This window comes from Thiorhodococcus mannitoliphagus, assembly GCF_010915725.1.
GTDB classification, from domain to species: domain Bacteria; phylum Pseudomonadota; class Gammaproteobacteria; order Chromatiales; family Chromatiaceae; genus Thiorhodococcus; species Thiorhodococcus mannitoliphagus.
The window spans coordinates 1-48,092 of record NZ_JAAIJR010000033.1 but is presented as its reverse complement, the minus strand read 5'-3'; the positions used below and the strand labels follow the sequence as shown (position 1 = coordinate 48,092).

General features: G+C 62.6%; 42 protein-coding genes. 27 read left to right on the top strand and 15 right to left on the bottom strand.

What is annotated here, in order from left to right; genetic code table 11:
• Positions 1-111 precede the first annotated feature (111 nt).
• Positions 112-648 (bottom strand): DsrE family protein, encoded by a 537-nt coding sequence (locus tag G3480_RS10200; RefSeq protein ID WP_164653784.1) that lies wholly within the window; start codon positions 646-648, stop codon positions 112-114.
• Positions 649-772: 124 nt separating this feature from the next.
• Complete coding sequence (aceA, locus tag G3480_RS10195) at positions 773-2,077, bottom strand: isocitrate lyase (protein WP_164653783.1); 1,305 nt, start codon at positions 2,075-2,077, stop codon at positions 773-775.
• Between the two features lie 286 nt (positions 2,078-2,363).
• Between aceA and pdxH the strand changes: the two genes are divergently transcribed.
• Together pdxH and G3480_RS10185 are read left to right on the top strand one after the other, a co-directional pair.
• Entirely contained in the window at positions 2,364-3,014 is a 651-nt protein-coding gene (pdxH, locus tag G3480_RS10190; protein ID WP_164653782.1) for a pyridoxamine 5'-phosphate oxidase, read from the top strand.
• Between the two features lie 157 nt (positions 3,015-3,171).
• The gene (locus tag G3480_RS10185; protein ID WP_164653781.1) at positions 3,172-6,435 is read left to right on the top strand and encodes a sensor domain-containing protein; all 3,264 of its coding nucleotides are present in this window, start codon (positions 3,172-3,174) and stop codon (positions 6,433-6,435) included.
• Between the two features lie 35 nt (positions 6,436-6,470).
• Here the strand turns inward: G3480_RS10185 and G3480_RS10180 are convergent, their stop codons facing one another.
• Positions 6,471-7,511, bottom strand: coding sequence for a cytochrome-c peroxidase (locus tag G3480_RS10180; protein ID WP_164653780.1), 1,041 nt, complete (start codon positions 7,509-7,511; stop codon positions 6,471-6,473).
• Positions 7,512-7,999: 488 nt separating this feature from the next.
• Here G3480_RS10180 and icd point away from each other — a divergent pair, with 488 nt between their 5' ends.
• On the top strand, positions 8,000-9,259 hold the full coding sequence (gene icd, locus G3480_RS10175; RefSeq protein WP_164653779.1) for an NADP-dependent isocitrate dehydrogenase: 1,260 nt from the start codon (positions 8,000-8,002) through the stop codon (positions 9,257-9,259).
• Between the two features lie 108 nt (positions 9,260-9,367).
• On the opposite strand, the gene G3480_RS10170 is transcribed toward icd, so the two are convergent.
• On the bottom strand, positions 9,368-9,574 hold the full coding sequence (locus tag G3480_RS10170; RefSeq protein ID WP_164653778.1) for a cold-shock protein: 207 nt from the start codon (positions 9,572-9,574) through the stop codon (positions 9,368-9,370).
• A gap of 285 nt (positions 9,575-9,859) precedes the next feature.
• On the opposite strand from G3480_RS10170, the gene clpS reads away from it, so the two are divergent.
• Both clpS and clpA read left to right on the top strand, forming a co-directional pair.
• On the top strand, positions 9,860-10,183 hold the full coding sequence (clpS, locus tag G3480_RS10165) for an ATP-dependent Clp protease adapter ClpS (RefSeq protein ID WP_164653777.1): 324 nt from the start codon (positions 9,860-9,862) through the stop codon (positions 10,181-10,183).
• Positions 10,184-10,251: 68 nt separating this feature from the next.
• On the top strand, positions 10,252-12,513 hold the full coding sequence (clpA, locus tag G3480_RS10160) for an ATP-dependent Clp protease ATP-binding subunit ClpA (RefSeq protein WP_164653776.1): 2,262 nt from the start codon (positions 10,252-10,254) through the stop codon (positions 12,511-12,513).
• A 155-nt stretch (positions 12,514-12,668) separates the two neighbouring features.
• Here the strand turns inward: clpA and infA are convergent, their stop codons facing one another.
• The 5 genes from infA to trxB form a co-directional block, all read right to left on the bottom strand.
• Positions 12,669-12,887: a translation initiation factor IF-1 gene (gene infA, locus G3480_RS10155; protein ID WP_164451408.1), complete on the bottom strand. Its 219-nt coding sequence runs from the start codon at positions 12,885-12,887 to the stop codon at positions 12,669-12,671.
• Positions 12,888-13,252: 365 nt separating this feature from the next.
• Complete coding sequence (locus tag G3480_RS10150) at positions 13,253-14,017, bottom strand: arginyltransferase (protein WP_164653775.1); 765 nt, start codon at positions 14,015-14,017, stop codon at positions 13,253-13,255.
• Positions 14,014-14,766, bottom strand: a complete 753-nt coding sequence (gene aat / locus G3480_RS10145) for a leucyl/phenylalanyl-tRNA--protein transferase (protein ID WP_164653774.1) — start codon at positions 14,764-14,766, stop codon at positions 14,014-14,016. The genes G3480_RS10150 and aat overlap by 4 nt, the downstream gene beginning before the upstream one ends.
• 33 nt (positions 14,767-14,799) lie before the next feature.
• A complete protein-coding gene (locus G3480_RS10140) occupies positions 14,800-15,957 on the bottom strand; it encodes a GNAT family N-acetyltransferase (RefSeq protein ID WP_164653773.1) in 1,158 nt (385 codons plus the stop codon).
• Positions 15,958-16,138: 181 nt separating this feature from the next.
• Positions 16,139-17,104: a thioredoxin-disulfide reductase gene (gene trxB, locus G3480_RS10135; RefSeq protein ID WP_164653772.1), complete on the bottom strand. Its 966-nt coding sequence runs from the start codon at positions 17,102-17,104 to the stop codon at positions 16,139-16,141.
• Positions 17,105-17,583: 479 nt separating this feature from the next.
• On the opposite strand from trxB, the gene G3480_RS10130 reads away from it, so the two are divergent.
• The 8 genes from G3480_RS10130 to G3480_RS10095 all read left to right on the top strand — a co-directional run bounded on the left by G3480_RS10130 (position 17,584) and on the right by G3480_RS10095 (position 24,837).
• Positions 17,584-18,048 (top strand): C40 family peptidase, encoded by a 465-nt coding sequence (locus tag G3480_RS10130; protein WP_164653771.1) that lies wholly within the window; start codon positions 17,584-17,586, stop codon positions 18,046-18,048.
• Positions 18,049-18,201: 153 nt separating this feature from the next.
• Complete coding sequence (locus G3480_RS10125) at positions 18,202-18,564, top strand: high-potential iron-sulfur protein (RefSeq protein WP_164653770.1); 363 nt, start codon at positions 18,202-18,204, stop codon at positions 18,562-18,564.
• Positions 18,565-18,880: 316 nt separating this feature from the next.
• Complete coding sequence (locus G3480_RS10120; RefSeq protein WP_164653769.1) at positions 18,881-19,732, top strand: hypothetical protein; 852 nt, start codon at positions 18,881-18,883, stop codon at positions 19,730-19,732.
• A gap of 196 nt (positions 19,733-19,928) precedes the next feature.
• Positions 19,929-20,549 carry a 23S rRNA (uridine(2552)-2'-O)-methyltransferase RlmE gene (gene rlmE / locus G3480_RS10115; RefSeq protein ID WP_164653768.1) on the top strand — a complete coding sequence of 207 codons (621 nt, stop codon included), beginning with the start codon at positions 19,929-19,931 and terminating at the stop codon, positions 20,547-20,549.
• Positions 20,550-20,626: 77 nt separating this feature from the next.
• Positions 20,627-22,543, top strand: a complete 1,917-nt coding sequence (gene ftsH / locus G3480_RS10110) for an ATP-dependent zinc metalloprotease FtsH (protein WP_164653767.1) — start codon at positions 20,627-20,629, stop codon at positions 22,541-22,543.
• A gap of 4 nt (positions 22,544-22,547) precedes the next feature.
• Positions 22,548-23,882, top strand: a complete 1,335-nt coding sequence (gene glmM / locus G3480_RS10105) for a phosphoglucosamine mutase (protein WP_164653766.1) — start codon at positions 22,548-22,550, stop codon at positions 23,880-23,882.
• Between the two features lie 234 nt (positions 23,883-24,116).
• A complete protein-coding gene (locus G3480_RS10100) occupies positions 24,117-24,551 on the top strand; it encodes an SRPBCC family protein (protein WP_164653765.1) in 435 nt (144 codons plus the stop codon).
• Positions 24,544-24,837: an RnfH family protein gene (locus G3480_RS10095; RefSeq protein WP_164653764.1), complete on the top strand. Its 294-nt coding sequence runs from the start codon at positions 24,544-24,546 to the stop codon at positions 24,835-24,837. The genes G3480_RS10100 and G3480_RS10095 overlap by 8 nt, the downstream gene beginning before the upstream one ends.
• 428 nt (positions 24,838-25,265) lie before the next feature.
• Here the strand turns inward: G3480_RS10095 and G3480_RS10090 are convergent, their stop codons facing one another.
• Positions 25,266-25,754 (bottom strand): outer membrane protein assembly factor BamE, encoded by a 489-nt coding sequence (locus G3480_RS10090; protein WP_164653763.1) that lies wholly within the window; start codon positions 25,752-25,754, stop codon positions 25,266-25,268.
• Positions 25,755-25,890: 136 nt separating this feature from the next.
• Between G3480_RS10090 and fur the strand changes: the two genes are divergently transcribed.
• Complete coding sequence (gene fur, locus G3480_RS10085; RefSeq protein ID WP_164653785.1) at positions 25,891-26,307, top strand: ferric iron uptake transcriptional regulator; 417 nt, start codon at positions 25,891-25,893, stop codon at positions 26,305-26,307.
• A 326-nt stretch (positions 26,308-26,633) separates the two neighbouring features.
• On the opposite strand, the gene cas2 is transcribed toward fur, so the two are convergent.
• Genes cas2 through cas4 form a run of 3 tightly spaced genes read right to left on the bottom strand, consistent with a single transcriptional unit; the run spans position 26,634 to position 28,518 of the window.
• The gene (cas2, locus tag G3480_RS10080) at positions 26,634-26,924 is read right to left on the bottom strand and encodes a CRISPR-associated endonuclease Cas2 (RefSeq protein WP_164653762.1); all 291 of its coding nucleotides are present in this window, start codon (positions 26,922-26,924) and stop codon (positions 26,634-26,636) included.
• 38 nt (positions 26,925-26,962) lie between these two features.
• Positions 26,963-27,883: a CRISPR-associated endonuclease Cas1 gene (gene cas1, locus G3480_RS10075; protein ID WP_164653761.1), complete on the bottom strand. Its 921-nt coding sequence runs from the start codon at positions 27,881-27,883 to the stop codon at positions 26,963-26,965.
• 5 nt (positions 27,884-27,888) lie between these two features.
• Entirely contained in the window at positions 27,889-28,518 is a 630-nt protein-coding gene (gene cas4 / locus G3480_RS10070; RefSeq protein ID WP_164653760.1) for a CRISPR-associated protein Cas4, read from the bottom strand.
• 64 nt (positions 28,519-28,582) lie between these two features.
• Between cas4 and G3480_RS10065 the strand changes: the two genes are divergently transcribed.
• Positions 28,583-28,765, top strand: coding sequence for a type II toxin-antitoxin system HicA family toxin (locus G3480_RS10065; protein WP_164653759.1), 183 nt, complete (start codon positions 28,583-28,585; stop codon positions 28,763-28,765).
• Between the two features lie 4 nt (positions 28,766-28,769).
• Complete coding sequence (locus G3480_RS10060) at positions 28,770-29,186, top strand: type II toxin-antitoxin system HicB family antitoxin (protein ID WP_164653758.1); 417 nt, start codon at positions 28,770-28,772, stop codon at positions 29,184-29,186.
• A 23-nt stretch (positions 29,187-29,209) separates the two neighbouring features.
• Here G3480_RS10060 and G3480_RS10055 read toward each other — a convergent pair whose 3' ends face one another.
• Positions 29,210-29,857, bottom strand: coding sequence for a type I CRISPR-associated protein Cas7 (locus tag G3480_RS10055; RefSeq protein WP_240905733.1), 648 nt, complete (start codon positions 29,855-29,857; stop codon positions 29,210-29,212).
• A 184-nt stretch (positions 29,858-30,041) separates the two neighbouring features.
• Complete coding sequence (gene mfd, locus G3480_RS10050; RefSeq protein WP_164653756.1) at positions 30,042-33,524, bottom strand: transcription-repair coupling factor; 3,483 nt, start codon at positions 33,522-33,524, stop codon at positions 30,042-30,044.
• Positions 33,525-34,201: 677 nt separating this feature from the next.
• Here mfd and G3480_RS10045 point away from each other — a divergent pair.
• From G3480_RS10045 to G3480_RS09995, 11 genes are all read left to right on the top strand, one after another.
• The gene (locus tag G3480_RS10045) at positions 34,202-34,567 is read left to right on the top strand and encodes a response regulator (protein WP_164653755.1); all 366 of its coding nucleotides are present in this window, start codon (positions 34,202-34,204) and stop codon (positions 34,565-34,567) included.
• A gap of 34 nt (positions 34,568-34,601) precedes the next feature.
• Positions 34,602-36,917, top strand: a complete 2,316-nt coding sequence (locus tag G3480_RS10040) for a chemotaxis protein CheW (RefSeq protein ID WP_164653754.1) — start codon at positions 34,602-34,604, stop codon at positions 36,915-36,917.
• Positions 36,918-36,962: 45 nt separating this feature from the next.
• A complete protein-coding gene (locus G3480_RS10035) occupies positions 36,963-37,466 on the top strand; it encodes a chemotaxis protein CheW (protein ID WP_164653753.1) in 504 nt (167 codons plus the stop codon).
• A 102-nt stretch (positions 37,467-37,568) separates the two neighbouring features.
• Complete coding sequence (locus G3480_RS10030) at positions 37,569-39,851, top strand: methyl-accepting chemotaxis protein (RefSeq protein ID WP_164653752.1); 2,283 nt, start codon at positions 37,569-37,571, stop codon at positions 39,849-39,851.
• Positions 39,852-39,969: 118 nt separating this feature from the next.
• A complete protein-coding gene (locus G3480_RS10025; protein WP_164653751.1) occupies positions 39,970-40,815 on the top strand; it encodes a CheR family methyltransferase in 846 nt (281 codons plus the stop codon).
• A gap of 13 nt (positions 40,816-40,828) precedes the next feature.
• Complete coding sequence (cheD, locus tag G3480_RS10020) at positions 40,829-41,440, top strand: chemoreceptor glutamine deamidase CheD (protein WP_164653750.1); 612 nt, start codon at positions 40,829-40,831, stop codon at positions 41,438-41,440.
• Positions 41,441-41,499: 59 nt separating this feature from the next.
• Positions 41,500-42,711 carry a methyl-accepting chemotaxis protein gene (locus tag G3480_RS10015; RefSeq protein WP_164653749.1) on the top strand — a complete coding sequence of 404 codons (1,212 nt, stop codon included), beginning with the start codon at positions 41,500-41,502 and terminating at the stop codon, positions 42,709-42,711.
• A 1-nt stretch (position 42,712) separates the two neighbouring features.
• Positions 42,713-43,783 (top strand): protein-glutamate methylesterase/protein-glutamine glutaminase, encoded by a 1,071-nt coding sequence (locus G3480_RS10010; protein WP_164653748.1) that lies wholly within the window; start codon positions 42,713-42,715, stop codon positions 43,781-43,783.
• Positions 43,784-43,934: 151 nt separating this feature from the next.
• A complete protein-coding gene (locus G3480_RS10005) occupies positions 43,935-44,240 on the top strand; it encodes an STAS domain-containing protein (RefSeq protein WP_164653747.1) in 306 nt (101 codons plus the stop codon).
• 8 nt (positions 44,241-44,248) lie between these two features.
• On the top strand, positions 44,249-45,991 hold the full coding sequence (locus tag G3480_RS10000; RefSeq protein WP_164653746.1) for an ATP-binding SpoIIE family protein phosphatase: 1,743 nt from the start codon (positions 44,249-44,251) through the stop codon (positions 45,989-45,991).
• 92 nt (positions 45,992-46,083) lie between these two features.
• Positions 46,084-47,781 (top strand): fused response regulator/phosphatase, encoded by a 1,698-nt coding sequence (locus G3480_RS09995; RefSeq protein ID WP_164653745.1) that lies wholly within the window; start codon positions 46,084-46,086, stop codon positions 47,779-47,781.
• Positions 47,782-48,092 lie beyond the last annotated feature (311 nt).

The following is a 48,092-nucleotide window of genomic DNA, read 5'->3' as shown; positions in this document are numbered from 1 at the left end:
GCGAGCGATGCCGCCCGAAATCCCCCCTAGCCCCCCTTTGCGAAAGGGGGGAAGTTGTTGATGGACGCTTTCTTAGCCTTGACAACTGGCAGCTGGCGCACCCCTTCACGGCTAGAAGTCGATGACCTTATCGGAGTAGAGGAACAGCTCATGCACCTGCTGGGCGTTGCCGATGGCGCCATCGGTCGGCGCCGTAATGCCCCGCGCGGCGGCGCAGAGCCCGCAAACGAGCACCCGACCACCCAGTCCCGTATAGCCGGCCAAGATATCGCTCAACGGCATGGGCCCGGATTGGGTCATGCAGTCCGTCGCGCTGAAGTCATTTGCCGGATTGACCAGCTCGACTCCGCCCAGGGTCGGAAACAGCGTCACGTCCCGTGCAGGTTCGACATCGACGCTGGCGCCATTCACGCTCAGGGTGCTCATCATCAGGTTCATGCCAATCTGCAGCGCAACGCAGGCTGCCTCGGGATCCTCGAGCGGGTCCGTCTTGAGTGCGATCGCAACCGATTGACCGCGCGCCTTGGGCAGCTCCCAAGGCTGATCGTTCCAGGGCCGTCGTGGCGGCTGAGCATCCACGACGAGCGTGGCCGACAAAAGCGTCAGAAGCGTGATCGCGGCGAAACCTCGAATGTGGGCGCGGACCATAAAACACCTCTCTTATACCTTTGATTTGAAATGGTAGGGCACATCAAAGCTAGCAGAGGGAGAGGCGATTACAAGCGAGTCTCCGAACACGGCGCGGGGGGCCCAGGGCCGCCCGTCGACGCGACTAGAACTGCTCCTCTTCGGTCGAGCCGGTCAGCGCCGTGACCGAGGAAGTGCCGCCCTGGATGACGGTGGTGACATCGTCGAAGTAGCCGGCACCCACCTCCTGCTGGTGGGAGACGAAGGTGTAGCCCTTCTCGCGCGCCTCGAACTCCGGCGCCTGGACCTTTTCGACGTAGTGACGCATACCCTCGCCGCGGGCGTAGTCGTAGGCCAGGTCGAACATGTTGAACCACATGTTGTGGATCCCGGCCAGGGTGATGAACTGGTACTTGTAGCCCATGTCCGCCAGCTCGTCCTGGAAGCGGGCGATGGTGCTGTCGTCCAGGTTCTTCTTCCAGTTGAAGGAGGGCGAGCAGTTGTAGGCCAGGAGCTTATTCGGATTCTGCGCGAGCACCGCCTGGGCGAACTCACGGGCGAAGCCGAGGTCCGGCGTGCCGGTCTCGCACCACACCAGGTCGGCGTAGGGCGCATAGGCCAGACCGCGGCTGATGGCCTGCTCCAGGCCGTTCTTGACGCGGTAGAAGCCGTCATCGCTGCGGGCGCCGGTGACGAAGGGGCGATCGTTGTCGTCAACGTCGCTGGTCAGGAGGTTGGCGGCCTCGGCGTCGGTGCGGGCGAGCAGCAGGGTCGGCACGCCCATGACATCTGAGGCCAGGCGCGCGGCGACCAGCTTTTGCACCGCCTCGCGGGTCGGGACCAGCACTTTACCGCCCATGTGGCCGCACTTCTTGACGGCGGCGAGCTGGTCTTCGAAGTGCACGCCGGAGGCGCCGGCGCCAATCATGTTCTTCATCAGCTCGAAGGCGTTGAGCACACCGCCGAAGCCGGCCTCGGCATCCGCTACGATCGGCAGGAAGTAGTCGACGAAGCCCTCTTCACCGGGCTCGATGCCCTTGGCCCACTGGATCTCGTCGGCGCGCTTGAAGGTGTTGTTGATACGCCGCACCATGGTCGGGACCGAGTCGTAAGCATAGAGCGACTGGTCCGGGTACATGGTCTCGGAGGTATTGCCGTCGGCCGCGACCTGCCAGCCGGAAAGATAGATGGCCTCGATACCGGCCTTGGCCTGCTGCATGGCCTGACCGCCGGTGATGGCGCCCATGCAGTTCACGTAGCCCTTCTTGGCATCGCCGCGAACCAGCTTCCACAGCTTCTCGGCGCCGCGTTTGGCATAGGTGTGCTCCGGCTGAACCGAGCCGCGCAGTCTCACCACGTCGGCGGCGGAGTAGCCGCGACTCACGTCGGTCCAGCGGGGATTTTCTGCCCAATCCTGTTCGATGGCCTTGATTTGATCTTGGCGGGTCATTTGCAATGCTCCTCTCGTGGTTATATTTGGGGCCGCGCTTGCCCGTCTTTCCGGCTCTAGGTACCGGGTCTCAGTGGCTTCTGAACGACAGCGAGACAGCGGGTGATTGACCATGTAACTTGGTCTTGGCGCAAAAACCTACCTAGAGCGTGAGCATTTGACGAGTCAATTATCCTAATTTTCTCTATTGCTATTGACAATTTTCAATGAATAATCTTGATCTTAGGTACTGCATGATTGAGTGCGCTCAGCCACCTCTGCGCACCACCGCTGCGCGAGAGTCGGCATGAACGCCAACCCAGCCGAGCTGAGACGCGCGCTCATGGAGCACGGCCTCGCCCATCACGAGCTAAGCCCCAGCCCGATCGAACAGTTCCAAGACTGGTACGAGCTGGCACTGAGCACCGACCTGCCAGAGCCGAACGGCATGACGCTCTGCACCGTGGATGCCGACGGCCAGCCATCGGCGCGAACCGTGCTGCTGAAGCTTTATGACGCGCGCGGCTTCGTCTTCTTCACCAACTATGAGAGCCGCAAAGCCAAGGAGATCGAGCAGAATCCTCGGGTCGCCCTGCTCTTTCCCTGGGTCGCACTTGCCAGGCAGGTGCAGATCACGGGGCGGGCTGAGCGCATCTCGACCACAGAGTCGCTCAGCTACTTCGCGACCCGCCCGCGCGGCAGTCAGATCGGCGCCTGGTCATCGCCGCAGAGCCAGGTGATCAGCTCGCGCTCCATCCTCGAGGGCAAGGTGGCGGAAATGGCCCGCAAGTTCGCCAAAGGCGAGATCCCGCTTCCGGATTTCTGGGGTGGCTATCGCGTGATTCCGCGGATGATCGAATTCTGGCAAGGCCGCGAGAGCCGCCTGCATGACCGCTTCCGCTACATCAGGAGCGACGACCGCGCCGACGAATGGTCGATTGAGCGGCTAGCGCCTTGATTGACAGGCGCCCTGGAGCACCGCGACCCCAAGCGAGCGTGGATCAAGATGCCCCGCGCCCGGCTTGAGATGCACGCACCGAGCTCAAGGACTAGATTTTCCCGTCCACGCCTCCGATACTGGGGCCAAAGCGCGGAACGGAATGGAAAGCAAGGACATGACCTCGGGCAGCGAACTGGAGCCCGCCAAAGATGCAGCGGCGGCCCCCTACTCTCTTCACTGCGGAGACCTCTTGGGCGAGGCGATCATCTTGGCCTTGGATACCCAAGGCCGCATCCGATGCATCAATCGCAAGGGCTGTCAGCTATTAGGCCAACCTGAGACTGAGCTGATCGGCCGCAACTGGGTCAGGCACTGCCTGCCACCGGACGCAGACCCCGAGGCAGCCCGCCAGATCCTACGCGCGGCGCTGTGCAACCGGATCGACGGACACGCCTATTCGCTCGTCCCGATCATGACAGGGACGGGCGAGACACGCATCGTTGCCTGGCACAACAGCCCCCAGATCGATGCCACTGGATGCGTCGTGGGCATGCTGAGCACGGGTATCGACATCACCGAGCGGACCCCAAGTCAGGTGCAAACCATCGAGCGCACCTTGCGGTCCTGGCCCCTGCTCCACGCCGACCCCGCGCTGATCTGGGCCGCGGACGCCACCATGAACGGCGACTTCTTCAGCCCTGCCTGGCTGGAGTTCACTGGCCGCTCACTCGAGCAAGAGCGCGGACAGGGATGGATGGAGGCGATCCATCCGGAAGATCGCCAGCACTGCCTCTCCGCCTGCCACCATGCCTGCGAGCGACGCGCCCCGCTCATTGTGGAATGCCGACTGAGACGCCATGACGGCGAGTATCGCTGGCTCCAGAGCCACACTATCCCGAGCTTCGACAGCGAGGGGCGCCTCATGGGCTACGTCGGCTCCTGCTTGGACATCACGGCGGCCCGCATGGCTCGGAAACCTTCGGCCAGCGAGACCACCTATCAGCAAACCTTATTGGACAATCTGCCCTTCGCCGTCTGGCTCAAGGACACCGAGGGAAGGCTCCTAGTGGTCAATCGCGCCCTCGCCGACGCGGTCGGTGCGGCCAGCCCGGCCGAACTGATCGGCAAGACCGACTTCGACCTCTATCCACGCGAGGTTGCCGAGCGCAATCGCGCCGAAGAGCAGGCACTGCTGAGAGGCCGCGCGATGACAGCGCGCGAAGAGTCGAGCACAGAGGCAGGCGAACTGCAGTGGCGGGAGACCTGCAAGGCACCGGTCGTCGATGCGCAAGACGCGCCGCTCGGCACCCTCGGCTTCAGCCTCGATATCGGCGAGCGCAAGCGCAACGAGCAGGCGCTGGCGAGGCATCGCGAGCGTCTCCAGCTGCTCCTCGATTACACCCCCATCGGGATCTGGATGCTATCGCCATCCGGAGCACTGGAGTTCGTCAACCGCACCCTGTGCGACGCCATGGGCATCAGCGAGGAAGATTGGCTCGCGGCCCACCATTACAGCGATCTCATTCCAGCGCCCTTCGACGCCGAGCAGCGCGCGTCCGACGCGCAGGCCATGGCCGAATCCGGGGCGGTCGTGACCCAGCAGCGACTGCCGTTCGCCGACGGACAGTTGCACGACCTGCGCGTCATCAAGTGCGTCAAGCGCGACACCAGCGGCGAGCCCGTGGCGCTGGTTGGCCTCTGCATGGACATCACCGAAGAGCTTCGCAAAGAGGCCGCGCTGCGCGCAAGCGAAGCCAAATTCCACACCATGGTCGACTGCACCTACGACTGGGAGTACTGGACCCTGCCCGACGGGCGCTTCTGCTACATGAGCCCGTCGGCCGAGCGCTTTACCGGCTACAGCGTCGCCGACTTCTACGCCAACCCCGGCTTGCTGGACGCCATCGTCTCTCCCGAGGATCACGCGGTTTGGCAGGCTCACCTGCCGACGCACGCGGAAACCTGCGGCCATAAAGACATCAGCGAGGTCGAGCTGCGCATCCTCAAGAAGGACGGCAGCACCCTCTGGGTCAATCATCGCTGCCGCCCCGTCTTTAGCGACGACGGCGACTATCAGGGGCGCCGTGTCACCGTCAGCGACATCCAAGCCCGCAAGGAGGACGAGGCGCAGATCCGCAGCCTTGCCTATTTCGACGCCCTGACCGGCCTCCCCAACCGCAGGCTGCTGCTCGATCGACTTGGCCAGGCGCTGGTCGCCAGCAGCCGCAACCAGCGCTACGGCGCACTGCTGATGCTGGACCTGGATCACTTCAAGGCATTGAACGACACCAGGGGCCACGACGCGGGCGACCGGCTGCTAGTGGAGGTCGCGCAGCGCATCACCCGCGCCCTGCGCGAGCTTGACACCGTCTCGCGCCTTGGCGGCGACGAGTACGTGATCTTGCTGGAGGAGTTGGCCCACGAGGAAGAGAAGGCCGCGACCGAGGCCGAGCTGGTGGCCGAGAAGATCCGCAACGCGCTCAACGAGCCTTACGACGTGGTGCCGGGCGAGCCCTTGCACCATTGCACGCCGAGCATCGGTGTCGCCCTCTTCCGCGGTCAAGAGGAGTCCATCGAGACCCTGCTCAAACAGTCCGACGTAGCGCTCTATCAAGCGAAGGACGCAGGGCGTAACACCGTGCGCTTCTTCAGCCCCGAGATGCAGAGCGCCATCGAATCGCGTCTCGCGCTGGAGCAGGCGCTACGGCGGGCGCTGCAAGAAGGAGAGTTGAGACTCTACTTCCAGCCGCAAATCAATCAGTACGGGCACTACATCGGGGCCGAGGCCTTGTTACGCTGGCACAGTCGTGCAATGGACACCTTGATCCCGCCCATGCAATTCATCCCGCTCGCAGAGGAGACCGGCCTCATTGTTGGATTGGGGCAATGGGTCGTCCGCGAGGCCTGCCGCCAGCTCAAGGCTTGGGAGGCACGCACAGAGACGCGCAAGCTTCAACTCGCCATCAATGTCAGTGCCAGCCAACTGCGTCAGCCCGACTTCGTCCATGAGGTAAAAGGCTGCCTCCTCAACTCAGGCGCCAACCCAAAGCGCCTCAAGCTCGAGCTGACCGAGAGCGCCTTTCTCGTCAATACCGACCAGGTCGACGAGCAGATGCAGCAGCTGCGCAAGCTGGGCGTGAGCTTCTCCCTGGATGATTTCGGCACGGGCTTCTCGTCGCTCTCCTATCTCAAACGCCTGCCCTTCGATCAGCTCAAGATCGACCAGGCCTTCGTCCGCGACGTCACCACCGATCCCAACGACGCCGCCATCGTCGCGGCCATCCTCGCCATGAGCCGGTCGCTGGGGCTGGAGATCATCGCCGAGGGCGTCGAGACCGAGGCGCAGCGCGACTTCCTGCTCAAGAACGGCTGCCACGGCTTCCAGGGCTATCTGTTCGGCAGACCCGCGCCGATCGAGGATCTGGCGCGGGTCTGGTAGCCCCCGGCCAGCGGTCGCTGGCCGGGGGTGAGGTTTCAGAGCTGCGGGCGGGGTGTATCGCGGGTCTCAGCGGGGAGGACGGGGTACTGGACAGTGGGAACATCGCCCGTGAGAGACTGCAGGAAGGCGACGATCTTTGCTGCCTCTTCGTCATTGATCTCGGTGCCGAGCTGAGCCGTACCCATGACGGCAACCGCCTGCGTCAGGTCCCAGACCTGACCCGAGTGGAAGTAGGGTGCCGTGACGGCGACGTTGCGCAGCGGCGCAGCGCGGAAGACGTACTCATCTGAGGCCGAGTGCGTGACCTGGAAGCGGCCCTTGTCGTCCGGCGGGAGAATGTCCGCGCCCGGTCGCTTGATCAGACCGAAGGGGAAATAGCTCTGCCCGCCCACGTTGACGCCGCTATGACAGGAGGCGCAGCCGCGATCGACGAATAGGGAGAGGCCCTCTTTCTGCTCGTCCGTCATGGCCGCGTCGTCACCCGCCATGAACTTATCGAAGGGTGCATTGGGCGTCACCAAGGTGACCTCGAAGGCCTCGATCGCCTTGGCCATGTTGTCGAAGGTCACTGGATCCGCTTCACCTGAGAATGCCGTGCCGAAACGCTCCACATACTCAGGCATGCTCTTCAGCGTGGTCACGACCTGCTCGGGTTTGTTCGCCATCTCCACCCCGGCCTGAACCGGCCCCTTGGCCTGCTCCTTGAGATCTTCGGCACGACCGTCCCAGAACTGCGCAACATTGAAGACCGCATTGAAAACAGTCGGGGCATTGCGCGGCCCCTTCTGCCAGCCATGGCCCACGGATGTCGGGAGATTGTCATCTCCGCCGGTACCCAGGTTGTGGCAGGTATTGCAGCTGATGATACCGCTAGCCGAGATGCGCGGATCGAAGAAGAGCATCCAGCCCAGTTCGATCTTCTCTGGGGTAACGGGGTTGTTGGCCGGCTGCTGCAGCTCTGTGGGCAATGCCTGCAAACCGGCCTCGGTCGCCTTTTGGCGCAGCGCTTCATCCGAAGCGGAAACCGAGGCAGCGATCAAGGCCGTGCTGGCCAAGGCAAGAGCGGACGCTCTCATCGGGGGATCTCCTTTTTAGAGTGGTGATTCGCACATCGCAGAGTCGCAAATATAAGCATTTGCGAATGAGCCAATGCACAGACCCAACCCTATAAAGGGCGCGGTCAATGCGCCAATCTGGAGTTTCTATCAGAACGATCGGAAGATTCGATAGAGGCACTCAGTCGCGCGGGCGTCCCTAGGAGCCTGTCCGACTTGGGGGGATCGAAGCGAGGAAGTGGGAGAGCGAGGCCATTTCGTTCCGGTTTTGAGGCGCATAGTGGTTCTATGTAACGAAAAAGCGGGGCGAAAGGGACCGTTCTCCCGATTCCGCAGCCGATTCATCCTAAGTCGGACAGGCTCCTAGAACCCGCAGCGCGACCAGAGCGGGCAGGGGTGTGTCACTCGAGTGGTTGTCGCGGGCAGGTCGGGCAAGCAAGAGCGCCTGCGCAATGCAAATCAGAAATGATAGCATTGGCGTATTTTAGTGACCGAAGAGAATACCGCCCATGCCGTACGACAAGATCCAAGTTCCTGCTTCCGGCGAGAAGATTAGCGTCAACGATGATTTCTCGCTCAACGTCCCCGACAAGCCCATCATCCCCTACATCGAGGGCGACGGCATCGGGGTCGACATCACTCCGGTGATGCGTGCTGTGACGGATGCCGCCGTCGCCAAAGCCTATGGCGGCAAGCGCGAGATCCAGTGGATGGAGATCTACGCCGGGGAGAAATCGACGCGGACCTATGGCGAGGACGTCTGGCTGCCTGACGAGACGCTCGAGGCCGTCAAGGATTTCGTCGTTTCGATCAAGGGGCCTCTGACCACGCCCGTCGGCGGTGGTATCCGCTCGCTCAACGTCAAGCTGCGCCAGGAGCTTGATCTTTACGTCTGTCTGCGCCCGGTGCGCTACTTCAGTGGGACACCGAGCCCGCTCAAAGAGCCCGAGCACACGGATATGGTGATCTTCCGCGAGAACTCGGAAGACATCTATGCCGGCATCGAGTGGCAGGAAGGCACCCCCGAGGCGAAGAAGATCATCGACTTTCTCCAAAAGGAGATGGGCGTCACCAAGATCCGCTTCCCGGAGACCTCGGGTATTGGTATCAAGCCCGTCTCAGAGGAAGGGACGCATCGTCTGGTGCGCAAGGCGATCCAGTACGCGATCGACAATGACCGGCCCTCGGTGACCCTGGTTCACAAGGGCAACATCATGAAATTCACCGAGGGTGCCTTCAAACAATGGGGCTATGAGCTGGCGAAGTCCGAGTTCGGCGCGACCGAGCTGGAAGGCGGTCCCTGGTGTACCTTCAAGAACCCCAAGACCGGCCGCGACATCGTCGTCAAGGATGTGATCGCCGACGCCTTCCTGCAGCAGATCCTGCTGCGCCCTAAGGAGTACGCGGTGATCGCGACCCTGAACTTGAACGGTGACTACATCTCGGATGCGCTCGCCGCGCAGGTCGGGGGCATCGGCATGGCGCCGGGCGCGAACATCTCGGACAGCGTCGCCATGTTCGAGGCAACGCACGGCACGGCACCCAAATACGCCGGCAAGGATCAGGTCAATCCCAGCTCGCTCATCCTCTCGGCGGAGATGATGCTGCGCCACATGGGCTGGGCCGAGGCCGCCGATCTGGTCATCAAGGGTGTCGAGGGCGCAATCGCCGCCAAGACCGTGACCTACGATCTGCACCGTCTGATGGACGGTGCGACCAAGCTCAGCTGCTCCGGCTTCGGGGAGGCCGTCGTCGACAAGATGTCGTAGGGCAAACGAAAGCGGCAGAGCCAAGGGCTCTGCCGCTGAGGTCCTACCGATCGATTCTAAGTTCGTTTTGGCGGCGCTCTGACTGCCGGTGCTTTGACGGAAATCGCCTTAGCTCACACGATGCACATTGGCGGCGTGTAAGCCTTTTGGGCCTTCGCTGAGTTCGAACTCGACCTTTTGTCCTTCTCGCAGTGTTTTGTAGCCCTCCATGTCGATCGACGAAAAGTGGACGAAGACGTCCTCCTCCCTTCCGTCGGGCTGCACGAAGCCGTACCCCTTGGCGTTATTGAACCATTTCACGACACCGGTGATCATTGTCGCACTCCTCCTACCTCTACGGGACTCTTGTTGGTGGTCGTTATAGTCGCCTGGCACCCTGCCTTGAATCCAGCGGGCGGTACCACAACTCCGTAGTATAGTGAGTTGATTTCGCTGGTCAAACTGCCCCCCCTTGAATCTCCGTGCGGCTTCTGCTTGGGTACTCGGGTGTGTGGTCTAGGGTGAGGCGATGGCGGTGCTCGCAGTGGCGACTCTAGGCCCCCGCACAAAGGCGTTGGAGGTGCATGGCGCACTGATGAACTATGACTAGAATCCGAGATCATGAGCAACGATATACCTAGCGAGGAACGAGAATCTGGACTAACGGTCCAAGAGGCCCGTCCTAAGCTGAAACGACCGCCCTTATATAAGGTTTTGCTGCTGAATGACGATTACACGCCGATGGAGTTCGTGGTGCTCGTGCTCGAAGTTATTTTCGGCATGAATCGCGAGAAGGCGACGCAAGTCATGCTTCACGTCCACACACGCGGCGTTGGGGTTTGCGGTGTTTTCACGAAAGACATCGCCGAGACGAAGGTCGCGCAAGTCAACGACTACGCGCGCAGTCATCAGCATCCACTCATGTGCACCATGGAAGAGGCATAGGTGACGGCAGTTGACCTATAGGCGCGAGAGTGATAACGGTTCCGTAAACCCACCCTTGGAACAGGCCGATGCTGAGCAAAGAACTTGAATTCACGCTTAACCGAGCCTTCAAAGAGGCGCGTGTGAAGCACCACGAGTACATGACAGTGGAGCACATGCTGCTCTCGCTGTTGGACAATCCGACGGCCGCCAAGGTGCTCCGCGCTTGCGGGGCGGACGGCGAGCGGCTGCGTCGCGAGATCTCAGCCTTCATTGATGAGACGACGCCGATCATCCCCAACACCGAAGAGCGGGACACCCAACCGACGCTCGGCTTTCAGCGGGTGTTGCAGCGCGCGGTCTTCCACGTGCAGTCCGCCGGTAAGAAAGAGGTGACCGGGGCCAACGTGCTGGTGGCGCTGTTCAGTGAGCAGGATTCGCAGGCGGTCTATCTACTCAACCAGCAGGACGTGACGCGTCTGGACGTCGTCAACTTCATCTCGCACGGCATTTCCAAGGTGCCCGGTGAGAGTCAAGAAGACGATTCGCCCGGCGACGCCGAAGAGATGCGTGGTGAGGAGAAAGAGGGCTCAAGCCCGCTTGAGAGCTTCGCCACCAACCTCAACGAGATGGCCCGTCAGGGCCGCATCGACCCGCTGATCGGGCGCGCACCCGAGGTGGAGCGCACCATCCAGATTCTCTGTCGGCGTCGCAAGAACAACCCCTTGTTCGTCGGTGAGGCCGGGGTCGGCAAGACCGCCATTGCGGAAGGACTGGCCAAGAAGATCGTGGATGCCGAAGTCCCCGAGGTGCTCAACGACGCCGTAATCTACGCGCTCGATCTGGGCGGCCTGGTTGCCGGGACAAAGTACCGCGGCGACTTCGAGAAGCGCCTCAAGTCGGTGCTGGCGCAGCTCAAGCGTCAGCCTCATGCGATCCTCTTCATCGACGAGATCCACACCATCATCGGTGCCGGGTCCGCCTCTGGCGGGGTCATGGATGCATCGAACCTCCTCAAGCCGGTCCTCGCCTCTGGAGACCTGCGCTGCATCGGTTCGACGACCTATCAAGAGTACCGCGGTATCTTCGAGAAGGACCGAGCGCTGGCGCGTCGTTTCCAGAAGATCGATGTGGAGGAGCCGTCCGTCGAGGAGACTTTCGAGATTCTGAAGGGGTTGAAGTCACGCTTCGAGGAGCACCACCAGGTCAGCTATACCAACCCAGCGCTGCGCGCGGCCGCGGAACTCTCTAGCCGCCACATTAATGATCGCCATCTGCCGGACAAGGCGATCGACGTGATCGACGAGGCTGGTGCCAATGTGCAGCTCAGGAGTCCGGCGAAGCGCAAGAAGCGTATTGACGTCTCTGACGTCGAGGCGATCGTCGCCAAGATGGCGCGCATCCCGCCGAAGCGCGTTTCGGCCTCTGATACCGAATCGCTCAAGAGCCTCGATCGCGACCTCAAGATGGTCGTCTATGGGCAGGATCCAGCCATCGATGCCCTGAGTTCCGCGATCCGCATGAATCGTTCTGGGCTCGGCGTGGAAGAGAAGCCGATTGGATCCTTCCTCTTCACGGGGCCTACGGGTGTCGGTAAGACCGAGGTGACGCGGCAGCTCGCGCGCATTTTGGGGATGGAGCTGTTGCGCTACGACATGTCTGAGTACATGGAGCGTCACACGGTCTCGCGGCTCATTGGCGCACCGCCGGGATACGTCGGCTTCGACCAAGGCGGTCTCCTAACGGAGGAAATCAACAAACACCCGCATGCGGTCTTGCTGCTTGACGAGATCGAAAAGGCCCACCCGGATGTCTTCAATCTGCTCTTGCAGGTGATGGATCACGGTACCCTGACGGACAACAACGGCCGCAAGGCAGACTTCCGTAACGTGGTTCTGGTCATGACGACCAATGCGGGCGCGGAAGAGACCTCGAGGCGCTCGATCGGCTTCACCGAGCAGGATCATGCCACCGACGGGATGGAGGCGCTCAAGCGGTACTTCTCGCCAGAGTTCCGCAACCGCCTGGACGCGATCGTTCAGTTCGGTCCGCTCGGCGAGGAGACGATCCGCAGCGTGGTCGACAAGTTCATTTTCGAACTCGAGCAGCAGCTCGAAGAAAAGAAAGTGCATCTCACCGTCGACGAGGATGGCCGGAATTCGCTCGCCGAGACCGGCTATGACCCGAAGATGGGCGCAAGGCCGATGGCGCGGGTGATCCAGCAACGCATCAAGAAGCCGTTGGCCAATGAGCTGCTGTTCGGTGATCTGGTGAACGGCGGCTCGGTGCGCGTCTTCATGAAGGACGGTGCCTTCGCGTTCGAAATCAACGGCGTCGAAAAGGATCTCTAAGGATCTCTAACGGGGCCTTCGGTCGCGCCTCAGGTGTGACCGGAAGCCGCAGGGGACCAGCGTCGACAAAAGCGATACGAGCCCCGGAGCCTGCGAGCTTCGGGGTTCTCTTTTGTCTGGAGAAGCAGTTTTGGGTTGGCCGCGAAAGGGCTGTGTCAGCGCGCGCGGTAGACGATACGACCCTTGGTTAGGTCGTAGGGCGTGAGTTCGACGGTGACCTTATCTCCGGTAAGGATGCGGATGTAGTGCTTGCGCATCTTTCCCGAGATATGGGCCGTTACCGTGTGGCCGTTCTCGAGTTCGACACGAAAGACCGTATTGGGCAGGGTCTCCATGACCGTGCCTTCCATTTGGATGACGTCGTCTTTTGACATAGGCGTGGATTTGTTTGGGTTACAACGCAGGCTTCAAAGCTGCGGGATTGTAGCATAGAGGCTGGGCGAGCGGCAGGAGATATCGAAAGGAGCCTCAACACCTATGGGTTTCCCGAAATCAACCGGAACAGCCGCTCCAAGCCTGCGTAGCCAGGCCATCCTGGCCTGGTTTGCCAGGGCTGGAAGCCCTGGCTACATAAAACCGATAGGTGGTGAGCGAAAGGAGCAATCAGCGCTTTGTGAAGTGTGCATCAACAACTTCCCCCTTTTCGCAAAGGGGCCTAACTTCCCCCCTTTCGCAAAGGGGGGCTAGGGGGGATTTCGGGCGGCATCGCTCGCATCGGGAAACAAGGATGGGCATTTTCTTAGTGTCCATGCAAGCTGAGCTTTTCGGCGCGCTCGAAACGTCTCCAGAGCTGCCCATCCCAGGCTTCGATGGGGCGAAATCGCTCCTTGTATGACATCTTGCGGCAGGCACCGATCCAATAGCCGAGGTAGAGGTAAGGCAGTGCTAGCCTGCGCGCGGCCTCAATCTGCGCAAGCACGGCAAAGGTCCCTGGCGCGCGAGCGCGCTCCTCCGGGTCGAAGAAGGTGTAGACGGCCGACAGGCCCTGATTGAGAACATCCGTGACGGCGACGCCGATGAGTCGGTCTTCCAAGCGCAGTTCGAGGAATCGGGTGGTCCCGCCCCAGTGCTCGACCAAGAAGCGTCGGTAGCTTTCCTCGCTGGTGTCCTCGGCCATGGATCCATCAGGGTGCCGGTCGAGCAGATAGCGCTGATAGAGCGCGAAGTGCTCATCCACGAAGGCAGAGGGACGATCGACGAGGCTCAGTTCGCTGGCATTGCGTTTCCAGTTACGACGTTGTGAGCGATCTGGCTGAAAGGCGTTCACCGGGATGCGGACCGGAACGCAATGAGCGCAGCCGCGGCAAGCCGGGCGGTAGACATGGGCGCCGCTGCGGCGGAAACCCTGGTCGATGAGAATCTGGTAGGTGGCGTTGTCGATCCTCGCGGTCGGGTCGACAAAGAGGGTGCGGGCGAGTTGGTCGTCCAGGTAAGAGCAAGCGTGGTCGGCCGTCATGTAGAGCGAGAGGTGGCGCCCGTGGTTGTGATCGACTGACTGGGTCATGATGGCGCGACATTGTCCGCTTCGGCAAGGGGCCAAATCCTGTTGGAACTCCGTGGTGGGGCGCCGTCATCCCAGCTTCCGCATCGGTTCGGGGCGTCGCAGTAGCGGTTGAGTAGGGTGATGAACTCCGAGCGCGGGATCTCGATCGCGCCCATGCTCACGAGGTGGTCGGTGCGCATCTGGCAGTCGACGACACCGAACCCCCAGTCATCGAGCGTCTTGCAGAGATGGACCAAGGCGACCTTGGAGGCATCCGTGACGCGGCTGAACATGGACTCGCCGAAGAAGGCCCCGCCAATGGCCACTCCGTAGAGGCCGCCAACCAGCCTGCCTTCCGCCCAAACCTCGACGGAGTGTGCCAGTCCTCGCGCGTGCAGGGCTTCGTAGGCCGCAATCATCTTTGGAATCAGCCAGGTTCCGCCGTCCGCTTCGCGTGGTTGTGAGCAGCCATGGATGACTCCGGCGAAATCGCGATCCAGGGTGACGGAAAGCAGGTCCTTGCGCAGACGTTTGCGCAGGCTGCGGGAGACGCGAATCTTGTCTGGAAAGAGCACGGTCCTGGGGTCTGGTGACCACCATAGGATAGGGTCGTCGGCGCTGAACCAGGGAAAGATGCCGCGCCGATAGGCGTGCTCCAGGCGCGTGGGCGAAAGGTCCCCGCCGACGGCAAGCAGTCCGTTGGGTTCCCGCAGCGCCTGTCGCGCATCGGGGAAGCTCGTGCGATTGTTGGGGTCGAGTAGGGCGATCATGACGGCGCGGTTCTGCGAAGCTCAGTCTGCCTCTCAAGTGGGATCCATGGCAGTGTCGGACCGATAGGGACTGCGTCTATCCATCTCCACGATATAGTCGTCCATCGACTGAGTCTCCGCCAGGAGAAATCGAGAAACGGCAGATCGGAAGTCGGGCTCGGCGATCCAATGGGCGGACCAGGTGCGCGTCGGCAAGAAACCGCGACTGATCTTGTGCTCGCCTTGCGCGCCTGGTTCGAAACGCTCGAGACCCTTCTCGATGCAGTGGTCGAGGCCCTGATAATAGCAGGCCTCGAAGTGCAGGCTGTGGTAGTCGCGAAAACAGCCCCAGTGACGTCCATAAAGCGAGCGGGGGCCGAGGAGATTGAATGCGGCGGCGACCACGGCGGGGCCATCGTAGGCGAGCACCAGCAGCAATTGCTCGCCCATAGACTCCGCGATCTGCAGGAAGAAGGGCAGTGTCAAGGTCGGGAGACCGCCGCGCTTGTCGAAGGTATCGCAGTACAGCTGGTGGAAGATGGCCCATTCGGCTTCTGTCACCGCGTCGCCGCGCACGCGTCGGATGCGCAGGCCGCTCTCGGCGACGCGGCGGCGTTCGCGCTTGATCATCTTGCGCTTGGCGGCGCTGAGGCTGGATAGAAAGTCGTCGAAGGTCGCGTAGCCGCGCGTTTGCCAATGGAACTGGCAGCCGACACGTCGCATCAGGCCAGTCTTTTCCAACTGGGTCGTCTCCTCGTCCGTGGTGAAGAGCCAGTGCAGAGAGGAGACGCCGAGTCGCTCCGCGACCTGGACCGCCCCTTGGGCAAGCGCTCGCGCGAGCGCATCCGGCTGTTGCGCGCGCCCCCTGAGGATGCGTGGGCCGGTTGCCGGTGTGTAGGGCGAGGCGATGACCAATTTGGGATAGTAGCGCCGGCCGCTGCGCTCATAGGCATCGGCCCAGCTCCAATCGAAGACGAATTCGCCGTATGAATTCAGCTTGATGTAGCAAGGCGCGGCCGCGACCACGCGGTCATTGTCGTCGCGCAGCGCGAGATGGGTTGGAATCCAGCCGAGCCGCTCGCCAACGCATCCGTGCTCCTCCATCGCGTGAAGGAACTCATGGCGCATGAAGGGCGTGTCGGGATCGGCGAGCGCATTCCAGGTGGGTGCGGGAATCTCGGCGATTGTCGAATGCGTTGTGAGTTTGTACATCAAATCCGGAAGGTCGTTACGTCATGACCTCTCAGATAGGGGCGTCTCACGGTCAGCCAATCCAGGCAACCGGGTTCCCTTCTCGGCAACTCGGTTCCGAGCCAGGCGGTCGTTCGGAATCTCTCGGTTGAGTACAAGGGGTTGCGCCGACGGCGAAGGCTGCTGCGTCGTCGGCCCGGCGTCAGTTTCCGGAAGACTCAAGGGCGTCGAGGTACTTCTCGGCGTCCAGTGCCGCCATGCAGCCGCTGCCGGCCGAGGTGATCGCCTGGCGATAGACCTGATCCATGACATCTCCGGCGGCGAAGACGCCCGGCACTGAGGTGGCGGTTGCATTGCCCTGGGTGCCGCTTTGAACCTTGAGATAGCCGTTGTTCATCTCGAGCTGCCCTTCGAACATTTGCGTGTTCGGCTTGTGTCCGATGGCGATGAAGACGCCTTGCAGGTCGACGTCTTGCGTGGATCCGTCCTTCACGCTCTTGATGCGCATTCCGGTGACGCCCGTCGCATCGCCAAGGATGTCGTCGAGCAGGTGACTCCAGGCGATCTTGATATTGCCTTTCTCCACCTTTTCGAAGAGGTGCTTTTGCAGAATCTTCTCGGCACGCAGGGCGTCGCGTCGATGGACCAGCGTGACCTCGGAGGCAATGTTGGAGAGGTAGAGCGCCTCTTCCACCGCAGTGTTGCCGCCGCCGATAACCGCGACCTTTTGATTGCGATAGAAAAAACCGTCGCAGGTTGCACAGGCTGAAACGCCCTTGCCACGGAATTCCTGCTCTGAGGGCAGCCCGAGATACATGGCGCTCGCACCGGTGGCGATGATCAGCGCATCGCAGGTATAGACGGCGGAGTCACCGACCAGTTTGAACGGACGGGTGCTCAGATCGACCGAATTGACATGATCGAAAATGATCTGCGTCTCGAAGCGTTCGGCGTGACGTCGCATCCGGTCCATCAGCTCAGGACCCTGCACGCCATCTGGGTCGCCGGCCCAGTTGTCGACATCGGTCGTGGTCATCAGCTGGCCGCCTTGCTCCAGGCCGGTGACCAGCACGGGATTCAGGTTGGCGCGGGCTGCATAGACAGCGGCGGTGTAGCCGGCGGGACCGGATCCCAGGATCAGTAGCCGGCAGTGCTTGGTTTCGCTCATGCGTTCAACTCCAAAGGCGCTTGAGGGGACCCGAATCCGCGAAGGCTGGTGCCTTCGGCTAGCGAGGATCCGCGGAGGTAGAGAAATCTGTATCGAGCTGACAAAGGTGCCTCTTGATGCCTTCCGGGCGGCTGACGCGAATCGGGCCTGAAAGCGGCTGAATACGACATTGCGGGAGCGGGCCCCCGCCGCGACGCCATGCGGTGTTGCTGGGGCTGACCGCGCCAAGGGCGGCGCTTCCAAGCCTGTGCCGAAGAGCCGCGTCAGCGCGGCAAGCCTGCCTGGAGCACAGATAGCTGCGTAAATGTAAGTGTTGATTGCGCCGAGGTAAAGCCTGTCGGCGGTGCTGCGGCCCAGGCCCTAGGCGAGTGCGCCGACGCTGATCGTCAGAGGGGTGTTGCGATTCTGAAAACGAGGTGAAAATGCTCGATAGAGTCTCTATGATTACAAGTCATTAGCCCTTGAATCGAGAGTTGTTTATGAGGAGATGCCGCGCGCTCGATCAGAACTTGCTCCTTGTCATCTGCCTGGCCCTGCTGGTCTCCGGCTGTGCCGGACTCGGGGGCTCGGGCGGGAAACGCTCGGACCTGGTGCACAACGGACTCGCGCAGGTCGGCAAGCCCTATGTCTGGGGTGCTGAGGCGCCGCGGGAGGGTTTCGACTGCAGTGGGCTGACCTACTATGCCCACAGTCAGGCTGGACTCTCCATTCCCCGCACCGCAGCCGCGCAGCACAAGGCCGCCAAGCGTGTCAGGCGTGGGCGCTTGCGAGCGGGTGATCTGGTTTTTTTCAAGACGGGGCCGGACTCCTACCACGTCGGGCTGATGGTCGATGAGGGGCGCTTCGTGCACGCCTCGACGTCGCGCAAGCAGGTCCTCGTGTCCAAGCTCGATACCAAGTACTGGAGGTCCCACTTCATCGGTGCCGGCACTTTCGTTAGATGATCGCCTCTAACTGTAGACGACGGTTGCCCGTGGCAATGTCACGGCGGAACGCTCGCCTTTTTCAGCCCAGTGTTGCACAATGGCGGGCGGCTCTCGGCAACCGGCTGGGAGTGTCGGAATCACCACACTGTGCCTTAACTAGGAGTGACATTCATGTCTGATAAGCCAATGAGCAAGAGCCGTCGCGACGCCGTCAAGGTTATGCTCGGCACTGCAGCAGCCATCCCGGTGATCAACATGGTCGGCTTGGGCACCGCGCGCGCGCAAGCCCCTGCAAACGCTGTCACCGCGGACGATCCTACCGCTCAGGCCCTGAAGTACCACGCAGACGCGGCCGCGTCCGAGCGTGTTGCCTCTGCGCGTCCGGGCCTTCCGCCCGATCAGCAGCATTGCGCGAACTGCAACTTCATGTTGGCAGATGTCGGTGAAGGTGATTACAAAGGCTGCCAGCTCTTCCCTGGCAAGCTGATCAACGTCAACGGCTGGTGCGCTTCCTGGACCTTGAAGGCAGGCTGAGCAGGTCGTCTCGATTCTCGGAATCGAAAACGGGGCTTCGGCCCCGTTTTTCGTTGGCTGTGAAAGGGGTCTCTGTCCTGCCGCCGCTTGCGATCTAGCCTTGAGATCGAAGGAGACGGCCAAAGCATTGTTATGTTATGACGGCCAAGGCCGTGTCCTCCTGGGCTGCGTCGGTGCTCGATGGGCTCCCGGTCAGATGTCAGCGGGAGCGGTTGGCTTTCCGGGGCATCCTTGAGTTGGATCATAGGGGGACGAGCCATTGCTCGGGCATTCTTATGGTTCTTTGCAGTCACTCTCTTTTGCGGAATTCTTGGCGATGGCCACCCCGTCCGAAACAACCTCCGACTTTGCCAATGCGCGCCCTTATGAGCGCTTAGGTTCTCGCCCCGTCTCGTCCGCGTCGCGCGTCAGACTCGCCTTCATGAGGGCGATCGTCTGGAGCCTGATCGGCATGATCTACGCGCCGCTGTTCACCGGCCTTCTCGAACTCATGAGCGGAGCCGGGCTAGGTGTGTCCGCCTATCCGCTTGCCTCGGGCCTTGCTGCAGGGGCTGGCGCTGTGCTCTATGGCGCGCGCGAACTCGCGCTGCTCAGCACTGGCATCGGCGCTGTGGCGGGGGTTGCTGTCTTGATCTTGCTCTCTGAAGGGGCGACGCTGACAAATGTCGTCGTCGTCGCCTCCGTGCTTGCCGCCGCAGTTGGCTTGACGGTCGCTTTTCCGCGGCGCTGTTCGCGCCATGTGCCCGGCAAGTTGCTCGCGGGGCTCAGTTCGGGCGCCTTTGGCGGCGTGGTGCTTGCCGTGGTCGAGCCGCTGCATCCAGCACCCTTCTCGACCTTCGTCATCCTGGCATTTCTCGTCAGCGTCAGCGGCGTGCTCTATGTTGGATCGGTGCGCGCCTGGGTTCGGATCTCGCGGCGGCTCAGGCTGGAATCGCGCCCTTGCTATCTCATAGAGGCCGCGGTCATGGCGATCTTGGCGGGCATCGCTGCGGGCAGCGTCTGGATGGTGGCGGCTCCCTTGCTGGGTGCCGAGGGCGGGCTGCCGCAGCTCGCGGCCGTGACCATGCACCACGAGATTCAGACGGCGGTTGTTGGCGGGCTGCTCGGTGGCGGGCTAGCGGGATTTCTGCTGGAGATCTTTCGCTTCTCCTGGGTGCACGACATCTGATCCGCGCGGGGCGCTCATGGGGTCGAATCGGCCGTCGGTTCGATGGGATTCGCCGGATGCATGGGATTTCTATATCCTGTGAGTCTTGGTCTCATCCCTTGTAAGTCTTGTCGCGAGCCTGTGCTCGGTCGCGCAAGACCCTTATCCGCGCCGTCGTTCGATCGAATGGCGGCAGCGGCGACCCGCAGCAGACTCCATGGCAAAGACGAAATCTAGCCGGCGCTGGCTCGACCGCCACGTCAACGATCCCTATGTCAAGCGAACGCAGCAGGACGGCTATCGTTCGCGTGCCGCTTACAAGCTGCTCGAGATCCAAGAGAAGGACCCTGTACTCAAGCCCGGTATGCGCGTGCTCGATCTGGGCGCGGCGCCTGGCAGCTGGTCGCAGATCGCCAGTCGTCTGGTCGGTGCCCGTGGTCAGGTGATCGCGCTCGATATCCTGGCGATGGACCCGCTGGCGGATGTTTGCTTCATCGAGGGTGATTTTCGCGAAGACGAGGTTCTCGACCAGCTTCGCGATGCCTTGGGTGGTGAGCCGCTGGATCTGGTGCTTTCGGACATGGCCCCCAATATCACCGGAACGACGGTGGTCGACCAGACGCGCGCGATGTACTTGATCGAGCTAGCCTTGGATCTAGCGCGCGAGCAGTTGAAACTAGGTGGGGCCATGGTCGTCAAAGCTTTCCATGGCGCGGGCTTCGACGACTATGTGCGCGACCTGCGTACGAGCTTCAAGCAGGTCGCCACGCGCAAGCCGAAATCCTCCAGGCCGGAAAGCCGCGAGGTATTTCTCGTCGCACGAGGCTTTCATCATTGAGCCGTCGGTGCTAGTTTTCCCCGTTTATCCGGGCCTTTTACTCGATCGAATTCTAGGGGCAGCAAGCCGTGAGTGACATGGCGAAGAACATATTACTTTGGGTGGTCATCGCCATTGTGCTGATGTCCGTCTTCAACAATTTCACCACGACCAAATCCAGCCCGAGGAGTTTGAACTACTCGGACTTCATCGAGCAGGTGAAGGCTGGAAGCGTGAAGGAGGTGACGATTCAGGGGCGGATGGTCGAGGGTGTCACGGCGACGGGCCAGCACTTCTCCACCTACAGCCCGGGCGACGACGGGCTCGTCGGGGACTTGCTGAACAATAACGTCATCATCAAGGCCGCACCGCCCGAGAAACAGTCGGTGCTGATGCAGGTCCTGATCAACTGGTTCCCGCTGTTGATCCTCGTCGGGCTATGGATCCTCTTCATGCGCCAGATGCAGGGCGGCGCTGGTGGTCGCGGGGCCATGTCCTTCGGTAAGAGCCGGGCGCGCATGTTGTCCGAGGATCAGGTGAAGGTCACCTTCCAGGACGTGGCGGGCGCCGAGGAGGCCAAGGACGAAGTCTCCGAGATGGTCGATTTCCTGCGCGACCCGAACAAGTTCCAGAAGCTCGGCGGTAAGATCCCCAAGGGCGTGCTCATGGTCGGCCCGCCCGGCACGGGCAAGACGCTCCTGGCTCGCGCCATCGCCGGCGAGGCCAAGGTGCCGTTCTTCACCATTTCGGGCTCGGACTTCGTCGAGATGTTCGTCGGCGTGGGTGCTTCTCGCGTGCGCGATATGTTCGAGCAGGCCAAGAAGCACGCACCCTGCATCATCTTCATCGATGAGATCGACGCCGTGGGTCGTCACCGTGGCGCCGGTTTGGGCGGCGGTCACGATGAGCGCGAGCAGACCCTGAATCAGCTCCTGGTCGAGATGGACGGATTCGAGGGTAATGAGGGCGTCATCGTCATCGCGGCGACCAACCGCCCAGACGTCCTTGACCCGGCGCTGCTGCGTCCAGGGCGTTTCGATCGTCAGGTGGTGGTCCCGCTGCCTGACGTGCGCGGGCGCGAGCAGATCCTCAAGGTGCACATGCGTAAGATCCCGGCAGGCGAGGACGTCAGGGCCTCGGTGCTGGCGCGTGGTACCCCAGGCTTCTCCGGTGCCGACCTCGCCAACCTGGTCAACGAGGCGGCGCTCTTCGCGGCGCGCTCGGACAAGAAGATGGTCGACATGGACGACATGGAGAAGGCCAAGGACAAGATCATGATGGGCGCCGAGCGGCGCTCCATGGTGATGTCCGAGGACGAGAAGAAGCTCACGGCCTACCACGAGTCCGGCCACGCCATCGTCGGCCGCCTGGTGCCCGATCACGATCCGGTGCACAAGGTCAGCATCATCCCGCGCGGCCGCGCGCTGGGTGTCACGCTCTTCCTGCCCGAGGACGACCGCTTCAGCTACAGCAAGCAGCGGCTCGAAAGTCAGGTCTCCAGCCTCTTCGGCGGACGCGTGGCCGAGGAGCTGATCTTCGGTGAGGAGAGCGTCACCACGGGGGCGCAGAACGACATCCACCGCGCGACCGAGATCGCACGCAACATGGTCACCAAGTGGGGGCTATCCGACCGACTCGGTCCGCTGACCTACAGTGAAGACGAGCAGGAGGTCTTCCTCGGCCACTCGGTGACGCAGCATAAGAGCGTCTCTGACGAGACCACCCACGTCATCGACGAGGAGATTCGCAGCATCGTCGAGCGCAACTATGAGCGCGCCCGCGGCCTGCTGGTCGAACACATGGAGCATCTGCATGCCATGGCGGGCGCGCTGATGAAGTACGAGACCATCGACTCGGATCAGATCAACGACATCATGTCAGGCCGTGCGCCGCGTCCGCCCAAGGATTGGGACGACGAGGAGCCGCGTCGTCCTGTCAAGCCCAGTGGCGAGTCGGAGGGCGCATCTGGCGCCGTCGACGGCGGTCAGGTGGGAAGCCCGGCCGGGGAGCACTGAGCCGATGCGGCACTACTTCGGAACGGACGGGATCCGTGGAACCGTGGGTGAGGGCTGTATCACGCCCGATTTCGTGCTCAAACTCGGCTGGGCGGCTGGCCGAGTGCTCGGCAAGGGCAGTGGGAAGGTCCTCATCGGTAAGGACACGCGCATCTCCGGCTACATGTTCGAGTCGGCGCTCGAGGCCGGGCTGGCCGCCGCCGGAGTCGACATTCGCTTACTTGGGCCCATGACGACGCCCGGAGTCGCCTACCTGACGCGTACCTTTCGGGCAAATGCCGGCATCGTCATCACGGCGTCGCACAACCCCTATCAAGACAACGGCATCAAGTTCTTCTCCGCCGACGGTGACAAGCTTCCGGACGAGGTCGAGCTAGCCATCGAGGCGGAGCTGGAAAAGCCCATCAAGACGGTGGATTCCAGCAAGCTGGGCAAGGCCAAGCGGGTCGATGACGCCAACGGGCGCTACATCGAATTCTGCAAGAGCACCATCCCGTCGACCATGAACTTCCGCGATCTCAAGCTTGTTGTCGACTGTGCCAACGGTGCGACCTACAACACTGCGCCCTGCGTCCTCGAGGAGTTGGGTGCGACCGTGGTCCGCGTCGGCACCGAGCCGGACGGATTCAACATCAATCGCGGTGTGGGGTCGACCAAGCCCGAGGCGCTGTGCCAGGCGGTGATCGACCAGGGGGCGGATCTCGGCATCGCCTTCGACGGAGATGGTGATCGGGTCCTCATGTCCGACTCCAAGGGCAATCTGGTCGACGGCGACCAGTTGCTCTACGTGATCGCAAAGTCACGCTTGATTGCCGGGGCCATGCGTGGCGAGGTCGTGGGCACGCTCATGAGCAACCTCGGCTTCGAGCATGCGCTTCAGCGTCTCGAGATTGGCTTCGTGCGCACCAATGTCGGCGACCGCTACATCATGGAGCGCCTAAAGGGCTCGGACGGCATTCTCGGCGGCGAGCCTTCGGGACACATCATCTGCCGCGATCGGACCACGACCGGCGACGGGATCGTCTCCGCGCTCCAGGTCCTCGCCGCCATCAAACGCTTGGACACCTCTCTCGACGAGCTGAGCGCGGAAGTAGAGCGCTATCCTCAGATTCTCATCAATGTGCGTCTCGACCAGCGGCGCGACATCGTGGGTCTGCCTGCGGTGCAGGATGCCGTACTGACCGTGGAGCGCGAGCTTGGCGACCGCGGCCGGGTTCTGCTGCGGGCTTCGGGGACGGAGCCTTTGGTGAGGGTCATGGTCGAAGGCAGTGACCAGCAAGAAGTCACTCGGTTCGCAGAGCATCTTGCCGGCGTAGTGCGCGAGCAGATCAGTGCCTGAGCGCAAGCCGGTCCTCTAACCCCGAACGCAGGCAGCGGCTCGGCCAAAACCCCAAGGAAACGCTGACACCATGTCTTGCAGGCATTGATTGGCGCGGGGCTTGAAAACGCAGCAGCTCGAAGACGTTCCGGGCCTTTGAAGCCAAAGCGCGACAGCCTGCGCCAGGCATTCATGGCGGCAGCGTCAAGAGGGACCGCCGCGGGGACGTCATGCAGAAGAAGTTTCGGATCTACTGTGGCAATTGTTAAGAAAAGCGCACTGGTGCAGCACTCGGCATCGCAGATGTTCGACCTCGTCTACGACGTGGGCTCCTATCCAAAATTTCTGCCCTGGTGCAGCAACTCACGGGTCATCTCGGAGACCGACAAGAAGATCTGCGGTCAGATCGAGGTGCAACGCATGGGTATCCACCAGACCTTCAGTACCTGCAATGAATTCGAGCGGGACAGGCTGATGAACATCGACCTGCTGGACGGTCCCTTCCGCAAGCTGGTCGGTGCCTGGCGCTTTACGCCTTTGCGCGAGGACGCGTCCAAGGTCGAACTGGAGCTGGAGTTCGAGTTCTCGGGGCGCCTGATCGACAAGGCCTTTGGCGGCGTCTTCAATCAGATCGCCAACACCCTGGTGGATGCCTTCTGCAAGCGCGCGGACGAGGTCCACGGTGATTGACTACATCCAGGTCTCGGTCGCCTACGTGGGTCCGGAAGGCCAGGCGCTAAGGAATTTGGAAGCGCGCACTGGCACGGGCGCCGAAGAGGCCATCAAGCAATCCGGAATCCTGGGGCAGTTTCCGGAGATCGACTTGGCGACCAACAAGATCGGCATCTTCGGCAAGCTCGTCAAGCCGGATCAGGAACTGCACGACGGTGATCGCGTCGAGATCTATCGGCCCTTGATCGCAGACCCCAAAGAGGCCCGCAAGCGGCGTGCTGCTGGGTCCAGTCAAGGGACTTAGGTGATTTCCGGGAAACAACATACCCGTAGTTCCGATCCCGTAGGATGGGCAAAGCCCTGGCGATGCGCTTCTTTCGGCGTGCCGAGGGGCGCGGGGCGTGCCCATCATCCCAGCTCAGCGCTTTGAAAGTCGCCATCAACAACTTCCCCCCTTTCGCAAAGGGGGGCCAGGGGGGATTTCGGGCGGGATCCTTCGCATCGGGAAACAATTGATGAGCGCTTTCTTTGCAGGATGGGCACGTCCGTCCAGCGCCGAGGTGACGCTCAAGCCCCGAGTACGGACTTTGCCCATCCTACCGCCCCGCGCCTTTTGGGTAAGGTCATTTCCGGAGTTCGCCTTAGGCGGGCCCAAGGCGATCGTCGGAAAATCCCGCAGACTCCCGATTCGGACAATGGCGCAAGCGGCTTTAGCCAGCACTAGGCGCCTGCTCAGTCCTTGGGCTCCAGTCCAACAGCCTTGAGGCCCCTGCTCAGCACCCCTTTACGCTGATCATAATCAGGTACGGTGACCAGAATCTCTTTCTGCTCGCGCTCCTCGGCCCGATTCGCATCGGGCCGGATATCGCCCGCCATCCGCGCCAGCACGTCATCCTGGAAATAGAGGGTCAGATCGCGTTGTTCCATCTTCTGGTGGCCGCGCCTGATGGTGTAGACGTAGTCCCAGCGGTTGGTATGGAAGAAATCGGTGAGCAAAGGCGTGCCGAGCACGAACTCCACCTGGCGCTTGGTCATGCCCAGCTCCAGGCTATCCACCATCTCCTCCGTGATGATATTGCCCTGTTGTACCGTCATCTTGTAGACGAAGGGGAGGTCTTCGAGCACCGAACTCTTATATTCATCAGGCTTCTTATCCCGCGCACAGCCAATGCTGATGGCCGCTAGGCAGGCGATGATGGTAAAACTGAAAATCTTTCGCATCTTGATCTGGCAAGTAGTTTGCGATAAACCGCCGCATCATACAGCAGCGCTGCCCCCGGGTTGTAGGGGGAAAGCAGAGGATCCACGCCGATTTCAGCGGTGAGTGGCAGAAACACAACAAGACGGGGAGAGCCAATTGGAGAACCAGCAGATCAAAGCTGCAGGACTCAAGGTCACAGCACCTCGAGTCAAGATCCTGGGGATTCTGGAGACCTGTGGCAAGCGCCACATGAGCGCTGAGGACGTCTACAAAGAGCTTCTTAGCCAAGATCAGGAGATCGGTCTCGCCACGGTCTATCGCGTCCTCACTCAGTTCGAGGGTGCCGGGCTCGTCTGCCGACGCCACTTCGAGGGCGGACAATCCGTCTTCGAACTCAACAGCGGCGAGCACCACGACCACTTGGTGTGCATCAAGTGCGGGAGCATCGTCGAGTTCGTTGATTCTATCATCGAGAAGCGTCAGGCCAAGATCGCGGCCGAGAACAATTTCAAGATCGAAGACCATTCACTCGTCGTCTACGGCATCTGCGGCGACTGTCAGAAACCTCGCTGAGAATTTTCCTTGCCTTGGGCACCTGCTCCCATCGGTCTTGTGCTTGGGCCAAAGGATGATTGAGGCCGGCGATGGTTAAGGACTTCAAGGACTGCAATGACCCCAGGGGCGTTTCGATCCGCGCCCGGCCAGTTGGCCGGGCGATGCAGCGCCGCTGTAACCGATTGATTCAGAAACGCTGCAGGGCGATGTTGCGCGAACCGCTCCGCGTACGCAACCCGGAGGGTGCGGAAGCGGCTGGATTTGCTGATCGCTGCTTAAAGGAATCAATGACTTGGGTGCGGCGCGAACCTCCCGGGATTTCGCCGTCACTTGGGGTTCGCGCGTCATACCAGCAGGGGGCCGTCGAAATCGATCGAGCGGAACACGCCATGCTGTTTGACGCGCATCCCGCGCGGTTCGGTGATGCGGTAGAAGCACAGGTTGTCTTTCTCCAGGTCGATCTCGGCCAGGAGTTCGCGCTCCAGTGCCTCGAACTGCATCTGGTCGATCTCGCATTCGAAGACGGATTTCTGCACCCGTTGGCCGACGCGCTCGCAGACCTTGGCGACGCGGCGCAGGCGCCGGCGACCTTCGGGGGTTTCCGTGGAGACATCGTAGGTGGCGATGATCAGCATGGGGCGATGATCCCTGGTGACTGGTGATGGTTCGGCGCCTATTTGGCGAGGAAGGGCAGATAGCCTTCCATGTCGCCGCGCAGGGTGCGCGCCAGAAAACGGGCCTGGACGAAGGGCAGGAGCCCGAGCGGGACCTTGCTCTCCAGGAGCGGATGGGTCACTTCCTCCTGCTTGCGCGCCTGCCAGGCGGTGACGACGGCGCGGCGGCCGCTGTCGTTGAGCATCACGGCGCCGCCCTCGCGTGCGTCGAAGTCGGCGGCGCCGACCTGTCCGCGATTGATGAGCGTCAGCGACAGCCGGTCGGCGAGGATGGAGCGGAATTCCTCCTGCAGGTCTAGGGCGAGCGCGGCGCGTCCCGGCCGCACGGCGTGCAGGAAACCGAGCTGAGGATCCAGCCCAACGGTCTCGATGGCGGAGCGGCAGTCGTTCATCAGCATGGCGTACAAAAAGGAGATGAGCGCGTTGAAGCGGTCCAGCGGGGGGCGACGAGTCGCGTCGCGGGCGGCGCGCAGCGAGGCGGCGAGGGCGTCGGCGGTCTTGCCGAGGGTGCTTGCCTCCGCCGCGTCGCTTGCCTCCCGTGCACCGCGCTGCAGGACCGAGCGGCTGTTCCTGAGCTTGCCGGCGATCATGGCGCGGGCGTGCTCCAGCGTGACCGCGCCAGCGCTGGCAGCCTGGTGCTGGGCCTGACGCAGCAGGATGTTGCCCGAGACAGGCCCCTCCAGCCGCGCCTTGAAGCGGCCGGAGTTGTCGAGCAGGACCAGCGATTTCCCCTCGTCCGCCAGCCGATGCATGAGCGCCGGGGAGATCAGGACGTTGCCGAAGCAGACCAGGGTGCCGATGTGGTGCAGGGGTACCCGCAGCTTGGTCTCCCGCTCCACATCAATGCGCACGGTGGCGTTGTCCAGGTGGGCATAGGCGTTGGGGGTCATGACGTAGAGGGTGTTCTGGATGGTCTGCATGGTCGCTAATCCATGGCGCCGTTCGGGTCGAAGAGGGTGTCGCGCAGCGCGCGCTGTTTCGTCCGCGCGGCGATGGCCTCCGGTTGGCAGAGATCCTTGAGGGAGCATTCGCGGCAGCGCTGATCGTTCACGGGCGGGGGCAGGCGGCCGGAGGTCAGCATGGCGCGGATCGCCTCGGCGGTTTGCGCGACCAGGGCGCGCAGCTCTGGGGTGAATGTCACCTCCCGGCGGCGACGGCTGGAGGCGTGATAGATGGCGCCGGCGGGGACGGGGCGGCCGAACATTTCTTCTAGGCAGATCGCCTGGGCGGTCAGCTGCAGGTCGTCATTCAGCCATTTTCGCCTCGGACCGTGCTTGTACTCGACCGGAAACAGGGTGCCGTCCGGCCAGTGCTCGACGACATCGCACTTGCCGATGAGCCCCGCAGCTTGGCTCCAGACCGGCAATGCATAGTCCAGGCGCGCGCCATCCTTGCCCGCTAAATGCGCGGCGCAATCGACCCGCTCATGCTCCGCATTGCCGCGAGCGGTGTGGACGTTCTGGTCGAACTCGCCTTCCAGATAGATCAACCCGCACCGCCGAGGACAGTAGGCGTATTGGTTCAGGGCGGAAAGGTTGATGGCTTCGTGGGTCATTGCATCCTCGGTGGATCTCGCAAGGCATTGACAAACACAACAGTAGTGTTTAGATCCATGCGCCATGAACTCGAAGGAATTCAAGCGCTGGCTCGCCAAACAGGGCGCGACCTTTCAGACCGGGAAAGGATCGCACCTGAAAATTTTCCTGAACGGTCGCCAGTCCGTGATGCCGATGCACCATGCCGAGCTGAAAACCGGCACGGTCGAAGCCATCAAGAAGCAACTCGGATTGAAAGGAGATTGAAGCCATGTTCGATTACCCCGTCATTCTCGAAGCCCAGCCCGAGGGCGGCTTTGTCGTGATCTTCGCGGACGTTCCCGAGGCCATCACGCAGGGCGAGGATGAAGACGAAGCCCTGCTCTATGCCGTCGATGCGCTGGAAACCGCGCTCTCGTTCTATGTCGAGACGCGCCGTCCATTGCCTGTCCCCTCTGCGGCGGCCGGGCGTCCGACCGTGCGCCCATCGGCCCTGGAATGCGCCAAGCTCGGCGTCTACCAGGCCATGACCGAGCAGGGCATCCGCAAGGCCGAACTGGCGCGACGCCTAGGCTGGCACCTGCCGCAGGTGGATCGGCTGTTCGATCTCAAACACGCCTCGCGCTTCGATCAGATCGAGGCCGCCGCGCGTGTTCTGGGCCGCACGATCGAGGTGCGGGTCTCCTGACGCCTGGGAATCGGCGTGCCGCGTTAAACCGGAGTTGCAGCAGGGGTTCTCCCATCGACCAGCAATTCCACCCCGGCGGGCAGACGCTCTGGATAGACCTTGACCACATAGTCGGCGAAGGTGCGCGGCGAGCCTTGCAAATCCGCTCGACGCTCGATCTCGATGATGGCATTCACCTGCTCGCGGCCAGGCTGGGAGAAATCCAGCAATCGGTGGGCCGGGGCGCAGCCGAGCATGGCTTGCCGGACCCGCTGGGTGGCATCGCTGTCAGTGCCGACGTGTTTGAAGACATAGAGTCCACGGCAGGACATGACGCCCTTGGAGGCGGAGCGGTCGTGGTCCCACATGCCGAGCAGCGCCTCCCAAAGGTGGGCGAGATCCGCGTCGGAAAAGCCGGTGCCTTGGGCGAGATGGGCCGAGACGAAGCCCTTGCAGGCATAGAGGCCGTAGGGGATCAGGGCCTTGCGGCCCATGGTGCGGAGTTCATCCGCGGGTTGCCGCTCTTCCCATGCACGAAATTCCGCTGACCCAATATTGGCGCCCTTGATGTCATTGTCGGCGACAGCCATCCGCGTGATGGAGGCATCCATGGGTAGGATCGGATCGAGCGAGGGGGAGAAGGAGACTTGCACGGGACCGCGAACCTGCCCCGCGTTCGGGCCGGTTGACATCACTGCGTCCATCCAGCGCCGAGGTGGCATTCGCGCTTGGAGCGCGGACTTTGCCCATCCGAGCTACCGATCCGTCATCGGCCGTGGGAGCGGCGCCCCGCCGCGATCGGTTGTTCGGAGCGGCATCCGTCGCGCCGGGGCGGCGCTCCCACCTTTGTCGGTCGACATTCCTGCGCTGCTCCGGTCAGCCCGTCAATTGCTCGACGACGGTTCTGATCTGCCGCAGCCGCTGCTCCGGCTCCGCCATCTCGCGGAAGAACTTCAGCTTGTCCGCGCCATCCAGCTTGAATTCCTTGGGCTTGGTCTGGACCAGTCGGATGAGGTTGGCGGGGTCGATCTTGGGCGAATCGGTGAAGTGGATGCGTCCGCTGCCCGGGCCCGCTTCGATCTTGCGAATGCCCCAGGGCTGGACCTTGAGCTTGAGTTCGGTGATGTCGATCAGGTTCTTGGCTGGATCTGGCAGGGTGCCGAAACGGTCGATCATCTCCACCTGGACCTCGCGCAGGGCGTCCCGGTCGGCGGCGCTGGCGATGCGTTTGTACATGACCAGACGGGCGTGGACGTCGGGCAGGTAGTCGCTCGGCAGCAGGGCGGGGATGCCGAGGTCGATCTCGGCGCCGTGGTCGAGCGGGCGGTCCAGCTCCGGCGTGCGGCCGGCCTTGAGGGCGTCGACGGCGCGTTCGAGCAGCTCCATGTAGAGGGTGAAGCCGATCTCGGTGATCTGGCCGGATTGATCGTCGCCGAGCAGCTCGCCGGCACCGCGGATCTCCAGGTCGTGCGTCGCCAGGGTGAAGCCGGCGCCCAGGTCTTCCATGGACTCGATCGCCTCCAGCCGCTTCTTGGCGTCCGCCGTCATCGCCTTGGCCGGGGGCGTGATGAGGTAGGCGTAGGCGCGGTGGTGCGAGCGCCCGACCCGCCCGCGCAGCTGGTGGAGCTGGGCGAGGCCGAGCTTGTCGGCGCGGTTGATGATGATGGTGTTGGCGCTGGGGACGTCGATGCCGCTTTCGATGATGGTGGTGCAGATCAGCAGGTTGAAACGCTGGTGGTAGAAGTCGCGCATGACGCGCTCCAGGTCGCGCTCGCGCATCTGGCCGTGGGCGACCTGGACGCGGGCCTCCGGGATCAGCGCCTCCAGCTTTTGCGCCTGGTTCTCGATGGTCTCGACCTCGTTGTGGAGGAAGTAGACCTGACCGCCGCGCTTGAGCTCGCGCAACACGGCCTCTTGGAGCAGCGCGTCGTTCCAGGCACTGACGAAGGTCTTGATGGGGTGACGCTCGACCGGCGGCGTGGCGATGATGGAGAGGTCGCGCAGGCCGGACATGGCCATGTTGAGCGTCCGCGGGATGGGTGTGGCGGTCAGGGTGAGGATGTCGACCTCGCTGCGCAGGTTCTTCAGCTGCTCCTTGTGACGGACGCCGAAGCGGTGCTCCTCGTCGATGATGGCCAGCCCCAGGTTCTTGAACCGGATGCTGGGCTGCAGCAGCTTGTGGGTGCCGACGACGATGTCGACGGTGCCGGCCTCGAGCCCTTCCAGGATCTTTTTCTGCTCTTTGGTGGTGCGAAAGCGCGACAGGCTCTCCACCCGGACGGGCCAGTCGGCGAAGCGGTCGGAGAAGTTCTCGAAGTGCTGCTCGGCCAGCAGGGTGGTTGGCACCAGCACGGCGACCTGGCGTCCGCCATTGACGGCCATGAAGGCGGCGCGCATGGCGACCTCGGTCTTGCCGAAGCCGACGTCGCCGCAGACCACGCGGTCCATGGGCTTGGGGTCGGCCATGTCATCCAGCACGGACTCGATGGCGCGCAACTGATCCGGCGTCTCCTCGAACGCGAAGGCTGCGGCGAAGGCGGCGTACTCATCCCCATGCTTCGGAAAGGCCACGCCCTGACGTGCTGCGCGGCGGGCGTAGATGTCCAGCAATTCGGCGGCGACGTCATGGGCCTTCTGCGCGGCCTTGCGTTTGACCCGGTCCCATTGATCGCCGCCGAGGCGGTGCAGCGGTGCGCTCTCGGGCGAGGCGCCGGTGTAGCGCGAGATCAGATGCAGCGAGCTGACCGGGACATAGAGCTTGTCCCCCTTGGCGTACTCCAGGGCCAGGAACTCGGCGATCATGCCGCCGACCGCGAGCGTTTGCAGCCCGAGGTAGCGTCCGACCCCATGGTCTTCATGCACCACGGGTGCCCCTTCGGTCAGCTCCGTGAGGTTGCGGACGATGGCGTCGCTGTCGCGCTCGCGGGCCTTTCGGCGCCGCTCCTGGCGCACGCGCTCGCCATAGAGCTGGGTCTCGGTGACGATGGCGATGCCGGCCTGCTCGAGCAGCAGTCCTTGCTCGATCGGGGCCACGGTCAAGCCGAGGCGCTGATCACCCTCGAGGAAGGCTTGCCAGCCCGGAACCTGGCGCGCCTGGATACCGAATCCCTGAAGGTGCTCGGCGAGCATCTCGCGGCGGCCGGTACTCTCTGCGCCGAACAGCACCCGTAGTCCTGGCCTGTCCAGAAAGCCCTTGAGCGCCTGGGCCGGCTCGGCCGCACGCGCCTGCACGGCGAGTGGCGGGAGGGTCGTGGTCGCGAAGTTGGCGACACCCGCGTAGCCGCGCCTGCGCTCGGGGATCTCGGGCGACTGGTAGAGGATGCCGGCGTGCCGATTGAGTGCGCCCGCGAGTTGGTCAGGCATCAAGTAGAGCCGCTCTGGAGCGAGCAGCGGGCGTTCCAGGTCATGGCGCCGCTGCTCGTAGCGCTGCTGCACCCCTTGGTAGAAGGACTTGCCGGTCTCGCGACAGTCTGCCGGCTCTAGCACCAGGGCATCTTCTGGCAGATAGTCGAACAGGGTCGCCGTCTCCGCGAAGAAGAGTGGCAGATAGTATTCGACGCCCCCGGGCGCGTTGCCGTTCGAGACCTCGCGGTAGATGAAACTGCCTTTGGGATCGCCTTCGAGCGCCGCCCGGTAGCGCTGCCGGAAACCGGCGACGGCGTCCTCGTCGAGGGGAAACTCGCGAGCGGGGAGCAGGCGGATCTGGTCGATCTTTTCGCTGGAGCGCTGTGTGTCCGGATCGAAGGTGCGGATGGTATCGACCTCGTCGTCCATGAGGTCGATCCGCAGCGGCACCTGACTGCCCATGGGGAAGACGTCCAGCAGGGAGCCGCGCACCGCGAACTCGCCATGACCGATGACTTGGGAGACACAGGAATAGCCGGCGCGCTCCAGACGTTGTCGAGTCAGATCCAGATCAAGGCGCTCACCAACTTTGAGCACCAGGGAGTGCCCGTCGACGTACTCGCGCGGCGGCAGGCGCTGCATGAGGGTCGGAACCGGCACGACCAGGACGCCGCGCTGCACCTGGGGCAGCCGATGCAGCGTCAGCAACCGCTCCGAGACCAGCTCGGGCAGCGGCGAGAAGACGTCATAGGGCAGCGTCTCCCAATCCGGAAAGCCGAGGATCTGGAGGTCCGTCCCTGCCAAGAAGAAGGCCAGCTCGGCCCTCAAATTGGTGGCGGCCTGAACGTCTTGGGTGAGCGCCAGGATCAACCCGGAATGCCGCCGGGCCGCGCCAGCGATGGCGAGGGCGGCGCCGGAGCCGTAGAGGCGCCCCCAGAGCAGTCGCTCGCCAGGGCGTTGCGGCAGCGGTGGATCGAGCGGCGAATGGAGCTGGGTCGGTGCCTCCGAATGCATTGTCTGGATAGGGCCTCAGGTCATCGAAAAGGAACTGGATTTTCGCATAGCATCGGCGCGGCTGCAGGGCGATCGGCCAGCGATGCCAAGCGCGACGCCGAAGGTGGAACCGCTGCGCGTTGCATCCTCTACAAGGTGATGCCGTTACGAGGTGATACCGTTACGAGGTGATGCCGTCGCGATGGCCGGCTTTACGACCAACGCCCCCCGGCAATTGGGGATGGGTCAAAGACTTTGTGATTGCGCGCTCCGGCTGGCGGTGGGGTCTGCGTTGGGCGATGCAGTTCACACAACGCAGTCGCTGCATCGGAGACACTCACGCCCTTGGAGCGATGAGGGGGCGATGGTTGGTCGCCGCTCTTGCAGAGCTTGGTGAGGCTCGAAACCGAGCAGGCTCCACATCCCTAGATGTGATCAGGTTCAATGAAATGGAAATTGTTCCCTAGGGCGCGTTGTCGCGCACCAACTCCGGAACTATAAGTGCGGGGGGATTAGCCGTCGACTGGGTGGCGATGAGCGGTGCAGTCAAGATGAGCGGTGTATAAAAGGGGCGGGCCTCGCCTCGGCTCGGGCAAGGCCGGCGAGAGGTCGGGCGATGTGTATCGACAGGAATGGGATGGGGCCTCACCGGGTCGCCTCTCGAATTCAGAACCACAGTAATCTTCAGGGCGCATGCCATGGCTAAGACGATTCTCACAGTGGACGACTCTCCGTCCATTCGCCAGATGGTCACCTTCACCTTGAAAGGTGCGGGCTACTCGGTGTCGGAAGCGGTTGACGGGCAGGACGGGCTCGACAAGGCCCGCTCCGGGAGCTTCAACCTCATCTTCACCGACCAGAACATGCCGCGCATGGACGGGCTGACGCTCATCAAGCAGCTGCGTGCCATGCCGCAGTACAAGACGGTTCCCATCCTCATGCTCACCACCGAGTCCAGCGATGCCATGAAGACCCAGGGACGCGCCGCCGGCGCGACTGGCTGGCTGGTCAAGCCGTTCGACCCGCAGAAGCTCTTGGACGTCGTCCGCAAGGTCATCGGCTGAGCCAGCCGCAGAGTCAAAGACGAGAGGCCTTGGAATGAGCATCGATCTAAGCCAGTTCTATCAAGTGTTCTTCGAAGAGGCGGCGGAGCACTTGGCTGCCATGGAAGGACTGCTCTTGGAGCTGGACGTCGAGGCCCCGGACCTCGAGACCCTGAACGCCATCTTCCGTTCTGCGCACTCCATCAAGGGAGGCGCGGCCACCTTTGGCTTCAACGACATGGCCGAAGTGACGCATGTTCTAGAGACGCTGCTGGACCGACTGCGCAAGCAGGAACTCGACGTCACGGTCGAGATGGTCGATACCTTTCTTCAGGCCGGCGACATCATCCGCGAGCAGCTCGGCGCTCATCAGGCGGGGACCGAGTACGAAGACCCGCGCGCCGACGAGGTGTGCCAGCGCCTTGCCGAACTGGCCGCACCAGAGATCGCGACCAGCGGCGACGTGGACGAGGTCCAGCAGGCATCGACGCTTTGGCAGGTGCGCTTCAACCCGAGCGAGGTGGGCTGCACGAAGGCGCAGGCGCTGAGTGCGCTCTTCGATGGACTCGCGGGGCTCGGCTCCATCGAAAGGGTGCGGGAAGACGGACCAGATCTCTGTCACTGGCAACTGCTCACGGACAGCGACGCCGCTGCGATCAGGGACATCATGGCCTTCCTCTGCGATGCGGATGGGGTCGAGCTGTTGCCCCAGACGGACGGAGAGGCGCCCTTTGAGCCGGGGTCCTGCGACGCCGATGAAGATGACTCCTTCGGCTTCTTCGACGGCGCGCCTGGCACGGAGCAGACGGCGACGCCATCCGAGGTCGATGAAGGCGACGGCTTCGGGTTTTTTGCCGGCGCGCCTGGTCTGGATCAGGCCGAGGCGGCAGCGCACCTGGTCGATGAGGACGATGGCTTCGGCTTCTTTGCCGGCGCACCCGGCGCGGATCAGGCCGTCGACCAAGAGGGTGATGGGTTCGGGCTCTTCGGCGGCAGTCCAGGCATGCAGGAGGTCGCCTCCGTCGCGGACCGCGACCGCGCTGAGGAGACTCAGGGCTTTGGCTTCTTCGACACCGCTCCCGGGGCGCCCAAGCAGGCATCAACCAATGCCGAGCCAGCGGCGCCAAGCCAGCCCATGCGCCCTGTCCCGAGCAGCGCAGCTAAGCCGTCGCAGGCGGCTGCCGCCAAACGCCCGGCGTCCGGCGAGTCCTCTATCCGCGTCAGCGTCGAGAAGGTCGACGAACTCATCAACCTGGTCGGTGAGTTGGTGATCACCCATGCGATGCTGGCCGAGTCCGCCTCGGAACTGGATTCCACGGTCTTCGAACGCATCTTCGACGGGCTCTCCAACCTGGAGCGCAACTCGCGCGATCTGCAGCAAGCGGTGATGTCGATCCGCATGATGCCGATCAGCTTCGTCTTCAACCGTTTCCCGCGCGTGGTGCGAGACACCGCAGCGACCCTGGGCAAGAAGGTCTCGCTCAAGCTGATCGGCGAGGACACCGAGCTGGACAAGGGGCTCATTGAGCGTCTGGCGGATCCGCTCAATCACCTGGTGCGCAACAGCATCGACCACGGCATTGAACTCCCAGAGCAGCGTCTCGAGGCGGGCAAGCCCGAGAGCGGCGAGATCGTGCTCAAGGCGAGCCATCGCGGCGGCAGTGTCGTGGTCGAGATCACGGACGACGGGGGCGGCCTCAATCGCGAGAAGATCCTCGCCAAGGCCGAGAAGCAGGGCATCGCCATGCCGGAGAATCCGTCCGACAAGGATGTGTGGCATCTCATTTTCCACCCCGGCTTCTCGACCGCCGAGAAGGTGACGGACATCTCTGGGCGCGGTGTCGGCATGGACGTCGTGCGGCGGAACATCGAGGAGATGAACGGTCGGGTCGACATCGATTCCACCCCGGGACAGGGCACGCGGATCACCATTCGTCTACCCCTGACCCTGGCGATCCTGGACGGACTCTCGGTGCGCATGGGAGAGGAGATGTTCATCCTGCCGCTGACGGCCATTCAGGAATCCATCCAGCCGCGGCCGGAGCAGTTCAAGTCCGTGGCGGGGCGCGGCCAGGTGGTGCAGGTCAGCGGGGAGTATTTGCCCTTGGTCGTCCTGCAGGATGTCTTCAACGACGGCGGCGAGAAGATTCCCTACGAAGACGGCATCCTGGTCATCGTCGACACCAATGAGGGCCGCGCCGCCCTGCTCGTCGAGGAGCTGGTCGCTCAGCATCAGGTCGTCATCAAGAGCCTGGAGACCAACTACCGCAAGGTCGAGGGCGTCTCGGGCGCCACCATCATGGGCGACGGCCGGGTCGCCCTGATCCTAGACGTGGACGCCTTGGTCCGCCTCAACCGCAAGGCGGCCTGAGCCGGCATAGAAGCAGACGCACTCAAATCTACCGGAGAGCAGCAGATGAACGAATTGAGCAAGGAGGGGGGCGCGACCATGAGCGAGGACTCACGGGAGTACCTGACCTTCAATCTCGGCGACGAAGAGTATGGGATCGACATCCTCAAGGTGCAGGAAATTCGCGGCTACGACGCCGTGACCAAGATTGCTAACTCGCCCGAGTTCATCAAGGGCGTGATCAACATGCGTGGGGTGATCGTCCCGATCATCGACATGCGGCTCAAGTTCAACTTGGGGCAGGTCGAGTACAACCAATTCACGGTCGTCATCATCCTCAATATCGCCGGACGTGTGATTGGCATGGTGGTGGATGGCGTCTCGGACGTGATTGCACTCAGCAACAATAAGATCAGTCCGGCGCCTGAGTTCGGCGCCGTTCTTGATACCGACTACATCAATGGTCTTGCTACGCTCGAAGAGCGGATGGTCATTATGGTGGACATTGAAAAGCTGATGACGAGCGGTGAGATGGGGCTCGTCGATCAGGCTCAGAACGCGGCGGCGTGACGGCTTGCTCATTTGCTGAATAGGCAAGGGTCTCCCCTATCGGTCTTGTCGTTCCGGTGACGCAAGGTCTTTGGTTGAACAATTATTTATGAAGGATCGGGAATGATTTCATTCAATCGCATGCGCGTCAGTACCAGGCTAGCAACCGCTGGTGTCACCGTTCTGATCGGCTTGGCTCTGATTGCAGGCTATACGCTGATGAGCATCAAGAGCGATGCGCTCGCCGCGCACCGTGAGCGGCTCAGTGATTTGGTTGAGGTTGCTGCGGGAGTGGTCGCAACCTATCAGACGCTGGAAAACGAAAAGGTACTTTCTCGAGAAGAAGCCCAGCGTCAAGCCAAAGATGCATTGCGTCCTCTGCGCTTTAGTGGTGCGGACTATTTCTTCGTTTTTGACTTCGAGGGGCGCGCAGTGGTGTCGGCAAACCCAGACTACGAGGGGAAGGGCTTCCTGGGTAAGACAGACGCCGCAGGCTTCAAGCTGTGGGACGCGATTGTCGAAAAAGGCAAGGCAGGGGAGGGTTACATCGACTATGTCTATCCTCGCCCCGGTCAAACCAAGTCCGAGCCAAAGCTGGCCTATGTCGTCGGTATTCCCGAGTGGCAGTGGATCCTTGGCACTGGTGTCTATATCGACGATGTTGATAAGGTCGTCGCCAAGGAGGCCATTCGTTATGGCTTGATTTCATTCTTGATTCTGGTGGTCGTGGCGCTGATTGGCTTCTTGGTGGCGCGAAGCATCCTAACGCAATTGGGCGGCGAGCCCCTGGATGCGGCGGCTAGCTTGAAGAAAATCGCGCAGGGTGACCTGAGCGAGGACATTGCGCTTGCGTCAGGCGATACGACGAGTCTCCTGGCCGCGCTCAAGCAGATGCAAGAGAGTCTGGTGCGTCTGGTCGGTGAGATTGCCGAGGTGGTCCATGCCTCGACCAATGGGGACTTCAGTCAACGCATCGACCTCAGTGACAAGCAAGGGTTTGGCAGGAAGATCGGCTCGGAACTCAATCACCTGGTCGAGACGACCGAGGTCGGTCTCAATGATGCCACCCGGGTTGCCAACGCCCTGGCTGTCGGCGATCTATCGCAATCCATCACCCGCGATTATCCGGGGAGCTTTGACCAGATGAAGATCGGGGTCAATGGCACCGTGGCGGCATTGACCGAGGTGGTGACCGAGATCCGCCGACTCGTGGACGCCGCTGGTCGCGGCGATTTCAGCATGAGGCTGGAGGTCGCCGGCAAGCAGGGCTTCGGCAAAGACATCGCCCAACTTCTCAATGAACTCTCCGATACCACCGATGTGGGTCTCAAAGACGTGATCCGCGTCGTCAAGGCGATGGGCGATGGCGATCTGACTCAGTCCATCACTAAGGAGTATCCGGGACTTTTCGGCGAAACCACGTCCGGAGTCAATGCCACGCTCGGCAGGCTCAAGGAACTGATCGGCCAGATCCAGGAGTCCGCCGGCACCATCAACACCGCAGCGCGGGAGATCGCCTCCGGTAACTCGGATCTCTCCCAGCGTACCGAGGAGCAGGCATCCAGCTTGGAAGAGACGGCCTCAAGCATGGAAGAACTCACCTCCACGGTGAAACAGAACGCCGACAATGCCCGCCAGGCGAATCTGCTCGCCAGCGGTGCGCGTGACGCCGCAACCCAGGGCGGGGAGCGCGTCAATGAGGCGGTGAACTCCATGCAAGCCATTACCGAGAGCGCGGAGAAGATCAGCAATATCATCTCCGTCATCGACGGCATCGCCTTCCAGACCAACATCCTGGCGCTGAACGCCGCGGTCGAGGCCGCGCGGGCCGGCGAGCAGGGTCGTGGATTCGCCGTGGTCGCCGCTGAGGTACGCAGCTTGGCGCAGCGCTCCGCCGCCGCGGCGAAGGAGATCAAGGCACTCATCCAGGAAGACGAAGCGGCCATCTTAGCCGGCAGCAAGCTGGTGCGCGAGGCGGGCGAGAGCATGGGGGAGATCGTCAGCCAGGTGAAGCGGGTCTCAGACCTCATCGCCGAGATCTCGGCTGCTTCGGATGAGCAGACCTCGGGGATCGAGCAGGTGAATCAGGCCATCATCCAGATGGACGACGTAACTCAACAGAACGCTTCACTGGTTGAGGAAGCGGCGGCTGCCGCCGAATCCCTGGAAGAGCAGTCCCAACAATTGGCACGGGTCGTGAGGGCCTTCAACGTCGACCAGGCCGCCGGCGCGGCGTCGCTCGAGACGGCGCCGAAACCGCCAACGTCGGCGCGCGAGCCGCGTTCGCCTCAGGCCGTCAGCACGCCGCGGGGCTCTGCCGGCCGCCGGGTAACGGCGGTGCGCAAGGCGGCCGTGGTGGTGCCGGCGCAGTTGCAGGGCACGGAAGACGAGTGGGAGGAGTTCTAGCGTTCCCGGGCAGGGGCGTCGATGGCAATGGTGCCTGACCCAACCAGGCCCGAACGGGTTCGTCGCGAAGGCATGCTTACTCGCGAAGGGATCGACCGCAACGATAGGAAGGTGTTATTTGTCGTCTGAATCAGCTACACGCGAGCGCGAGTTCCACTTCACCCCTGCGGATTTCAAGCAGATCCGGGCGCTCATCTACGAGCATGCCGGCATCTCGCTCAGTGATGGCAAAGTGGACATGGTCTACAGCCGGATCGCGCGCCGTTTACGGGCCACCGGACTGAACACCTTCCAGGGGTATCTGAGCTTTCTCGATGAGAACCCGGAGGAGTGGCAGCACTTCACCAATTCGCTGACCACCAATCTGACCTCCTTCTTTCGTGAAGAGCATCACTTTCCGGTCCTGGCCGAGCGCTTGCTCGAGGCGAAAGGCAAGGGGCAAAACCCCGTCACCCTGTGGTCGTCCGCCTGCTCCACGGGTGAGGAGCCCTATTCCATGGCCATGACTGCGGTCGACGCCTTCGGGACCTGGACGCCGCCGGTCAAGATCCTGGCGACGGATCTGGATACCAATGTGCTCACGCAGGCCCACAAGGGCATCTATCCGATCGAGCGGATCGAGAAGCTTCCCCAGGAGGTGCGTAAGCGCTTCTTTCAGCGCGGCAAGGGAGACAAGGCCGGCATGGTGCGGGTGCGGCCCGAGTTGCGGGCGCTGGTGAGCTTCCATCCACTGAACCTGCTCGACGGGGATTGGCCGATGCGTGGTCGCTTCGACGCCATCTTTTGCCGCAACGTGCTCATCTATTTCGATAAGCCGACGCAGTACAAGCTGTTGGCGCACTTTCATCCGCTGCTGCGTGAGGAGGGTCTGCTCTTCGTGGGGCACTCGGAGAGCCTGACCCATGCGGCCGATCTATTCAGGCTGCGCGGCAAGACCGTCTACGCCCCCGTTGCGGCTAAATGAGATCTAGAGCGCGATGGACCACGCATTCGAAGAAGTATTGGCACCCAATCTCTACTACGATCGCCATTTCGAAACGGACGCGGTCAAGATCCTGCCTGGGGAATATTATGTCTCCAAGCGTGAGATGCTGATGGTCACCGTACTGGGCTCCTGCGTCGCCGCCTGTATTCGGGATCGTGTCAGCGGGATTGGCGGCATCAACCATTTCATGCTTCCAGACGACAAGCGCGACGATGATGCTCGCTTCGGGCGCTCTATGCGCTACGGCGATTATGCGATGGAGATCCTCATCAATCAGCTGCTCAAGCTGGGCGCGCGCCGCACGAACCTCGAAGCCAAGGTCTTCGGCGGGGGCAATGTGCTGCCTGGGTTCAAGAATCACGTGGTCGGCGAGCGCAATGCCAAGTTCGTGTGCGAGTACTTGAGCACCGAGGGGATCAGCGTCATCGCCAAGGACCTGCTGGGGAACCATCCGCGCAAGGTCTATTTTTTTCCGTCGACTGGCCGTGTCCTGGTGAAGAAGCTGCGCAGCATGCACAACGACACCATCATCGCGCGCGAGCGCAGCTATAGCGAGACGCTGCGCGGCGCGAAGGTTGAGGGTGACGTGGAGCTGTTCTCTTGACGCGCCGCGTCGGAGGGCGACTGGGCTCTCGGTTCTAAATAGGCTCGGAAGGAGAGGCGATGTTGTACAAAATCATGGCGCACTGGCCGCCGCTGACGCTCAGCCTGCTGGTCTGGCTGCTATCTCTCGTGATTCCGGGCGTCCTGCCGGTCTGGCTCTGGGTCCTGGTCGTGGTTCTGGCTTGGCCGGCGTGGCTGGTGCTCCCGCGTCGCGGTCAGGCCGCCGATGCGGACAAGACCGAGGGGCAGCCTGGACTGGCGCGGTCGGAGCAAGCGGGACAGACTGAGCGTGAGCTCTGGGATCTCGTGGTGGAGACCGATCAGCTCATCGGGCCGCAGATGGAGGAACTGCGTCAGCTCGTGGTGCAGGCGTTGGATCTGGTCGGCCACGCGGGCCAGGATCTCCATGCCAGCTTCACCGGGCTGTCGGACGAGTCCAAGGTACAGCAGGATTTGGTCCTGCGGCTCGTGACCCAGCGCTCATCGACGGTGGACGAGGAGCAGAGCGGATCCGTCGACATCAACGCCTTTCTCGAGGCGAATGGCAATCTGCTGAACGAGAATATCGAGCGTCTCATCGATATGGGCAAGCATAGTATCCAGGTGGCGCACCGGATCGACGACCTTTCCGGGCAGATGAATGGTATCTTCGATCAGCTCGACGGCGCCAAGCGGATCGCGCGTCAGACCAACCTGCTCGCCCTGAACGCCGCGATCGAGGCGGCCCGTGCCGGCGAGGCGGGGCGGGGCTTCGCCGTGGTTGCACAAGAGGTGCGCAAGCTGTCTCAGGACGCCGATGAATTCAACGATCAGATTCGCGAGCAGGTCGAGCAGGCGCAGCTGGTGTTCGAGGATACCCGCAACATCGTTGGCGAGATGGCCTCACAGGACATGAGCGCCACCATCAACGCCAAGGGGGCTATGGATGAGATGATCTCCCAGGTCCAGCGGCTCGACGCCACGATATCCGAGGGTCTGACCGAGTTGGCCGTGGTGGCTGAGCGATTTCAGGGCAATGTTGGCGCTGCAGTACGTCTGCTCCAGTTCGAGGACATCGCCCGTCAGGTGCTGGCCCAGGCGCAGATGCGCATCGATTTCATGGACAGGTTCGTGGCCGATCTCAAGCTCATTCCTTCCGGTCAGCTGCGCTCGCCGGAGGATGTCGAGCAGGCCAAGCAGCGACTCGAGACCCTGCGCACCGAGTTGATCGCGGCGGCCCACCGACCGGTGAGCCAGCAGTCGATGGACGAAGGTGATATCGAACTCTTCTGACATGTCACTCAACAAGCCAATTCGTGTCCTGATCGTCGATGACTCGGCCTTGGTACGGAAGCTCCTGACCGAGATTCTGGGACAGGCCAAAGGGATCGAGGTCGTGGGCGCGGCGCCGGATCCCTATGTTGCCCGTGACAAGATCAAGGCGTTGGATCCAGATGTACTGACATTGGACGTCGAGATGCCGCGCATGGACGGACTCACCTTCCTGCGCAATCTCATGCGGCTGCGGCCGATGCCCGTCGTCATGGTCTCGTCGCTCACCGCAAAGGGCGCCGAAGTGACGCTGCAAGCGCTCGAACTGGGCGCGGTCGATTTCGTCCGCAAGCCAGAGTTGGATGTCATTCATGGCCTTCAGGCCTATGCCGACGAGCTGGTCGCCAAGATCCGCGTGGCGGCTGCCGCCCGGGTCAAGACGCCGGCGTCCCTGGCGGCCCGTCCGCCCGGCGGCCAAGGCAGCACGGCGCCACCGCCGCGCAAGATTCAGAGCTTCCGCACGACCGATCGCGTGATCGCCATCGGTGCCTCGACCGGAGGCACGGAGGCCATCAAGGAGGTCTTGATGCTGCTGCCCCCGGATACGCCGGGCGTGGTAATCGCTCAGCACATCCCGCCGGGCTTTAGTGCCGCCTTCGCCGAGCGGATGAACCGTCAGACCGGTCTGGTGGTAAAAGAGGCTGCGGATGGGGATCGCGTCATGGCGGGGCATGCCTATGTCGCGCCCGGGGACTATCACTTGCAGCTCGCACGCGACGGTGCCAGGTACGTCTGCCGGCTCAGTCAGAGCGAGCATGTGAATCGACATCGGCCGAGCGTCGACGTGCTCTTTCGCTCGGTGGTGAGGGCTGCGGGCACCAACGCGACGGCGGCCCTGCTCACGGGCATGGGCGCTGACGGGGCCGAGGGTTTGCGGGAGCTTCATGAGATCGGTGTCCATACGGTCGCGCAGGACGAGGCGACCAGCGTCGTTTGGGGGATGCCCGGAGAGGCGGTGAAGCGCGGCGCGGCGTCCGAGGTGCTGCCACTGCCAAAGATTGCGGAGGCGCTCTTGAAGGGTGCCAAGGCTTAGAGGCTGTCTGAATATTGTAATCGCCCGAGCTGTAGGGGCGAATTCATTCGCCCTCCCGCCAGTGCCAAGGGCGACTAAAGTCGCCCCTTGAGGTTTTTCAGACAGCCTCTTAGGGCTAGGATTCGATTGTCAACTACACGAGGAGCAACATATGGGTGTCACCGCACGCTCGGATGCGGAGAAGTCGCAGGTCATCATTTCGGTCGACGGCCGTTTCGATTTTTCGCAGCACAAGGTCTTTCGCGATGCCTACAAGGATGCCACCGGCAAATCGACCAAATTCGTCGTCGATCTGACGGATGCCTCTTACCTCGATAGCTCCGCACTCGGCATGCTGCTGTTGCTGCGCGAGTTCGTCGGCTCGGATCCCAAACGTGTGCGCATTCGGGGGGCCAACGAAGACGTCGCACGCGTCCTTAAGATCGCGAATTTCGACAAGCTCTTCACCGTCGACTAGGTGCTTTGATGCAGGCTTCGGCAGCTCCGACCATGGCGTGGCCGGACGGCTCCGCGGGCTCATCGGTCGGGCGGCGCGGACGCAAGCCGAGATCCGCCCTGGTGGTGGAGCCGGATCCCGCGCAGGCCGCACTCATCGCCGCGGCGCTGAGCGACCATGGGTGTTCTTGCCGCCATGTGGGGAGCGCGGAGGAAGCGATCGCGGGCTTTGAGTCGCAGCGCCCTGACATCCTCTTCATTGCCGCGGACTTGCCTGGAATGGACGGGCTCGAGGCCACGCGCGAACTCAAGCGACGCTCTGACGGGCGGTTCTTGCCCATCATGCTGCTCGCGCATAGGGAGGACGAAGATCTGCTGCTGAGCAGCGTCGAGTCCGGCGCTGATGACTTCCTGCTCAAGCCTCTCGAGCCTAGCCTGATCGCGGCCCGCATCAGGGTCATGGAACATGTGTGCGAGCTTCAGCATCGCGTCATTGAGCGCAGGCAGACCATCGCTGACATGCTCGAGAATGAACGGGTCGAGCAAGAGCTGGCGGAGCGGGTGCTCAACCGCGCGGTGACAGCGCGCAATGTTGTCATGGATCGTCTCGAACTCATGCAGCGCTCAGCGGCCATCTTCAGCGGCGACATTGTCTTGACCCAGCATCTTCCTGACGGCGGCCTGCGTCTCATGGTTGGTGACTTCACGGGGCACGGGCTGGCGGCTGCGGTCGCCGCGCTGCCCATCGCCGATGCCTTTCACGCCATGACCATCAAGGGGGTGAGCGATATCTCCCTCCTGACCGAGCTCAATCGCAAGCTGTATCAGCTTCTGCCCGCAGAGCGTTTCATGGCGGCGATTCTGATCACCGTGCCGGCGAGTTGCACTGAGCTGCGCTGGTGGAACGGCGGCATGCCGAGCGGTTGGCTCAGGACCGCTAACGGGCTGCAGGAGCTGACACCCCATGCCCTGCCGCTTGGGATTTTGCCGGATCTATCCTGCGATGAAGTCTCGCGGCGCGTGCGCGTGAGCCAGGGTGACCGTCTGCTGCTGATGACCGATGGACTGCTCGAGGCGCACAACACCCAAGGCGAGATGTTTATGCACGCTGGCTTTGTTCAGGTGCTGGAGTCGTGGCGCCCCGGCACAAGTCCTTTGCCGCCGCTGCTGGATGCCTTGGACGCCCATAGCTTGGGGACCGAACAGGCGGACGACATTGCCATCGTCGACCTGCCGATGGAGCCGACACTCTTTGCGCAGCGCCTGATCGCCTCGAGTCATGGGCCGCGAGCGGGCTGGGACCTGTCGATCAAGCTCGAGGGTGAGCGGCTCAAGACCCAGCCGACGCTCGCATCACTGCTTGCACCCTTGGGGCTGGTGAACGCAGTGCGCGAGCAGATGGTCGCGCTCGAGATCATCTTCACCGAACTCTATTCCAATGCACTGGAGCATGGGGTGCTCAAGCTCGATTCATCGCTCAAGGCCACGAGCGCGGGATTCGATGCCTTCTATCGTGAGCGCGCGCGACGGATCGAGGACGTGAGCGGTGGCTGGATCTTGGTCGAGATTCGTTTCGAGCCGAGCGGAGAGGGCGGCTGTGTGCGAGTGCGGGTCTGCGACTCGGGCGAGGGTTTCTCCCATGAAGCTGTCCGTGATCATTGTCGCGATGCGGCACGTCCATGGGGGCGCGGTATCCTTCTGGTGCGGGAACTCTGCGAATCACTGGAGTTTCAGGGAAATGGCTCACAAGCCAAGGCCACCTATCGGTGGTAACTTGGCCCGGGTCTCGACCGTCTTGCCGTGCTCGCGTCGAGGTCCAAATAGATGCCGTCAACAAGTCTCCTCGACCTGGGGCCTGAGTCCAGATGCAGTTCTCAACCATGCACATCGGCCCGCCGCTCGACGCTGATCCGACTGCTTCCTCGGAGCCCGAAACTGGCTGGCGTGGCAAGGCGCTGGCCGTGGACGACGATCTGGCCAACCTGCGGCTGCTGCGGCGCATGCTCGAGCGCATGGGCTTCGCGGTCGTCACTGCCACCAATGGGGTGGAAGCGCTTGAGCAATTCGCCGCCAGGCGTCCGGATCTGGCGGTCTTGGATGCCGTGCTGCCTGGCATGGACGGCATCGAAGTCGGTCGACGCATCAAGTCCATGTCCGCGGCCGAGTTCGTGCCCATCATCTTTCTCACCGCCCTGGCCGACGCAGCCTCCATCATGGGTTGCATCCGGGCGGGTGGCGACGATTTCCTCACCAAGCCCCTGAGCTTCAAGCTGCTGCAGGCGCGCGTCATCATCACCGAGCGGTTCCGGGATCTGCAGCGTGCGATGTCCGCGAGCAGCGAGCCGCTCCACGAACTGCTCGAACGCGAGCATGAGGAGCAGCGTCTGGCGGAGCGTGTCTTCAGTCGCGCCATCAACAGCCGCAATGTCGAGACCCAGGCCATCAACTCCATGCGGCGCTCGGCCACGACCTTCAACGGCGACCTGTTGCTGACGCAGAGCCTTCCTGATGGGGGGCTGCGCATCCTCATGGCCGATATCACCGGGCACGGGCTGGGGGCTACCATCGGTGCGCTGCCGGTCGCGGAGGCCTTTCATGCCATGGCGATCAAGGGTGTGGACGATCTCCAGGTTCTCGAGGAGATCAACCGTAAGCTCTATGCCACATTGCCCGCCGACCGTTTCATGGCGGCCTTCATGGTGAGCATCGCAGGAAACGGGCGGCGACTCACCTGGTGGAACGGCGGCATGCCGAGCGGCTGGCTGAGATCCCGCCACGGGCTGAAGGAACTTGCTTCCCATGCCTTGCCGCTGGGCGTTTTGACCGAGCTGCCCCCCAGCGATGCGCCGCGTGCCTTGAGTGTTCAGGACGATGATGGTCTGCTGTTGCTCTCGGACGGGGTGCTCGAGGCGGTCGATTCGAAGGGCGCGACCTTTGGCGACGGCAGGTTGAGACAACACCTTGAGGCCTGGTCGCATGGCGAGCGCCTCTTCGGTAGCCTGCTCGCTGCTTGGGAGCGTCACCGCGAGGGCAGTGCGCTGGAGGACGACGTTGCCCTGCTCGAGCTTGTCATCGGGCCGGCTCTGCTGGATTCGACCGAGCTGGAGATCGGTCAGGCGCGACCTGGTGGTTGGCGCTGGTCGGTCGAACTCGGATCTGAGCAGGCCGAGCGCCTCTTCCCCTTGAAGGCGGTGCTGGGTCCGCTCGGTCTGCTCGACGGCCTCGAGGCCCAGAGCCAGGTGCTGGAGGAGATTCTGCGGCAGCTCTATCTGAGCTACGTTGCCCCTGGGCGAGGCTTACAAAGCGATCCCTCGCTGGCTGCTGGAGCTATCGCGCCTGATCCGCTCAACATCCTCATCCGATTCGAGCCGCTGCCTTCCGGAGGCTGTTTCATCATCCAGGCACATTGGCGCGGCGTTGGTGATTCTTGGTCTTCGGGTCATTCCGCTTCACCCTCTGACAGCGAAGCGCTAGGACAGGTACTCGGGTCGCTGGAGCAGCTTTGTCGTTCGGTGCGCTACGACGCCGGCAAGGGGATGATTGAGGCCCACTACTGCTGGTAGAGCCTTACTGGCTGGTAGAGCCTTGCTGATAGCGCCCCGAGGTCCGACCGGCCCAGGCGATTTCGCGCTGGCTCCCACGCTCCGGCGTGGGAGCACGGGCGGGCGCTCCGCGCCCAGTTGCCTCTGAGCCCCGACCCTGGCACCGCCCCTAACCCCAACCGCCCCAAGCCATGGCCCGCGACCGCATCCTCGACCCCAAGGCCCCGCACTTTCTCACCTGTACCACGGTACAATGCAGAACTCCTGACTTGGCGCCAAATTCAATGCGACTGGATCGCCTCAAACACGAGGCGCAGCTCGGTACCGGGGTA

Bases quoted from the DNA above. Each gene is read 5' to 3' on its own strand.
- G3480_RS10200 (WP_164653784.1), bottom strand. From the start codon at position 648: ATGGTCCGCGCCCACATTCGAGGTTTCGCCGCGATCACGCTTCTGACG.
- aceA (WP_164653783.1), bottom strand. From the start codon at position 2,077: ATGACCCGCCAAGATCAAATCAAGGCCATCGAACAGGATTGGGCAGAA.
- pdxH (WP_164653782.1), top strand. From the start codon at position 2,364: ATGAACGCCAACCCAGCCGAGCTGAGACGCGCGCTCATGGAGCACGGC.
- G3480_RS10185 (WP_164653781.1), top strand. From the start codon at position 3,172: ATGACCTCGGGCAGCGAACTGGAGCCCGCCAAAGATGCAGCGGCGGCC.
- G3480_RS10180 (WP_164653780.1), bottom strand. From the start codon at position 7,511: ATGAGAGCGTCCGCTCTTGCCTTGGCCAGCACGGCCTTGATCGCTGCC.
- icd (WP_164653779.1), top strand. From the start codon at position 8,000: ATGCCGTACGACAAGATCCAAGTTCCTGCTTCCGGCGAGAAGATTAGC.
- G3480_RS10170 (WP_164653778.1), bottom strand. From the start codon at position 9,574: ATGATCACCGGTGTCGTGAAATGGTTCAATAACGCCAAGGGGTACGGC.
- clpS (WP_164653777.1), top strand. From the start codon at position 9,860: ATGAGCAACGATATACCTAGCGAGGAACGAGAATCTGGACTAACGGTC.
- clpA (WP_164653776.1), top strand. From the start codon at position 10,252: ATGCTGAGCAAAGAACTTGAATTCACGCTTAACCGAGCCTTCAAAGAG.
- infA (WP_164451408.1), bottom strand. From the start codon at position 12,887: ATGTCAAAAGACGACGTCATCCAAATGGAAGGCACGGTCATGGAGACC.
- G3480_RS10150 (WP_164653775.1), bottom strand. From the start codon at position 14,017: ATGACCCAGTCAGTCGATCACAACCACGGGCGCCACCTCTCGCTCTAC.
- aat (WP_164653774.1), bottom strand. From the start codon at position 14,766: ATGATCGCCCTACTCGACCCCAACAATCGCACGAGCTTCCCCGATGCG.
- G3480_RS10140 (WP_164653773.1), bottom strand. From the start codon at position 15,957: ATGTACAAACTCACAACGCATTCGACAATCGCCGAGATTCCCGCACCC.
- trxB (WP_164653772.1), bottom strand. From the start codon at position 17,104: ATGAGCGAAACCAAGCACTGCCGGCTACTGATCCTGGGATCCGGTCCC.
- G3480_RS10130 (WP_164653771.1), top strand. From the start codon at position 17,584: ATGAGGAGATGCCGCGCGCTCGATCAGAACTTGCTCCTTGTCATCTGC.
- G3480_RS10125 (WP_164653770.1), top strand. From the start codon at position 18,202: ATGTCTGATAAGCCAATGAGCAAGAGCCGTCGCGACGCCGTCAAGGTT.
- G3480_RS10120 (WP_164653769.1), top strand. From the start codon at position 18,881: ATGGCCACCCCGTCCGAAACAACCTCCGACTTTGCCAATGCGCGCCCT.
- rlmE (WP_164653768.1), top strand. From the start codon at position 19,929: ATGGCAAAGACGAAATCTAGCCGGCGCTGGCTCGACCGCCACGTCAAC.
- ftsH (WP_164653767.1), top strand. From the start codon at position 20,627: ATGGCGAAGAACATATTACTTTGGGTGGTCATCGCCATTGTGCTGATG.
- glmM (WP_164653766.1), top strand. From the start codon at position 22,548: ATGCGGCACTACTTCGGAACGGACGGGATCCGTGGAACCGTGGGTGAG.
- G3480_RS10090 (WP_164653763.1), bottom strand. From the start codon at position 25,754: ATGCGAAAGATTTTCAGTTTTACCATCATCGCCTGCCTAGCGGCCATC.
- cas2 (WP_164653762.1), bottom strand. From the start codon at position 26,924: ATGCTGATCATCGCCACCTACGATGTCTCCACGGAAACCCCCGAAGGT.
- cas1 (WP_164653761.1), bottom strand. From the start codon at position 27,883: ATGCAGACCATCCAGAACACCCTCTACGTCATGACCCCCAACGCCTAT.
- cas4 (WP_164653760.1), bottom strand. From the start codon at position 28,518: ATGACCCACGAAGCCATCAACCTTTCCGCCCTGAACCAATACGCCTAC.
- G3480_RS10065 (WP_164653759.1), top strand. From the start codon at position 28,583: ATGAACTCGAAGGAATTCAAGCGCTGGCTCGCCAAACAGGGCGCGACC.
- G3480_RS10060 (WP_164653758.1), top strand. From the start codon at position 28,770: ATGTTCGATTACCCCGTCATTCTCGAAGCCCAGCCCGAGGGCGGCTTT.
- G3480_RS10055 (WP_240905733.1), bottom strand. From the start codon at position 29,857: ATGTCAACCGGCCCGAACGCGGGGCAGGTTCGCGGTCCCGTGCAAGTC.
- mfd (WP_164653756.1), bottom strand. From the start codon at position 33,524: ATGCATTCGGAGGCACCGACCCAGCTCCATTCGCCGCTCGATCCACCG.
- G3480_RS10045 (WP_164653755.1), top strand. From the start codon at position 34,202: ATGGCTAAGACGATTCTCACAGTGGACGACTCTCCGTCCATTCGCCAG.
- G3480_RS10040 (WP_164653754.1), top strand. From the start codon at position 34,602: ATGAGCATCGATCTAAGCCAGTTCTATCAAGTGTTCTTCGAAGAGGCG.
- G3480_RS10035 (WP_164653753.1), top strand. From the start codon at position 36,963: ATGAACGAATTGAGCAAGGAGGGGGGCGCGACCATGAGCGAGGACTCA.
- G3480_RS10030 (WP_164653752.1), top strand. From the start codon at position 37,569: ATGATTTCATTCAATCGCATGCGCGTCAGTACCAGGCTAGCAACCGCT.
- cheD (WP_164653750.1), top strand. From the start codon at position 40,829: ATGGACCACGCATTCGAAGAAGTATTGGCACCCAATCTCTACTACGAT.
- G3480_RS10015 (WP_164653749.1), top strand. From the start codon at position 41,500: ATGTTGTACAAAATCATGGCGCACTGGCCGCCGCTGACGCTCAGCCTG.
- G3480_RS10010 (WP_164653748.1), top strand. From the start codon at position 42,713: ATGTCACTCAACAAGCCAATTCGTGTCCTGATCGTCGATGACTCGGCC.
- G3480_RS10005 (WP_164653747.1), top strand. From the start codon at position 43,935: ATGGGTGTCACCGCACGCTCGGATGCGGAGAAGTCGCAGGTCATCATT.
- G3480_RS10000 (WP_164653746.1), top strand. From the start codon at position 44,249: ATGCAGGCTTCGGCAGCTCCGACCATGGCGTGGCCGGACGGCTCCGCG.
- G3480_RS09995 (WP_164653745.1), top strand. From the start codon at position 46,084: ATGCAGTTCTCAACCATGCACATCGGCCCGCCGCTCGACGCTGATCCG.